Genomic DNA, 56,410 nt, shown 5'->3' with positions numbered 1-56,410 from the left:
ATCAGCCCGCCTGTGTTTATTGCGGTAGTTCAGGCCATTCTATATCCGGAGCATCTTCCGGCTGAACGCGATTCAGTAGCACACGGTATTTTTTCCAGTGTGTCAGGCTTAACTTTTCTTCCTCGGTAGCCATATCTAAATCGACAGCATCCTGCAGAGTGGCAATAATTTCACCTGCATATGCAATCAGCTCTTTCTTCTGAGAGTCAGCCGCTCTGACAAGCGCATCACGCTCTGCATTCTCATCATTCACCCACGCATTTCCGTTCCATTTCTGATAATCCCCATCCGGGGAAATGGCTGTCACGTCTGGAGGTAATACGCCAAGTTCAGAAATATAAATGGCTGCTCCCGTTTTCGTTTCATAGACGGTCTTTCCGCGATGGTCTTCCATCAGTTCCCATTTCATTTCATCTGCATTGAAAACGGCTGCATAACCAGCAGGAATATCAGGCGGTGCAATATCTGTACTGTTTGCAGGCAGACCTGTATGCGGCGGAATATATGCATCACTTTCGCCAATAAACTCATTGGTTCCATCAAGTAAATTGAAAACGCGGATAGTTTGTGCTTCTGCACTCATTCTGAAAGCCATTATGCAAGCCTCACAATATAGTTATATGCAATATTTTTTACGGTGTTCTCTGAATTCCCCGTAGCATTGACCGTGATGGTGTGTCCGTGCGCCCCCAATGCCACAGTATGTGCATGGGCACCAATACCTACGGTGTGGTTATGCTGACCAATATCGACAGTATGGGCATGGTTACCGGCTGAGGAGGTCGTTACTGTTCCTACTGATTTCCCCGTCGCCCCCGCGGCGTTTGGCCCGTCTTTCTGCTCTTCATTTAATACTGTAAATGAGTGAGCATGATTCCCCGTGCTATTAGTAGATTTCGTCCCATGGTTAAATGTGCTGACCGTTTTTGTTCCGTAATCAAACGAACTGGTTGTTTTCGTTCCCAAATCCGTATTTGACGCACTAGCGCTGTGAGTATGCGATTTAATGCCGTCCTGTTCCTGTGATAATACGGCGCGACCACTGGCGGGTTTGCCCTTGATTGTCCAGCCGCGCATATCTGGAATCACCCCTGACGGATAAGCTGCTGCAAGCAGGGGATAGGCTGCTTTATCAAAAGTCTGCCCCAGCATCAGGGCATAGCCTGTAGGTACTGAATCAGAAGGCCACGGGATTGGAGCACCTACCGGAAATGAATCCTGCGGTGTCCATGATGTCCAGCCCCCCGTTGAATACTGGCTGCGGGTATAGCTTCTTGATGTGTTATAGACATAGTAAATTTGTGTTATTCCGGCATTTTTAAGCACAACCAGAGTACCTGCAAGATTCTCCGGGTATTTCAGCGATGCGCTTGTATTCGCATTCAGTGGCTGATGGTACAGTCCCGGCGTTTTGTAATTATCCAGATTCTGGTTTGCACCAATCTCAATACTCTGACTGTTAAAAATATCCTGCGATGTAACATTGACATCATTGGTCAGTGGTTTGCCATTGACCTTACGCCCGTCAGGAACGCGTCTGTTTGCATTATCATTGGCAGCTTTCACCGCTTTCGGAGTCGCGGCAAATGTTTCAGAATCGCTGTTGGTGTCATTACTGAGCTGAACAAGCCCTTTTCGCGCTGTAGTAGCGTCCTGCGCAGTGTATTTCCCGTTAGCAAGGTCATACGCTGTCTTAACCGCCTTTGGCGTTGCCGCAAGCGTTTCAGAATCGCTGTTGATGGCGCTACTGAGCTGAACAAGGCCTTTTCGCGCTGTAGTGGCATCCTGTGCAGTATATTTCCCGTTAGCAAGGTCATAGGCGGCCTTTACCGCTTTCGGCGTTGCGGCCAGCGTTTCAGATTCACTATTGGTCGCGCTGCTTAACTGAGTAAAACCTTTTGCAGTCAGTGAGGCGTCCGGGTGGCGTCGTGACTGTTCGTGCTCTGCAATTTTGTCATCAACGTAATCCTGCGTCGCCATCACCGTTGTGGTGTCGATGGTCAGATCCACTGAGGCCACACTGCTGACGATGATGACCATGCGGCAGGTCTGCGAACGCCCTGAGCCTTCGGCAAGAGCGGGCTTATAACTTTCGGCCATGTTCGCCACAGCAATTAACGTTCCCGCATCATCGTACAGGCCAAGCTCACGCATCCAGAAACCGCCCACCTCCGGCGGGATGACCAGCTCTGCGATAATATAATTACTGTGTCGATTGTCCTGACTGATTTTATTCAGGGCATGTCGCCAGACCTCATTAACAAGTTTTGTCTGTCCGGCATCCGGCACCGGCAATTGACCGCCACCGTCCCCGACGGCCATCGTGGTAATGTTGACCTTCCTGCCTCCCGGTGCAGTCGCCGCTGCCAGCTTTGCTGCACCGGCAGTAGTGATAACGGTTTGGAACTTTGCGCTCATTATTCCTCACTTATCCTGGGTAAACCGTAATAACATCGCCGTCATAAGCCACACCACCGGCAAACAGATAACCGGGGATGTCCTGGGTAATATTCAGACCAATAAGGTGACGACTTGCAGGTTTGGCATCGGCAATCAGCCGTTCCATTTCCAGATACATCTCCTCCGTGATGCCGCTTTCCAGTACGCCGATATCAAGCCGGAAGGTGCCGGGCGGGTCGCTGTTTTCCCACCACTCCGTCACGTTGATGAGATAGCCGAGCGGCTCCACCACACGGCGAATCGCACCAATAGTGCCCTTATGGCAGTGAATGAAATACGCATCGCGGATAACGGCGCGTTTTGTCGCTTCCGGCCACTTTTCATCCCACCTGTCGACCGAAAACGCCCACGCCAGCCACGGCAGCAAATTTGCCGGGCAGGTGTCCGGGTTCCACAACTCACGAATCCTGACCGGCGTTTTTTCAATTTCCGCACAGGCTTTTGCGGCAGCGACTTCAAGCGGTGATGAGCCGGTCGGCAGCAGTCGCGAATCACTCATCCGAGCCTCCGGTCACGACGCTGTATTCGGTACAGAAAGACGCCTGCGTATTGTTGAGCACGATGTCGGCCAGCGGTGCAGCCAGTTCGACACGCTGCACGCCTTCCACATGCAAAGCGGCATAAATGGCAGACAGACGGATGTCGCGCCCAAGCCGGTGCTGTGCCGTGATGTACGCTTCCAGTTTTTTCACGGCGGCAGCGCGAATGGGTTCGCTTTCGGGGCCAGGGTAAAGGTAAAGCGTGGCATTTATCTGGTATTCAACGATGACGGCAGACTGCACGGTCACACGGTCGGCCACCGGTCTGACGTCCTCACCATTAAGGGCGTTGCGCACCACCGCCAGCAGGTCTTCGGATGCCACACCGTTATTTTCACGTGACAGCACAGAGATGGTGACGCAGGCCGGAGAAGGACTGGTGACAGAGATATCTGCGACACGCCCGTCGGCACTTCGACCATGATACTGATAGGCCCCCACCGACCCGGCGACGCTTAAACCTTCAAACGCCTGCTGAATACGCAGACGATAATCGGTGTCAGATTCCATCACGGCCGGTGTCGGCGGGAGGGTCGAATCATCTGCCGGGGTGATAATCAGGCGTGTGGTGTTGTAATTGGCACCAATCACATCAAGGTCATTACCGGCGGCACAGGCCAGCATCACCGCCCGTGCAGCCTCATTCACACGCTGACGCCAGATAAGCTCACGATAAGCATTTTCCTCCAGCAGTTTGACGAGAGGCTCAGATTCCAGCGTCAGGGTACGGGCGACCGCCTCCTGCTGGTCTTCCGGGTAAAGGGAAATCAGTGTCGCCTTGCGTTCGGCAAGAATGGTTTCAAAGTCCAGCTCCTCGACCACATCCGGTGCGGGTAGCTGGTTCAGGTCGATAATCGGCATGGTTTCAACTCACAGGGATGGTTAACGAAAGTGGCTGGCCGGTGTCGTTGTGCTGGCCGGTTAACGTGACCGTCATTCGCCCGTCAAAACTGCGCGCCGTGGTGACGGATGACAGGGTGACGCGGGGTTCCCATTTCAGCACGGCCATGTAACAGGCGACCTTAATCTGCAACTCAAGCGCCGGGGTCTGCGGCTGGTCAATCATTGACGCCAGCAACGAGCCGTAATCACGACGCATCACCCGTGAGCCGACCGGTGTGCGCAGGATATCGCCGATACTCTGGCTGATATGCTCAAGGTCAGTGACAGTCAGGCCATCACTGCGATTCATTCCGAGATAACGCGCTGTCATTTTGTCCCCTGCGTCCAGTTGTCACCTGACTTAACACCACCGTGACCGTGGTTATCCACCTGAACGCCGTTAGACGTGAATTTCCCGTCGGTATGCTCGATGTTGCCGTGCATCTTCCCGCCCTTCTGCACTTCCAGCGTGCCGGTAGTCAGTTTGTTAGTGCAGACCACCTCTGGTGTGTCCAGGGTGACGCGGGTTGATGCTTTCACCATGACCACCGGCACCGTGGCGGTAACAGAATCAGAAGCCGTCACGCTGGCCGTTTTAATTCCGCTTACCGTGAGTGCACTGGTTTCAGGTTCATACTCAATCACCGCCCCGTCAGGGAAACGGATATGCAGGGCATCCGCCGACGCAGACGGCGCGGGGTTATCGCCGGAATAAATCCCCGGCAGAACGAACGCCGTGTCGAGTTCACCACCCACGGCCAGAATCAGCACCTGCTCCCCCACGGAAGGTGCCCACCATGTGCGCGAACGACCGGCACGATGGGTCAGCCACTGAAGCCAGTCGGTGCACATGCCACCTGTCTGCACACGGCAGCGACCGGCTTTAAGGTCGGTTTCGACGACAAGGCCAGTACGAATCATGTTGCGCAGTGCGCGCGCGAGTTCCTGAATATTTGCGAGAGTGTTCATAACGGGAAGGATGCCGCCGGGTCATACCGGCGGCAATGTGACGATGAGGTGTCGGGAATGGCACAACTAACGCTCAAGGTGAGCCAGGATAATCTCTTCAATCATCTGCACATCCTCACCGGTAAAGCCGAGCAGAGGACGCGCCGGATAATCAATTTTCTTACCGTCTTTCCGGGTTTCTTCCGACAGACCGAACTGATGCACGCTGGCGATTTTCGGTGACTTCCCTCCGTAAAATTCCATTGATGCCTGTTCCGGGCTGGCACGGATATGCAAAAAACGACTGGTGATAAGTTTCGCAAACATTTTTCGCTTAACACGACCGGTCTTTTTTCTGGCGCTCTGCTGCTGGCGTGGCGCGTAGGGTGTGCCGTCCGGGGCTTTCTGTGCCATCACCCGACGCTGCTGACTCTGCCGCAGACGTTTCGCCAGTTCGGCACTCAGTCGCCGACGCCCTGACGGTGACAGCGATTCAATAAGTCCGGTCAGCCGGTCTTCAAAACGCTTAAACTCATTCATCCCACTTACTCACCAGTTCGCCATTGATATACAGCTCCATCGGGCGGGTGACCGGCTCCGGCGGCGGAGGTTCCGGGATATTCTTCACATGCAGTGCGCCGTCAACCTCACTGACCAGCGTGCGCTCGGTCAGCATCAGGCTGATACTGATATCAAAGCTGCTGTCATTGTTGATGTCTGCATAAAACGTGAAGCCCTTTTTCTGGCCTGCGTCGGTGGTCATGATGTCGGGCTGATTTTCCCGCAGCCACGCCAGCACCGGCACGATGAGCAGGTCAAAATCACCGGTAAAGTCGGTCACAATGACATTGAGCGTGTAACGCTTTTCGAATGACAACGACGCCGCCAGCGTGGAGGCAATACTCCCGTTATCCACGAATATCCGCAGCATATCGGGGTTAGTTTTCAGCACCGTGACGGCATCAGTCAGCGCCCTGCGCAGGCTGTCGGGTTTGAGCATCGTTTTCGTCCTGACAGTGTTTAATCATTTTTACCTGGCTGGCACAGCGTGCCAGCGCGTTCTCAAGCTGTCGGATATCGGCACTTAAATCGCCGTTCGTCTCCGGGTCACTGCCCGGCATCGGGCAAAGGCTCACTTTCGGGCAGGCGTTGGCGACAATCACTGGCGTCGGTGCAGGCCGGGCGCTGGTGCAACCGGCGCACAGCATCAGGCAGGCCAGCGCCGTACCAGCGGCGAAAATCTTCGTTTTCATTCAGTAACCTCGTGATGGTTTTCTCGCGCTGTGCTTCACGCTTCGCCGCGTTCTCCAGTTCCTGACGCAGTGCCACCTGCGCCAGCTCGTTTTTGTCTGCCCTGGTGATGGCAACATGAAGCTGATTTTTCAGCATGGTGATGGTCGTCTGCTGTTCACTGGCGACGTTATTCGCCCTGTCCAGCGAGGCGCGCAGGCTGGCATTTTTGTGTTTCACCAGAAACAGACCGGTCACCGCCAGCGATAACAACACGACCAGCACAATCATCAGCTTTGACATAGTTCCCGCCCCTCAAGACGCTGACGACAGGCTTTACGTATCAGCCGGAAAAACAGCGACGCCACAAGATAAATCAGCGCGGTAAAAATCCACCCGGCAGCGACCAGCGAGATAAACGTCGCCACCATCACTACCAGAGCCGCCGCCCGTCTGCGCCACGGCACCGGCTGCAAAAACAGCGACGTGACAATCTTCACGGCCAGCGATTCCGGTGGCAGCTCCCGCCCGTAGCGTTCCAGCACATACTCAGTGGCATACACGCCGACACCACCGGCAACCACACAGATAACCGTCGCCAGAATCGCCCAGGCGGCGACAAAATTGACGGCCACGCTCTGCTGGTAAATCAGGGACAGTGCCAGCATCAGCGCCAGCGACACATTCAGCATCAGTGAAAGGGATAATTTCTTCATGGTGTTTACTCCGTTTAAGCTGGTACACCGCCGGCGGTACGCCAGACGGTGACCAGTTTTTCCAGTGAATGCTCACGCTGACCGTAACCGGCACCCGGCAGGGACGCCCAGATATTGCGACAGCGTGAAATGGCGCGCTCAATGCGTCCCGCCCGGATGTCATCCAGTGCACCGCGTTCGCGGATCAACTGAATGGCGAGCCTGTCCTGTGACAACGGACTGAAATCCGGCAGGGCAAGCTGTTTGCGATAGTGCGGCCAGAACAGGTAAAGCTGCTGATAGCGACCGGAGGCCGTGGATTTTTCACCGCGACGGTTAAACACCTTCGCCGGTCGGCCATGCGCGAACGGGTGGTCACTGTAGTCAGTGAAAATTTCCGGCTTCCCGTCCAGTCCGGTGACTATCACGTCATAGCCCCGGTTTTTCGTCAGCGGATGATTCGCCGTCCCTTCGGACACGGCCAGCATGTCGAGAAAGGCGGCGATATTCTGATGCGTGTTAATTACCGGCATTACGGTTTCCCCCTGCCCTTAAAGCGGCGCTGAATGGCAATCTCAATCACCTGATAACCGGCGATACCCAGCATGGAGCCGATGCCGCACACCGCAGGCAGTGACAGGTCAGGAAACTGCACCAGAACAACACCGGCAACCATCGAGACAAAACCACCGAGCAACATGCGCCCGATAAACAGACGCGGGGTGATGGGTTCACCACCGGCAAGCACCTTGCCGACAACAATCAGCACCCCAATCATGAAAAGCGACAGGACGCTTTTTTCTTCTGCTGTCATGCGTTACTCCCAAAGATTGACAGTTTCAGCCACGGGCGCGGTCTGAACGTCGGGCAGTTCGACGGCGGTGCCGTGTGGCAGCACCGCACCCAGTTCAGCCAGTCCCGGATTTGCGGCGAGCACGGTCTCAACCACGCCCTCAGTGCGCCCGTAATACCGGACACAAATGGCGTCGAGCGTGTCGCCCTGTAGCGCAAAGGTCTTCATCAGATTTGACTCACGATGCAGCGCGGCTTGTCCTGGATACGCGCCACCGCCCAGCGCATATCCCGCCACAGTTCATCAATGGTGCTGTCAATGCTGTCAGCCTTCTTGTCGCCTTTCGCACTGGCATCCACGCCGCGATAACGCTCATAAAGCGACGCGGTCGCCATCGCGCACACGGCGCGCTCGTAGTAAAAAACCTTGATGCTTTCACCGTCGATGTCGTCCGCCGGAACGTCCGCCAGACGCGTAAAACCGGCAGCAATTTTCTGTTCGCGGTACTCGTACAGCTCCGCATTCGTTTCAGCCATGCCTGACTTGATGGCCTCACGCAGACGGGCGGGGGCGACGGTCTGCTCAAGGCGCATACGTTCCCGGACGCGCTTCGGGTCGATATCGGGAAAAAAGAACGTGTTTTTAATCACCGGCTCGTCGCCTGCCGGTTGCGGGATAACCACCGTACCCTCACCGGACACGGGAGCCTCCTTTCGCGGAATAATCAGCGTCATCATGACTACCTCTGAAAAGTCGGGCGGTGGACGCCGGTGCAGTGTCAGGTGATTCACCGTCACTGACCGGCGTGCCGCCCTGGCGCGGGGCGCATTCGGTTGTTAACTGGCTTTCTTTTTCGGGCGTCCACGTTTTGCCGGTGTCACGCTCCGGGTCTTACGCGGGGCGCGGGTGGCCGCTTTTGGCTGCGGCTCCGGCTTCGGTTTCAGCTCCCGCTCCAGTCGTTCAATCTCTTTTTTGACGCCTGCCTGGCAGTCGAGCTGTGTCGCACGTTGCAGGTGCGCCAGCGCACCGGCGGCATCACCAGCGTCACGCAGAAACAGACCGGTAATTTTGTGCAGCTTTGCGCGCACTTCATCAGGCATGTCAGCCGTGGCGGTCAGTTCAAGGGTCTCCGTCAGCAGGCGGGTATCCACAGACTCACCGGCAGCGTGAGCGCGCATGGCCGCAAGCGCTACCTCCTCGGTGAACATGTACGGCGGGGTACGGCGGTGTTTACCCGGCATGGTCAGACCGTACTTCAGGGCATAACGGGCAATCTCCAGCGCACCGGCAATATCGCCGGTATCCAGACGCCACAGCATGACCGTCATCAGAATGTCATCCTGTGCACCTTTGCCCTGCTCCAGCACGCCGTTCACCCACGGCAACCAGAACGGCAGCAGTTCGCGTTTTTTCGCGGCCTTCAGCTCTTTTGAATAAATCGCTTTCAGTGTGCGCTGGTCTGCGGCGAGCTTAACCAGCATCTGCTCATAGACAGTTGCATGTCGCAGCGGGGCGGCTTCCCGCTGCGCGGTCATCGCTGCCGAGACCCGCATCATGTGGCGCTGTGCGGGACTCGTCATCGGTTACGCTCCCGGCTCTGCGGTCGCTTTAGCCGGTGTGGAGAAATCACCGACCTTAATTTTTTCCACCAGACAACCGGCGGCGTAGTCTTCCACCACGTAATCAATGTTCATTGACTCGTAGTTCTCCACGCGGTCGAGTTTCGGGTTTTCCTCAATCACGCGACGATGGCTGTCATCCATGTAGTAGATGGACAGGTTTTCCAGCTTCGTGATGAGCATCGCATCCGCCGGGAAGTACGGGACGCGTACCGCCGGCAGGTTACCGATGCGTTTCTGGCTGATGATGACGTCAGCGGCCAGCATTTCGCTGTTGTCCTGCTCTTTGTTAACGATGGGAAAATACTTGTCCGCCAGTAGCTGACGCCCCACAATCACCACAAGGTCAGGGTCTTCCTGATACCACGGCTCAATCAGGTTGTTGGTCGCATCCATCACCAGTGCATCGAGGCTGGCATAATCACCGCCCTTACCCACGCGGATGACTTCAGAGGTGGTGCGGCCTTCCTCGTCAGTGACCTTGCTCATCACGCGCGCCGGGGCTTCATTGCGGTATTTCTGCAGCCAGCCGACCGCCACATCCTGCAACATCGGATTACTGTTGCGGTCAGAGGTTTCGGCACGCTTCACGCCGTTAAAACCGGCCATGATGAAATCAAGGGACTGGCGTTTGATAATGGCGTTACGGATACGGAGCTGGAAATCCTGATAACGCGCCCACAGGTCCAGCGTTTTGTAGCGGATATAAAAATCGAAGTTAATCTGGTCGCATTCGTACTTGTTTGACGCCAGCTTCGAGAAGTCCTTCGGCTGACGCTCGGTGCCACCGGCGGTGTCGGTGGTGCTGGCGATGGAGCCGGTGACACCAATACCAATTTTTTCCCCTTTCATTTCGCTGACCGGCACAATGTTGATGCGGGTCAGAAAGTCAGAGGACTCCTGCATGGTGTTCATCAGGGTCTGGGTGACCGACGGTTCAACGGTGAATTTTTTCGACACATCACCGGCGTCGATGCCGTTCAGTTCGGCAACACGGGACAGGTAGGCATTAAATTTAAAGCGGGTTTCCTGGCGCATAGTTTTTCCTGAAATTAAGGGTTAATCGTGAAGGTTTTCCCGGACTGACTGACGCCGGTCAGCAGTTCGTCATCAGGGCGTCACCGCCACCGCCGGTGGCTTTGCTGCGGCGCTGCTGGGTCAGACTTTCGGTGTGGTCGAGACTGCTTTTCAGGCGGGTGAATGCCTGACTGGTTTCATCCGCCCTGTCAGTCACATCCTGCTTAAGTGCGGAAAAGGCGGTTTCCATCTCAGCAAGGCGCTGCTCAGTGGCGCTCAGTTTTTCCTGCACATGCTCAGCGACAGCGGTCACCGCTTCATGCACGTCATTCAGACGGGCGTCATCGCTGGCCTGTTTGCGGCCAAAAATGGATTTCACCTTTTCGGTCAGGGCGGTGAACACGGTTTCAGGCAGGTCTTCAAATTCCAGCTCAACAGGCGTTGCCACTGAAATCAGGTTTTCAGGGCTTAATTTGAAGCGGTTCAGGGGGTTGTGTTTTGCCGTGCGGCAGAATTCCAGGTATTCCGTGCCGAGGCTTGCCGGGTCATCGGTGACGGCCAGCCCCACCAGATAACATTTGCCTGTATTGGCAAAGTTCGGCTGAATTTCCATTGAGGTATAGACCTTCTGCGCGGCCTTGTTCATCGCGATAAGGTCATCGGTCGGGGTGATTTTCGCAAACAGCGCCCATTTGCCTTTCAGCGCCGAATCATCGTCAATCTTTTCGGCCTTCAGTTCGGCCACATCGCCATAACGTTTAAAAATGCCGTCAGGCAGGATGCCGCGCAGATGTTCCAGGTTAATACGGCAACCATAGACTCGCGGGTCAAAGGTTTCGGCCATTTCCTGAATATCCTGCGCACTGATGACACGCCCGTCACAGGTGTCACCCTCAACGCCGATACGAAAGAATTTTGAGACTTTTTTTGCCATTGTCAGGAGTCCTGAATAGTGATTAGAGGAGTCACATGTCGGCATCAGTTTCCCGACGATGCGCATCCTCCGCCATCAGTCCCGGATGGCTTATCACTGACACAACAGCACCTTAGCGAATCGCGGGGCGCGACTCAGTAGCCTTGCCGTGTATTCATCACGGCGAGGTATTCATGACCATCACCACAGACACCACTCTTTTACACGACCCGCGTCGTCAGGCGGCGCTGTTGTACTGGCAGGGGTTTTCCGTGCCGCAGATTGCCGCCATGTTGCAGATGAAACGCCCGACGGTGCAGAGCTGGAAACAGCGCGACGGCTGGGACAGCGTTGCCCCCATCAGCCGTGTCGAAATGAGCCTGGAAGCGCGGCTGACCCAGCTCATCATCAAACCGCAGAAAACCGGCGGTGACTTCAAGGAAATTGACCTGCTGGGACGCCAGATTGAACGACTGGCACGGGTAAACCGCTACAGCCAGACCGGCAACGAGGCAGACCTTAATCCGAACGTCGCTAACCGCAACAAAGGCGGGCGTCGCAAACCGAAAAAGAATTTTTTCAGTGACGAGGCCATCGAAAAGCTGGAGCAGATTTTCTTTGAGCAGTCTTTCGACTATCAGTTGCACTGGTATCGCGCCGGGCTTGAGCACCGCATCCGCGATATCCTGAAATCCCGCCAGATTGGCGCGACGTTTTATTTTTCCCGCGAGGCACTGCTGCGCGCCCTGAAAACCGGTCATAACCAGATTTTTCTGTCGGCCAGTAAAACGCAGGCGTATGTGTTCCGCGAATACATCATCGCCTTTGCCCGTCTGGTGGACGTTGACCTTACCGGTGACCCGATTGTCCTGGGCAATAACGGCGCAAAACTGATTTTTCTCGGCACCAACTCCAACACCGCGCAGAGCCATAACGGCGACCTGTACGTCGATGAGATTTTCTGGATCCCGAATTTTCAGGTACTGCGTAAGGTGGCATCAGGTATGGCCTCACAGAGTCACCTGCGCTCGACCTATTTCTCCACCCCGTCCACGCTGGCGCACGACGCCTACCCGTTCTGGTCAGGTGAACTGTTCAACCGGGGACGCGCCAGCGCCGCCGAACGCGTGGAAATCGACGTCAGTCATAACGCCCTTGCCGGTGGGCTTCTCTGTGCGGACGGCCAGTGGCGGCAGATTGTCACCATTGAGGACGCCCTGAAAGGTGGCTGCACGCTGTTCGACATTGAGCAGCTTAAACGCGAAAACAGCGCCGACGATTTTAAAAACCTGTTCATGTGTGAATTTGTTGACGACAAGGCGTCGGTGTTCCCGTTCGAGGAGCTGCAACGCTGCATGGTCGACACGCTGGAAGAATGGGAAGACTATGCGCCGTTTGCCGCCAATCCGTTCGGCTCCCGCCCGGTCTGGATTGGTTACGACCCGTCACACCGTGGCGACAGCGCCGGATGCGTGGTGCTGGCACCGCCGGTGGTGGCCGGTGGCAAATTCAGAATACTTGAGCGTCACCAGTGGAAAGGCATGGACTTTGCCACTCAGGCTGAATCCATCCGCAAACTCACCGAAAAATACAACGTCGAATACATCGGAATTGATGCCACCGGCCTCGGTGTCGGCGTGTTCCAGCTCGTGCGCTCGTTCTATCCTGCCGCGCGCGATATCCGCTACACGCCGGAAATGAAAACCGCAATGGTGCTCAAGGCCAAAGACGTTATCCGCCGTGGCTGTCTGGAATATGACGTCAGCGCCACCGACATCACCAGCTCGTTTATGGCTATCCGCAAGACCATGACCAGCAGCGGACGCAGCGCCACCTATGAGGCCAGTCGCAGCGAGGAAGCCAGCCACGCCGACCTCGCCTGGGCGACCATGCACGCCCTGTTAAATGAGCCACTCACCGCCGGTATCAGCACCCCGCTGACATCCACCATTCTGGAGTTTTACTGATGAGCAAGAAAAAAGGGAAAACACCGCAACCTGCGGAAAAAACAATCACCGCCAGCGCTCCGAAAATGGAGGCATTCACCTTTGGTGAGCCGGTGCCGGTACTCGACCGCCGTGACATTCTGGATTACGTCGAATGCATCAGTAACGGCAGATGGTATGAGCCACCAATCAGCTTTACCGGTCTGGCAAAAAGCCTGCGTGCTGCCGTGCATCACAGCTCACCGATTTACGTCAAACGCAATATTCTGGCTTCAACGTTTATCCCGCACCCGTGGCTTTCCCAGCAGGATTTCAGCCGCTTTGTGCTGGATTTTCTGGTGTTCGGTAATGCGTTTCTGGAAAAGCGTTACAGCACCACCGGTAAGGTCATCAGACTGGAAACCTCACCGGCAAAATATACCCGCCGTGGCGTGGAGGAGGATGTTTACTGGTGGGTGCCGTCCTTCAACGAGCCGACACCTTTCGCGCCCGGCTCCGTATTTCACCTGCTGGAGCCGGATATTAATCAGGAGCTGTACGGCCTGCCGGAATATCTCAGCGCCCTTAACTCTGCCTGGCTGAATGAGTCGGCCACGCTGTTCCGCCGCAAGTATTACGAAAACGGCGCACATGCCGGATACATCATGTACGTCACCGATGCCGTGCAGGATCGCAACGATATCGAAATGCTTCGCGAAAACATGGTTAAGTCGAAAGGCCGCAATAACTTTAAAAATCTGTTTCTCTATGCCCCGCAGGGGAAAGCCGACGGAATTAAAATTATCCCGCTCAGTGAAGTGGCGACGAAGGACGATTTTTTTAATATCAAAAAAGCCAGCGCCGCTGACCTGCTGGATGCGCACCGCATCCCCTTTCAGTTGATGGGCGGCAAGCCGGAAAACGTCGGGTCTCTGGGTGATATTGAGAAAGTGGCAAAGGTCTTTGTCCGCAATGAACTTATCCCGCTACAGGACAGGATTCGGGAAATAAACGGCTGGCTCGGTCAGGAGGTCATCCGCTTTAAAAACTACTCACTGGACACTGACAACGGCTGAACATCGCCGCCTGCGGGCGGCTTTTTTACACCCCGTCAGCACGCCCTCACACGCTCACCTCCGCGCAAAACAGCCCGCAGACACACCAGCGCCCCGGCGCACAATCTAAACGCCATTACGACGCGCTGAGACGCTGAAAAAATAAAATCAGCACCACCGCCAGCGCGCAGTGCTTTCCCCGCCTCGCCCGCCCGCTTCATGAGTCGGTTCTAATGCAGTTGCATTGTAATCACAACACCTTGCCACTGGCTGATTGACTGATATAGATTATGCTTTTGTTTAACATGCAATTTAATGCAATCACACGCATAGTAGGATAATAAGCTCATGGCGAGAAAAAAAGCAGAACATACCCCAAAAACTAAAGAAGAAAAGGAGCTTTTAGATCAAAGCATAGTTGAAATGCAAAAAATCACTGACCATGAAATACGTGAGTTCCCGATAAGTGTTATTGTGGACAAATTTCAGAATGGTCTTGAAGAAGATGAGGCAGAGCTTTTTATACCTGACTACCAAAGGGAGTTTATCTGGAACAACAAGCAAAAATCCCGTTTCATTGAATCTCTGCTTTTAAATCTTCCTATACCTTACATATTCGTTGCCGATATTGGTTCAGGTGAAAATGAAGGTAGACTTGAAATTGTTGACGGTAGCCAACGAATAAGAACCCTACACCAATTTACCAATAACAAACTAACTCTTGAAGGCCTGCAGAAATTAGTCACAGCCAATGGTTTTAAATATTCTGATTTCAGTACTCCCCGTCGCCTACGTTTTGATAGAAAAACTATTCGAATGATTGAACTTACAGAACATTGTGACGAAGAGACAAGAAGGGAAATTTTTGACCGTCTGAATACTGGCGGAAAAAAACTAACAACAATGGAACAACGGCAAGGTAGCCATGATGGGCCATTCCTTGCATTTATCAATGAAATTTCCGAAGATCCTCTATTTCATAGCATCTGTCCTTTGGGAGATGCAAGAAAACGTCGCTCTGAATATCCAGAATTGGCACTACGCTACTTTGCCTACACTGAAGAATATCTTGATTTCAGAAAAAGCGTTGATGAATTTCTTACAACCTATTTAAAACGTAAAAATGCCGAATATACAGATGAAAACGCAGCTATGCTGGCGGAAAAATTTCATAAAATGTGCCAATTCATTAATACACATTTCCCAAATGGTTTCAGAAAGGTGAAAAACGCCACCACTGTTCCTAGGATTCGTTTCGAAGCTCTTGCCGTCGGTGCAACATTAGCACTAGAGGAAGAACCCAATTTAGTTCCTAAAAATATTGATGACTGGATCAACTCGAAAGAGTTTATCACGCACACACGTTCAGATGCCAGCAACTCTAAACCCAAAGTTAAAGCACGCATTGAATATGTAAAAAACAAGTTGCTTGGGAAAGACATTCCAGAAAATATTGTCGACGAAGATGAAAATGAAGATGAAGATGAAAATATGGAGTGAGGCCAAGTAAATGGAGGAGATGACAAGTAAAATTCTTTTCCAAGAAAGAATGCAAGATATTAATGAATACTTCTCATTCATTCAGTTACTAATAAACAAAAAACCATCTCTAGTCTATAAAGAGAATACAAGCGATGCGCCTATACAACAACCCATTGATATTGATATGACTCATATTTTAAAGGCTAATGCATTTATTATATTGTACAATCTCATTGAAGCAACCATTTCCAATGCAATAGAAGACATTCATAATGTTTTAATGTCTAATGAATCATTATGTGCAGATACTGTAAATGAAAACCTTACAAGAGTAGCATTTCATAGTTTACAATCACCAAATGGGAAAATAGATTTCTCACAAGGGAACATTGCAAAAGTTATATTTAAAGAGTGGCTAAACGCTCACAAAAAACTTATCCAATCAAATAAAAATCCGTTATTTTCTGGAAATGTTGATGCTAGAAAAATTAGAGAAGTCGCTGAAAAATATGGCTTCTCAGCAGATACAGATTCAGAAATAACGCGAAATGGTTGCAATTTACTTCCAATAAAAAAGGCCAGAAACGACCTTGCTCATGGTTCTGAATCATTTAGAAACAAAGGCAGAGATACATCTATTGATACACTAACAGAAATGAAGGATGAAGTTTTTCATTATCTCAACTGCATCCTTGAAAATATACAAACTTATCTTGATACTCAGGCTTATTTAAGAGCGGCGGGGTGAAACTCTTTCAAATGATGTACTATTGAAAGACCAATCGCTTTACCTAAGTTTACAGGAACAGCATTACCTATCATACGCCCGACATTTTTCATTTTGATCGGCTCGCCCGGTTGGGTAAATGAATATGTAACAGGAAACGTTTGAAGTAATGCTGCTTCCCTAAGTGAGATTGCACGATGCTGCTCGGGATGACCAAAACGTCCATTACCAAAACCATAACAAAGTGTAGTTATCGTTGGACTCGGTTTATCCCAAGACATACGACCATAAACACTGGCATATCCCTGCCCACTTTTCTTGGCATGACATGAAGCGATTAATTCAGCAGGCCAATCCCTCCATGTCCCCCCCGGTTTTGAATGTAGAATACGTTTGAGATTAATTTCACTCAATCTACTCGCCTTATGGAGAGGGTCTTTTGGATCTGCTTGTCCCGCTTCAATCGAAGGTAAATTACCAATGCAATCCCTAACTGTCAGCTTTACCGATGTTTGTGGTTTCATCAGAGAAATCGGCGCAAATTTAGATGCGAGTAATACATGCCTCACTCTGTTTTGCGGAACCTCAAAATCTACACATTCAATCTTATTTGCCCAAACATAATAACCCAATGCTATTAAGGTATTATAAAAATCATCATAGACAGAATGTTTTGTCACATCAGGAACGTTTTCCATTGTAACTATTTCTGGTTTCGTGTCTTTTATTAAACGTTCAAACTCATATAATAACGGCCACTTTTTATCATTTTTTTTATCTTTTCCCTGAGTATATTTAGAAAATGGCTGACAAGGTGCACATCCGGCCAATACTTTAACACTTGCCCCTTCAAAAAGATTTTCGATTTCATCTTTTGTCACCAGAGATATATCTTTTTCAATAAAAAGTGCATCATTATTGCTTTCGTATGCAACACGACACTCACCTTCTAAATCAATGCCTGCGACAACGTCCAATCCGGCCAAATGTAAGCCGTGCGTTAAACCGCCAGCACCGCAAAAAAGATCAACAACTTTTACCGCCATCTTAGTCTCCGAATGATTTCTAAGCGGAGTATAACTGGATATCCAAAAAATCTCGAGCGTTTTAACACAGCCACAATTCCAGATGGCTACGTACAGTAAAATAATCTCTTGCTTTGAGCGTCTTAGCTTAGAGATAACTTATTAATCCCAAAAACAATTTCTGTTTGTAAAAATCCCGGCCACTCATCAGCAACCGGATACGTGAATTGTTTCCCGTCATAATTTACGGTCGCCCCACGCGCCAGCGCCTCAAGCTCCCATCGCTGAGGCCTGATACCGTTCTGAGCAAGATCAACGCGGATACGGGTAATTTGCAATCGTTCCGACCGGGTCAGTCTGGCCGATGGCGCTATTTCATGCGGTTTTAACGGGCTTCCGTTTCTCTGCTGACGATTTGGTGTTCTCAGCCCGTGTTTTAATGCGCCCCTGAGCGCCCTCACGACCTCCGGTTCATTCCATTCAATAACACCGTCATCAACCAGATTAAGCACTGCTGCGGCGTGCTCAGAAGGTGTGGGAGCCGGTAACGAAGTATCACCACCGGTGAGCTTTCCACAGTTATTGACAGGACTCCGAGGCGCGGCGATGCCGCTTTTTAAAGTCAAAGGCTCAACGACCGGAACTTTCGGCACAATGCGCCAGTCCGTCGTTCTGGTGATATGAATATGACGCGCGCCGAGATGCGGCGCGTAAATGCCGACCACTCTCTCGACTTCCTCCTCGTATTCGTTGACGTCATCCGACGGACTACGGGCAACCCTGACAGTCTGACTATCGCGCGGGACATTTGCCCCGCCCTGCGCGCTGATATACAACGCAAAATCACCACTGTCTGCGGCGGCGCGTGCAGCCTCGACGCGCTCGTCAAACTCATCAGCAATGCTGACGCCGCGCGGCAATTTGCGTAGTTCACGGTAAGCCCCCATTGTCGGCAGACCAACCGTTTTAAATTGCGGGATGCGCCACGTTGACGCCCATGCGGTAACAGCCGCGGCAGTGTCTTTCAGCGGTCTGCCGGTATCATTATCGAGCTGACCATCCAGTGCATATCCGTCGATATTTTTTGAGATGTATTTCGCGATATACCCCGCAGCACCACCCCGGTTAAGGTGTTTCGCCTGAAAACGGTTTCGCGCGGCTCCTCTTTCGTCGCCATCCTCTTTGAGCGCATAGCGACGCATGATTTCGATAATCTGGTTACGCTGGCGTGGATTACAAAAAAGCATCATATGCCAGTGCGGCGTTCCGTCGTGGTGTGGCTCGACGACTCGCAAACCGTAGACCTGTAAATCATTATCCTTGAATGCCGTGCGCATCAGGCTCCAGATACGGCAGAGATAACGCTGCGCATCCTTTGGATTAAATGCCTCATCATTCCAGCCGTGATTTAGCTGGACGGTTTTACTTTCGCCTTTTCTGACCTGACGTGTCGGATGATACTTTGACGGCGCGGTCAGCGTGATAAACATCCCCACATCACCCTCTGCGGCGGCGTAACGCTCAATACCGGCGATGGTGTTCATCAGCTCCATCCGGCGAATTTCAGGATTAGAAATACTGCCCATCACCTTACTGATAAGGTCGATGCGCTCGCCGGTTTCCCTGTTTTCAAGGTCACACGATTTAAGAAATTCCAGATTTGCCTGGCGGCGTGCACGTACATCACGAATGGCATGTTTACTGGCATAAGGAGAACGGTCTTTATTCACCTCCCCGACAGCAATCAGTAACGCCTCATGCCAGCGCATACGCTGGCCTTTAAGCTGATGAGTCCACCACTCATCGTTAAACAGACGGGCAATGGCAGAATATGCCTGCCTCGTGGTTATCTGTCCTTTACGGTATTTTTTCCAGTAGAGCGGGGAAATATTGAAAGCACGTGCAGCGCCAGCAACATGACCATACAGATGATCCTGCGCCTCATCCGTAAACAGCGATTCTTTTTCGCCATGCGCATCCACCCAGGCATCGCAGAGTTCCTCATACATCATGAAAAGCTGCGATGAGATACGGGCGGCAAACTTTTTCAGCTCCTTGTCATTCATCCCCGGCAGACGCGCATAATGGTCACGCTCTGCCAGAAACAGCAACGACGCGTCGGTGTTCATTTCATGGCGCTGATTCACACGCTCAATGCGCGGCCATAAACGACGCTGAAAAGTGGATGTGAGAAAATAAAACCCGTGCACCGGGCTTTTATTGCGCCGGATGTAGTCATAGCGTGAAGTAAACAGCGAGCGCAAAAAGTAAGGCAGGCGGTTAATCGTGGATAAAACACCTTGCACCTGACGCATCTCGTCACGTGTAAGAGGTCTTTCTCGCCCGACGGCCTCGCGTGGCGCGTTCCATGCATAAGCACCGGTAAACGCCTTACCGGTGCCTGCGGCAAATGCTGACGGAGGGACAAAACGCCCGGAGGCTTTAACGGCCATGTGAGCCAAAAGCCTCTGAACAACGCTTGCTGAGTTGCTCAACCTGCGCGTTTAAATCAGCAAAAGATTTTGCGCTTCCGGTCAGAATATCGTGATGCATCATGCCGGAAACGAGCTGGCTTAATTTCGGGTAATAACCAACCACCGCCAGCCATTCCTGACCGGCGTTTTTACCGCTTTCCGCTCTCTTTTTCTCGTGGAGAATAAACTGAAAGCTGTCACTGGTAACGACATAACGTTCGCCAATTTCAATACGAATACTCATGCCGTTCTCCGGTAATGTTTGTTTTTTGCTTCAAAGACTGACTGACAGGAAACACAACGCGTGGCTGACGGATAAGCCGCACGACGGGCAGCAGGTATTGGCGCGTCACACTCTTCGCAAACCAGCGCAGAAGCACCGAAATGTTTTACCCTTGACGCGTTAATCTGGCGCTCCAGTAATTCAGCCTGTTGTTCCTGAATAAAATCTACGTTGTCCTGCATTATCAGCTCCTTTTATCGTTAAGTTTCCTGGATACATCAGCGCAATAACTGGCAAGTTCTGTCGTTAATTTTGTCAGTTCATCCACTGAGGAAATTTGCTTGTGGAATACAGCGCGTTTAACAAGTAAATTGACCACATCAGACAGGAGGTTTAATTCATTCTGATAAATCGCGATAACAGATTCAGTTATGTCGCGTTTTTCTTTATCAAGACAAAGTTGAATAAGAGACAAATCACCATTTTCCATAACGGCGATTTTTAAGGCGTTATTCAGTAATACAACTGAATGGGAACAGGACATCAAAGTACCTCCCCGCGAGACAATCCGATATTGTGAAATTTTTCCGACTCCTGACTGAGCAGCTCGACTATCTCCACGCGGGATAACTCGGCCTTTGTGATGTGGCGAATCATGGCGTCAAGATGAGAAGAAAAGCGCGTCGCAGCGTCGGCCTGTGCTTCGGTTCTGGCCTGTTGCAGCAGTAATGCGTATTTACCGCACTGATTTTCAGAAACTGTATGCATGACTTTCTCCAGGCAAAAAGAAGCCCCGCACGATTAAGTGCGTTAAAAACTCTGGTTAATTATTTAATGCAGATATTGCTCTGGTTTTACCGATGTCAGAATTGTCGGTGCATACTCAAACAGGCTAAACAATTCACGTAATGCACGGAATAAAGCATCACGCCAGTAACATGACTCTTCATTAATTCGCCAGTATGGCTGGTTGAATTCTTTTTCAGTCAATCCGGCATGCATAAATAAAGTACGGCGCTGACTGACAGTTAAAAAGCTAATATATGCATACTCACTTGCACCGACCTGACGGCGTTTTGAGAATGCCCCACGCAATTCATCAATTGCACAAACCAGCCGTTCACGTTCGACGTCGTTCATTTCTTCAAAACGCATCGTTGCATGACGCTGTTTTAACTGCGCATGGAAGCAAACCGTTAGCCGTTCGCGCTCCATCATCTGATTATAATAATCACATGTCTCCTGCCAGCGAGGGACTGCAAGATGCTTACCAATTATCCGGCGCATAGTTGCTGGTTGTTTTTCAACGAGATTGAGCGTCATCACTGTCATTTCCATACCCTCCGGCTTTTCAGAAAGGTCAGAGCCTTCTTTAACGGACTCTGTTTTTTGGTGCGAATAATGATGCCTTTGCGCCCCTTCCCATGGGTGATGGTGAAGTCAATCGCCCTGGGGCTTTCGTTACGCAATAACTGAGCAATACAACGAGGTTCCTGCATAACTCCTCCTGAAACAGAGCCGGTTTTTAGCCATGTCCGGCACATGGTCTTGTGATATGCTCCAAACGCTACACTCCACATGTATGCAATTAGTTAATAACACAAGGGAAAAAATCATGAATAATGAAGAAAAGGTAAAATTTCTCTTTGAGCAAACTTGCGTGGTAATCAGCTCCTCCATACCTCACATGAACCCCAACGTTACGCTGGATAAGCACACTCAACGTCTCTTTGACTCGATTTATCCAGTATTGGAAAAAAAGCTCGAGGAGAAATTAGCCTCCAGTTAATGCATCATTCGTCATAAGACAGAAAATCAATGACGCCAGCGATAACGCTGATATCTTTGCCGGACACCTGTTTATCTAAGCGTCCGGCCTCTTCTTTAATGAAATCCCCGATTTTTACCGCCAGTTCTAAAATTTCTCTCTGCGTCAGTGCCTTATCTGTGCCGCACTGGTTCGCACTATTTTTATTCGCCATGACTTTCCCCTTATGCCGTCCGCCCCGTTGCCGACAGCCTGATTTAGCAATGATTTAAAGCCCCATCCACAGCAGCCACGCGTCGCGCTGTTCAACCGGTCGGTTGTAGAATGCCTCACGCACAGCACGATTAAACTCTGGAATAAAAACCCACTTCTCACCGACACGAGCGTTCGGCTTACTTGGATCCCGAAGCTCAATAACTGGCAATTTATTCTCTTTTACCATCTTGACTACAGCCGTTTCTGGCTTACCAAGTAACTCTGCAAACTTAACCGTATGTACCGCATCAAGCGGGTACTGAATCACATAGTCACTGACTCCCATTGGTTAGCCCCTTTTTGCTTTCGTGTTACCCTTGTTAGTTCCAGTCCCTTACAAGTCGCTCCTGTCCTTACTAGGGACTGGTTTGTGCACCCCAAAAGGTTCTTACCTTTAGACCTTTTGCGGCAATATAGTCTTTAACTAGGAACCATGTCAAATGAAAGTAGCCGATAAAATTAAGGCAATACGTAAAGCAGAGGGTTTAACTCAAGTAAAGTTTTGTGAAATCAGCGGCCTAGCACTTAGCACGTTAAAAAATTACGAGGGAGGACATGCAGAGCCCGGCTTGGGAGTGGTGATGAAAATCACAAACACCCCTCAGTTTCAGAAATACACCCTTTGGCTAATGACAGATAAAACAGCTCCGCAAGCTGGTCAGATTGCACCGGCTCTCGCACACATTGGGCGAGAACCAACAGAATCAGACCGCTCCGAGAAACAGACTGGTTAACTCTCTATAAACATTACATTTTCACCATTTGTTACCAAGATGGTGAGTACAGCGCCGGAGGGCTTTCTTATGTCAATTAAGAAGCTCGATGATGGTCGCTATGAAGTGGACATTAGACCTCGCGGTCGCGACGGAAAACGCATCCGCAGGAAGTTTGAAAGAAAAGCTGAGGCGGTGGCATTTGAGCGGTACACAATCGCCAACGCCAGCCAGAAAGAATGGGCAGGCCAGCGAACAGACCGCCGCCCCCTGTCAGAGCTGTTAGAGGCATGGTGGAAGTATCACGGCCAGAATCACGAACACGGAGAAAAAGAGCGAGGGCATTTGCGCAAAACCATCAGCGGATTGGGTGACATACAGGTCAGCAGGTTAAATAAAAAATGCCTGATGGATTACCGCTCTGCTCGTCTACGCGATGGCATCAGCGCGGCGACGATAAATCGTGACATGTACCGCTTATCGGGCATGTTCACCAAGCTAATCCAGCTAGATGAGTTTTCCGGGCAACATCCGATTCACGGACTGCCGCCACTGGCGGAAGCCAACCCGGAAATGACGTTCCTGGAAAAAGCAGAAATCAAAAAACTGTTAAATGTTTTGACTGGTGATGACTTACTTGTCGCGCTTTTATGTCTGAGCACTGGAGGAAGATGGACGGAAGTTGCCACGCTAAAACCAGCACAGATTACAAGTTGTAGGGTTACCTTCCTGAAAACCAAAAACGGTAAAAAGCGAACCGTGCCGATTTCTGAGGAACTGGAGAAGAAAGTTAAAGAGGAGGCCAGCGCTAAATTGTTCAAGGTCGATTATGAGAAGTTTTGTGGAATTTTACGCAGAGTAAAACCTGATATCCCACCCAATCAGGCAACCCATATCCTGCGCCATACCTTCGCAAGCCATTTCATGATGAACGGGGGCAATATTATTGCGTTGCAACAGATTCTCGGACACGCAAGCATTCAGCAGACGATGGCCTACGCGCACCTTGCACCTGATTACCTGCAAAACGCAGTAGCATTAAACCCGCTAAAGGGAGGTTTAACGGTTTGATAACTAATCATGCAGCATAGTCCGTTTGCTATCGACCAAGACGATAAGCGCACCTTGCGATGTAACGTCGTCCTGATAGACGTCAAAGCTTAACCCGTCGGCCTGCGCTTTCCCAGCAGGTCTGAATTTAAGCGACCAGTTGTAACCACAGAGGATGGTCATAACACCTTTAAAAAGTGGGATGACCAGTTTAATGCGTTTACGCAAAGGGAGTTTTGAAGAAATGACAAACAGTTCCATAAACAAGATCCATTGCAGAGCCAGCGGCAGAAATATTGCCTATTTAGCCAAAGAGCTTGACACCGTGGCCGTTCCTTATCAACGAGGGCCAATGTGTTTCGGTGCTGGAACAACGGAATATATCAACATCCTGCTACCGTTCGGCACTGCTGCCATTGGCGCAGTTGCCGGTGTGTTAGCCGCTTATCTTAAAAAAGATAAAAAATTGCGGCTTGTTCTCGATGATGGAAAGTTGAAAGAAATTGATGCTTCCAATTACAAGCCAGATGAGCTTATTGCAGCCGTACAAAAAATCAGAGAACTCGACATACTCGATTAGGGAATTAGACCGACCGAGTGTCCACATAGTGTCCACACTTGGAGAACTTTGTAGCCCTTCCAGTCCCTTATAGGTTTTCTTAAGTTGCTGTTTTCTTAAGGGAACCGATGTAAGTGATTGATAAAAAAAACCCCCACATCATGTGGGGGAAGACAGGGATGGTGTCTATGGCAAGGAAAACAGGGTTTACTACTGGGAACGTGAGTTGCTACTACTCAATAGCTTCAACGATGAACTTTTTTGCCATTGCGTCACGTCGCGCAACTGCTCCATTCGCTGTTGATGTTTCTCGTTTAAAACCGCTTGCTGCTCCGGCGTTAACAGGTGATACATTTGGTTGCGGACTTTAGCCATCTCAACCTGGCGAGCGATCTGCTCTTTCGCCATTTTTTCTGCCTGAGCGCGCACAGCGTTTTCATCAAAATTTTCTGCGGTGACAAGGCGATGCATTGTCTCCACTTCGCTAACATTAACAGGAGGCTGTTCGTGCCGGGCCTGTTGCATAAGATCTCGCATCTGCTGACGCTGATGTTCGGTTAAACTTATGCCGTCGAACATATGGCTCTGCGTACTGCGCTGCGCAAGTTCTTCGCCCGGATGCCAGTTATCGCCTGAACCGACTTCAGCAGCGTGGCTTAGTGAACTGACTGCCAGCGTTGAGGCCATGACGGCAACGGTAACTATGCGCATCATTTGCTCCCAAAATCTTTCTGTCGCGATTCAACGATAGAGAGTTTACGATTCAGGCTGCAAACATGCGTCAGGGGGTGTAAAACAACGTAAAGTCATGGATTAGCGACGTCTGATGACGTAATTTCTGCCTCGGAGGTAATTAAAGAATGAATAAAATCTTGTTAGTTGATGATGACCGAGAGCTAACGTCCCTGTTAAAGGAACTGCTCGAGATGGAAGGTTTCGACGTGATTGTTGCCCATGATGGAGAACAGGCGCTTGATCTTCTGGACGACAGCATTGATTTACTTTTGCTTGATGTGATGATGCCGAAGAAAAATGGTATCGATACATTGAAGGCACTTCGCCAGACACACCAGACGCCTGTCATTATGTTAACAGCGCGCGGCAGTGAACTTGATCGCGTTCTTGGCCTTGAGCTGGGCGCGGATGACTATCTCCCGAAACCGTTTAATGATCGTGAGTTGGTTGCACGTATTCGCGCGATCCTGCGCCGTTCGCACTGGAGCGAGCAACAGCAAAATAGCGACAACGGTTCACCGACGCTGGAAGTAGATGCGTTAGTGCTGAATCCAGGTCGTCAGGAAGCCAGCTTCGACGGACAAACGCTGGAGTTAACCGGTACTGAATTTACCCTGCTCTATTTGCTGGCGCAGCATCTGGGCCAGGTAGTTTCTCGTGAGCATTTAAGCCAGGAAGTGCTGGGCAAACGCCTGACGCCTTTCGACCGTGCTATCGATATGCACATCTCCAACCTGCGCCGTAAGCTGCCGGATCGCAAAGACGGGCATCCGTGGTTTAAAACGTTGCGTGGTCGCGGCTATCTGATGGTTTCTGCTTCATGATAGGCAGTTTAACCGCGCGCATCTTCGCCATCTTCTGGCTGACGCTGGCGCTGGTGTTGATGCTGGTTTTGATGTTACCCAAGCTCGATTCACGCCAGATGACCGAGCTTCTGGATAGCGAACAGCGTCAGGGGCTGATGATTGAGCAGCATGTCGAAGCGGAACTGGCGAATGATCCCCCCAACGATTTAATGTGGTGGCGTCGCCTGTTCCGTGCCATTGATAAATGGGCACCACCTGGTCAGCGTTTATTACTGGTAACCACCGAAGGCCGCGTGATCGGTGCTGAACGCAGCGAAATGCAGATCATTCGCAACTTTATTGGTCAGGCGGATAACGCCGATCACCCGCAGAAGAAAAAGTATGGTCGCGTGGAACTGGTCGGGCCGTTCTCTGTGCGCGACGGTGAAGATAATTACCAGCTCTATCTGATTCGCCCGGCCAGCAGTTCTCAATCCGATTTCATCAACTTACTGTTTGACCGCCCGCTATTACTGTTAATTGTCACCATGTTGGTCAGTACGCCGTTGCTGTTGTGGTTGGCCTGGAGTCTGGCAAAACCGGCGCGCAAGCTGAAAAACGCTGCCGATGAAGTCGCTCAGGGGAACTTACGTCAGCACCCGGAACTGGAAGCGGGGCCACAAGAATTTCTTGCCGCAGGTGCCAGTTTTAACCAGATGGTGACTGCGCTGGAACGCATGATGACCTCCCAGCAGCGCCTGCTTTCTGATATCTCTCACGAGCTGCGCACGCCGCTGACGCGTCTGCAACTGGGTACGGCGTTACTACGCCGTCGTAGTGGCGAAAGTAAGGAACTGGAGCGCATTGAAACCGAAGCACAACGTCTGGACAGCATGATCAACGACCTGTTGGTGATGTCACGTAATCAGCAGAAAAACGCGCTGGTAAGCGAGACCATCAAAGCCAACCAGTTGTGGAGCGAAGTGCTGGATAACGCAGCGTTCGAAGCGGAGCAGATGGGCAAGTCGTTTACCGTTAACTTCCCGCCAGGGCCGTGGCCGCTGTACGGCAACCCAAATGCCCTGGAAAGTGCGCTGGAAAACATTGTCCGTAATGCCCTGCGTTATTCCCATACGAAGATTGAAGTGGGCTTCGCGGTAGATAAAGACGGTATCACCATTACGGTGGATGACGATGGTCCTGGCGTTAGCCCGGAAGATCGCGAACAGATTTTCCGTCCGTTTTATCGCACCGATGAAGCGCGCGATCGTGAATCTGGCGGTACGGGTCTGGGGCTGGCGATTGTCGAAACCGCCATCCAGCAGCACCGTGGTTGGGTGAAAGCTGAAGACAGTCCGCTGGGCGGTTTACGGCTGGTAATTTGGCTGCCGCTGTATAAGCGGAGCTAAACACCGCGCAGGGCAGCTTTTATAAGCCGGATAAGGCGTTTACGCCGCATCCGGCATTTGAGCGGATGCCTGATGCGACGCTGGTTGCGTCTTATCAGGCCTACTCTCCGCTTTTTATTTTCCCCACAAACGCCGCGAAAAATCTTCAATCTTGCCGCTAAGTCGGCGCTTCTGCATCGTCCGCGTCCAGCTTTTCGACAGCCCGGCAGCGGAGAGTAAACGGTGATACTGCTCATCATCAAACGGCATATGCCACGCAATGGCTATTGCCTCCTGCACGGTGACATCACTGACGCGGGAAACCAACTCCAGCGGCGCATCTGCAGATATCAACCCCGGCGCAATCACGCTATATAACCAGCCAGTTTTTCCGGCATTTTGCATCAACTGCGCCATATCGCTGATGTCAAAATGATAATTGAGTTTAAAGCACGGTGACCGCGGTTGGGTAACCTGAATCAAAGCCTCGCCCCAGCGGAAAATATCGCCAATATAAACATTGCTTTCCGTCAGACCGTCGGTTGAGAGGTTTTCACCAAACGCAGGCGCAACAAACAAATCCGCCTGTTCCGGAAATTCCCGCGCCCAATAAAGATAATGTTCACGAGGATAGTGACACAGCGCCCTGTCTGGTCCGCCATGAATTTTCTTCTCTGCCTGCTCGTCACCTTCCAGCCCCAGCTCTGTCAACATCAACTCGCCATCGACCTGGATTTTCGCAATCGCACTTGGACGGCTTTCCGGATATTCCCGAACCTTGCCTGCGTATACATCAACTGGATATCGCATCTGTTCCCTCTCCACCGAGAAATTTCCCCATTAGACCATATTTATTTTACGTCAGGCGCGCAAAATGAGAGCACGGTTCACATGATGACGCCTTAGAAATGTTATCAATGAGATGAATTTGAAACGCCATTTCATTATAAGGAGTGTTCAACGTGACCGAGCAAACACAGTTTTCTGGCGTCTGGTGTCCTTCCATTACGCCAATGGATAAAGACGGTAATGTGGATCTTAACGGGCTGAAGCGACATCTGCAGCGATTAACGGAAGCCAACATTGATGTGATATTGCTGATGGGCAGCATTGGTGAATTTGCCTCTTTCACCCTCGAAGAGAGACTCATGCTTATCCGCGAGGCGCGTACCATGAGCACATTAAAAATGGTCGCTAACGTTTCTTCCACCTGCACTCACGATGTACTGGTGATGGCACAAGAAGCGTATCGCACAGGCTATGATGCAGTGATGATCCTGCCGCCTTACTACTACGGCCAGACGGCGAAGCAATTATTAAGCTATTTCCGCCATCTGGGTCGCGAGTTACGGGGAAAATGGTTCGCATATAACTTCCCGGCGCGGACCGGTTGTGATTTAACCCCAGACCTGGTCGCCACGCTGGCGAGTGAATTTCCTCACTTTGCCGGGATTAAAGACACTGTCGATTGCCAGTCACACACCCGCAGCATGATTCAGGCAACACAGTCTGTTCGTTCTGATTTTGCTGTACTTTCGGGCTATGACGAGTATTACATTCCTAATCTGCTAGCCGGTGGCGCGGGGATAATATCCGGCCTGAACAACGTTATGCCGGAACTGTTTGTCGAAGCCCGTGAAGCCTTCAAACGCGGCGACCTGGCGGCTTTACAAGAGATTCAGCAACAGATTGGCACTTATATGTCCATCTACGCCATTGGTGAGGATTTTGTCACTACTATCAAGACGGTGGTATCGCGTAAGTTTGGTTATTGCACTGGAGTATCACGCAATGTGGGTGGCGAGTTAAGCGAAAGTGAATGTCGAACAATTGACGAGGTCTTTGTCAGATAACGCAAGAAGCCGGATGACGACAAACCATCCGGCCCCTTGATTTAAATGGATGGGGGATTATTTCACCGCACCTAATATTTCGATCTTCGCCACTCTGGCTTTAACTTTACGCGACCAGACAGAAGTCAAAATCGGCACCAGAATCGAAGTCACAATCACCGACGTTGCCACCAGTGAGGTTGCTGCTGGAGCCATAGGTTTAAAGGCCGGGATCATTTCTGCAATCAGTACCGGCGTAGCCACCGCAGCACCGGCAGAACTGGAAGCCGCAATTCCGGCAGTACCATCGCCACCACCAATCAACTTATCAGCAATAATCAATGGAATACCGGTCACGACAATCACCGCCACACCCAGCAAGATCCCCAGCAAACCAGTCTGAGCAATCACGGTTAAATCAATGGTATTGCCCAATGCAAAGGCAAAGAACGGGATCAGCGTCTGGACTGCTTTGCTGAAAAATTCTCGCAACTCAGGGTCAAGGTTCCCTAACGCAAAGCCTACGAGGAACGGTAATACCGCACCGACAAAAACATGCGGTTCGAACGAGGCAATTCCGGCGGTTCCCAGAATAATCATCGTCATGAGCGGCCCGGACTCCAGCGACATCAACACAAACGCTCCGGCCTCTTCTTTGGTGCCATACTGTTGCATGATCGAAGCGTAAAGCCCGCCGTTGGTCATATCCATTGCCGCCACCAGCGCCAGCGTTGAAAGTCCGGCAAAGAATCCGACTTCAACGCCATGTTCGGGAATAATGCGCGAGGCAATTGCCGCAACCACCCATGCAACAGCAATTTTGGTTACCACCAACGTGCCGGATTTACGCAACACCGTTCCCGTCGCGCTTAATTTGATCGACGCCCCCATGCAGAAAAACCACACCGCCAGAATCGGCACCGTGCCGGTAATCATCCCGTTAGTGAATGAGCCAAAGTATTTTCCCGCCCCTGGCGAGAAGGTGTGACACAGTGCGCCAAGGAACAACGGGATGAGCATCATCCCCCCTGGGATTTTCTCTATCGTGCGTTTTATCTGCATTTTCATCACCTATCGGCATATTTTTATAGGCTGATGCATACGTCCTTCACGGTGCATCAGTGTTGATGGAAACGAAGATAGACATTCAACAGAGCAATAAAAGTGATCAAAACCACACCAATTGAAACGTTGTTTTATTTTTATAGGATCATTGTTTTTATTTTGAAATTGATCACAAAAAAACCACCGCTATCTGCGATGGTTTGTTTTTTATGCTGGCAAATGGCGTTAACGCCTCATTGCAGCAGGCAATATGCGATTATTTTTTCGCGGCGAAACGTGCCGCTGCTTCGTCCCAGTTCACCACGTTCCAGAACTCTTTAATGTAGTCCGGACGGCGGTTCTGGAATTTCAGGTAGTAAGCGTGTTCCCACACATCCAGACCCAGAACAGGGAAGCCGGAAGCGCCAGAGATAGCTTCGCCCATCAGCGGGGAGTCCTGGTTAGCAGTAGAAACCACCGCCAGTTTATCGCCTTTCAGCACCAGCCATGCCCAGCCGGAACCAAAGCGGGAAGCTGCCGCTTTCTCAAATTCTGCTTTGAAGTTATCAACGGAACCGAAATCACGTTCGATAGCCGCTTTCAGATCGCCCTGCAGGGTGGTGCCTTTTTTCAGGCCTTTCCAGAACAGGCTGTGGTTAGCATGGCCGCCTGCGTTGTTGCGCAAAACGGTTTTCTTGTCTGCTGGCAGTTGATCCAGCTTAGTGATCAGCTCTTCAACCGGCAGGTTGGCAAATTCTGGCAGGCTTTCCAGCGCCGCGTTAGCGTTGTTGACGTAGGCCTGATGGTGTTTGGTGTGGTGGATTTCCATGGTCTGCTTATCGAAGTGCGGTTCCAGGGCATCGTAAGCATACGGCAGGGATGGCAGGGTGTAGCTCATATTCATCTCCAGTATTGTCGGGCGGCCGATTGTTAATGCCGCGTAAGCAGTTGGTTCATTATAGTTAATTAAATGATATTGAAAATGATTATCAATGCCGTACTTTTCGTAATGATATGGTTTTGCAGGAAAATGCCAGAGATGTGAGCCAAATCACCCACTTAATGCCGTGATTGCCAGTAAATCGGCAACGGCGGCAACAGGCGAAAGGTTAATCGACAGCACGATTTTTACACTCATCTCGTCGGAGATGTGACGCGACGAAAAATGATGAGGATAAGAAAATGAGTAACGCGATTACGATGGGGATTTTTTGGCATTTGATCGGCGCGGCCAGTGCAGCCTGTTTTTACGCTCCGTTCAAAAAAGTAAAAAAATGGTCATGGGAAACCATGTGGTCAGTCGGTGGAATTGTCTCGTGGATTATTCTGCCGTGGGCTATCAGCGCCATGCTACTACCTGATTTCTGGGCATATTATAGCTCGTTCAGCCTCTCTACCTTGCTGCCGGTATTTTTGTTTGGCGCAATGTGGGGGATTGGTAATATCAACTACGGCCTGACCATGCGTTATCTCGGCATGTCGATGGGGATAGGTATCGCCATTGGCATTACGTTGATCGTCGGTACACTGATGACGCCAATTATCAACGGCAATTTCGATGTGTTAATTAATACCGACGGTGGGCGAATGACGTTGCTCGGCGTGCTGGTAGCGCTGATTGGCGTGGGAATTGTGACCCGCGCCGGGCAATTGAAAGAGCGCAAAATGGGCATTAAAGCCGAAGAGTTCAACCTGAAAAAAGGGCTGGTACTGGCGGTGATGTGCGGCATTTTCTCTGCAGGGATGTCCTTTGCGATGAACGCCGCAAAACCAATGCATGAAGCGGCTGCCGCGTTGGGTGTTGATCCATTGTATGTCGCTCTGCCAAGCTATGTTGTCATCATGGGCGGCGGCGCGATTATTAACCTCGGTTTCTGTTTTATTCGTCTGGCAAAAGTGAAAGATTTGTCGCTAAAAGCCGACTTCTCGCTGGCAAAACCGCTGATCATTCACAACATATTGCTCTCGGCGCTGGGCGGTTTGATGTGGTATCTGCAATTCTTTTTCTATGCCTGGGGTCACGCCCGCATTCCGGCGCAATATGACTACATCAGTTGGATGCTGCATATGAGTTTCTACGTTCTGTGCGGCGGTATCGTCGGTCTGGTTCTGAAAGAGTGGAACAATGCGGGTCGCCGTCCGGTAACGGTGTTGAGCCTCGGCTGTGTGGTGATTATTGTCGCCGCCAACATCGTTGGTATGGGCATGGCGAATTAATCTTTCTGGGAACAGAGATGACGCCACTGGCTGGGCGTCATCCCGGTTTCCCGGGTAAACACCACCGAAAAGTAGTTGCTGTCTTCAAAGCCACATTCTGTCGAGATATCACTGATTAACAGGCGGCTATGCTGGAGAAGATATTGCGCATGGCACACTCTGACCTGCCGCTGATATTGATTGATGGTCATGCCGGTCTGCTGGCGAAATTGCTGACGCAGGACGCGTTCACTGCACGATGCCTCATCACAAAATTTATCCAGCGCAAAGGGACTTTTCAGGCTGGCCGCCAGCCGGGTAATCAGCTTATCCAGCAACGTTTCGCTGGATGTCGGCGGCAACGAATCACTGGTGTAACGATGACGCTTCAAAAGCATCACCAACTGCCCAAACAGTAACTCCGCCATCTCGTTGGCGAACGGTGCATGTTGACTGCTTTCGTGCTCAAGCTGACCGGTAACCTGCCGCGCCTGTGCCATGCCTACGCTACCTAAACGCCAGTGTGATTGTCCTGCGCTGGCGTTAAATCCCGGAATCGCCCCCTGCCAGTCAAGACTAAGCGTCAGTCGCTCCGGACAATAAATAATGTTCTGCAACACCAGATCGTTAACGGAAGCGTAGGAGTGTTTATCATCAGCGTGAATATAAAAGAGATCGCCACGGGTAATGCGATAAGGGCGATCGTTGAGCACATGCAGACCATTACCGCGCCAGACGATCACCAGTTCACAAAAATCATGTGTATGTTCGGCAAAGACATCCTGCGGATAACGGTCAGCAACAGCGACCGCCTGCTGTTCGCTGGCAAAAAAATCTTTTTTGCGAAGGATTAACTGATGAACCACCGTGCCACCTCAGCCAGAAAACGCATTTGATTATTCATAATCTGGCGTGGAAATACGTTGAGAAGATTCGCGTTATTGCAGAAAACCATCCCGCCCCTGGCGAATATCACGCGGTGACCAGTTAAACTCACGGCGAAACAGCGTCGAAAAGTGGTTACTGTCGCTGAACCCGCAACAATATGCGATTTCGGTCACGCTGGCCTCGCTATGACGTAACAGATGACGCGCCTTCACCAACCGTAAACGGTTAAGGTAACGCTGGGGAGTCAACCCGGTTTGCTGTTTTAGCTGACGATGCAAAGTGCGTAGTGACAGAGAAAACTTATCCGCCACCGTTTCCCAATTCACCTCGTCGGCAAAATGCTCCTCCAGCCAGGCCAGGAGCAAGTTCAGACGTGATTCACGACTTTCCATACTCTCCTGCAAACTGTTTTTACGCAGCAAGAGCAGTAATTGCATAAACAAAATCTCGCGACTGGCTTTCGAGGGTAAATCACTCGCCCTTTCATGCTGTTCCAGTTGCGAAACCAGTTGCCGCACCTGCTGCAATACGCTTTGGCTCACGCGCCAGTGAGACGGATATTGCCCGTCCAGCTCTTGCGGAAGAAGCTGATGCAGCCCGGCGAGAAACTGAAATCGATCCGGTGAGCGATACAGCACATTGGTCAAACACAGATTGTCCGTATGTTCGTATAAATGCCGATCATGATCGCGCACGAAGCAGATTGTGCCACCGGAGATGGTATAAGGCTGCCCATTGAAAATGTGGATACCCGTGCCATATTCAACAATCACAATCTCATGAAAATCATGGTGATGCTCAGGGAAATCAGCTTGCGGAAGCCGGGGTTCTATCGCCACGGACGCGTGACCAGACGGAAAAAAATCCACACTTTGTAATACAGTCATACTGGCCTCCTGATGTCATCAACATGGCGGAATAGTAATCAAGCGGTTTGGTTCTTACCTTAAATTTTTGACGGCAAAACTCGTAAAAAATGTCGATTTTTCAAGATACAGCGTGAATTTTCAGGAAATGCGGCAAACATCACACCACCACAATTCAGAAAATTGTGAACGCTATCACGTTCATCTTTCCCTGGTTGCCAGTGGTGTATTTTCCTGTCAGTAACAAGAAGGTAGCGAACTCGGGCGCTTTTTAGACTGGTCGTAATGAAATTCAGCAGGATCACATTATGACCTTTCGCAATTGTGTCGCCGTCGATCTCGGCGCATCCAGTGGGCGCGTGATGCTGGCGCGTTACTCCCGTGAATGTCGCAGCCTGATGCTGCGTGAAATCCACCGATTTAACAATGGACTGCATAACCGGAACGGCTATGTCACCTGGGATGTGGATAGCCTGGAGAGCGCCATTCGCCTTGGGCTAAACAAGGTTTGTGAGGAAGGGATTCGTATCGATAGCATCGGTATTGATACCTGGGGCGTGGACTATGTACTACTCGACCAACACGGTCAGCGCGTGGGTCTGCCTGTTGCTTATCGAGATAGCCGCACCAGTGGTCTGATGGCGCTGGCACAACAGCAATATGGAAAGCGCGATATTTATCAGCGTAGCGGCATTCAGTTTTTGCCCTTCAATACGATCTATCAGCTACGTGCGCTGACAGAGCAACAACCCGAACTTATTCCACACATTGCTCACGCTCTGCTAATGCCGGATTACTTTAGTTATCGCCTGACCGGCAAGATGAACTGGGAGTACACAAACGCCACCACCACGCAACTGGTCAATATCAATAGCGATGACTGGGATGACTCCCTGCTAGCGTGGAGCGGTGCCAACAAAGCCTGGTTTGGCCGCCCGACGCATCCGGGCAATGTCATTGGTCACTGGATTTGTCCGCAGGGTAATGAAATTCCTGTGGTCGCCGTTGCCAGCCATGATACCGCCAGCGCGGTTATCGCTTCGCCGTTAAACGGATCACGCGCCGCTTACCTCTCCTCCGGAACCTGGTCATTGATGGGCTTCGAAAGCCAGACGCCATTCACCAATGATGCGGCGCTGGCAGCCAACATCACCAATGAAGGTGGTGCGGAAGGTCGCTATCGGGTGCTGAAAAATATTATGGGCTTATGGCTGCTTCAGCGGGTGCTTCAGGAGCGGCAAATCAACGATCTCCCGGCACTTATCGCTACGACACAGGCGCTTCCGGCCTGCCGCTTCATCATCAATCCCAATGACGATCGCTTTATTAATCCTGACGCGATGTGCAGCGAAATTCAGGCTGCGTGTCGGGAAACGGCGCAACCGATCCCAGAAAGTGATGCTGAACTGGCGCGCTGTATTTTCGACAGTCTGGCAGTGCTGTATGCCGATGTGCTGCATGAACTGGCACAGCTACGCGGTGAAGATTTCTCGCAACTGCATATTGTCGGCGGCGGCAGCCAGAACGCACTACTCAACCAGTTGTGCGCCGATGCCTGCGGTACTCGGGTGATCGCCGGGCCTGTAGAAGCTTCAACGCTCGGCAATATCGGCATCCAGTTAATGGCGCTGGATGAACTCAACAATGTGGATGATTTCCGTCAGGTGGTAAGCGCCACTGCGAATCTGACCACCTTTACCCCTAATCCTGACAGTGAAATTGCCCACTATGTGGCGCAGTTTCGCTCTACACGACAGACTAAGGAGCTTTGCGCATGACCACTCAACTGGAACAGGCCTGGGAACTGGCGAAACAGCGTTTCGCGGCGGTAGGGATTGATGTCGAGGAGGCACTGCGCCAACTTGATCGCTTACCCGTTTCAATGCACTGCTGGCAGGGCGATGATGTTTCTGGTTTTGAAAACCCGGAAGGTTCGCTGACTGGAGGGATTCAGGCCACCGGCAACTACCCGGGAAAAGCGCGCAATGCCGAAGAGCTGCGTGCCGATTTGGAACAGGCTATGCGGCTGATTCCGGGGCCGAAACGGCTTAATTTACATGCGATCTATCTGGAGTCAGACACGCCAGTCTCGCGTGACCAAATCAAACCTGAACACTTCAAAAACTGGGTTGAATGGGCGAAAGCTAATCAACTCGGTCTGGATTTTAACCCTTCCTGTTTCTCGCATCCGCTAAGCGCCGATGGCTTTACGCTCTCACATGCCGACGACCGCATTCGCCAGTTCTGGATTGATCATTGTAAGGCCAGCCGCCGCGTTTCGGCCTATTTTGGCGAACAACTCGGCACGCCATCAGTGATGAACATCTGGATCCCGGATGGCATGAAAGATATCACCATTGACCGCCTTGCCCCGCGCCAGCGTTTGCTGGCAGCACTGGATGAAGTGATCAGCGAAAAGCTGGATCCGGCGCACCATATCGACGCCGTAGAGAGCAAATTGTTTGGTATTGGCGCGGAGAGCTATACGGTTGGCTCTAATGAGTTTTATATGGGTTATGCCACCAGCCGCCAGACTGCGCTGTGCCTGGATGCCGGACACTTCCACCCGACTGAAGTCATTTCCGACAAGATTTCCGCCGCCATGTTGTATGTGCCGCAGTTGCTGCTGCACGTCAGCCGCCCGGTACGCTGGGACAGCGATCACGTCGTGCTGCTGGATGATGAAACCCAGGCGATCGCCAGCGAGATCGTCCGTCATGACCTGTTTGACCGGGTACATATCGGCCTCGACTTCTTTGATGCCTCCATCAACCGCATTGCCGCATGGGTCATTGGTACACGCAATATGAAAAAAGCTCTGCTGCGTGCGTTGTTAGAACCGACAGCCGAACTGCGCAAGCTGGAAGCGGCAGGCGATTACACCGCGCGACTGGCGTTGCTGGAAGAGCAGAAATCGTTGCCGTGGCAGGCGGTATGGGAAATGTATTGCCAGCGTCATGATACGCCAGTGGGTAGCGAGTGGCTGGAAAGCGTGCGGGCTTATGAAAACACGATTTTGCGTCAACGCGGGTAAATACCGCTGAATGCGGCACAAGTGACTTATCCGATCTACAGGTCAGCAACAGTTATATGCCTGATAAGACGTATCAGGCATTGAGTGCCGGATGCGGCACAGGTGCCTTATCCGGCCTACAGGTCGTGCATCCGACAACACCGAATTTACAGGAACACAGAACATGCAAAACATTACCCAGTCCTGGTTTGTCCAGGGAATGATCAAAGCCACCACCGATGCCTGGCTGAAAGGTTGGGACGAGCGCAACGGCGGCAACCTGACGCTGCGCCTGGATGACGCCGATATCGCGCCTTATCACGACAATTTCCATCCACAACCGCGCTATATCCCGCTCAGTCAGCCAATGCCTTTACTGGCAAATACACCGTTTATCGTCACCGGTTCCGGCAAATTCTTCCGTAACGTCCAGCTCGATCCTGCTGCCAATTTAGGCATCGTAAAAGTCGACAGCGACGGTGCGGGCTACCACATTCTATGGGGGCTAACCAACGAAGCCGTTCCGACCTCCGAACTTCCGGCTCATTTCCTCTCCCACTGCGAACGCATTAAAACCACCAACGGTAAAGATCGGGTGATCATGCACTGCCATGCCACCAACCTCATCGCCCTCACCTATGTGCTGGAAAACGACACGGCGGTTTTCACCCGCCAACTGTGGGAAGGCAGCACCGAGTGCCTGGTGGTATTCCCGGATGGTGTCGGCATTCTGCCGTGGATGGTGCCAGGCACGGACGAAATCGGCCAGGCCACCGCGCAAGAAATGCAAAAACATTCACTGGTACTCTGGCCATTCCACGGCGTCTTCGGCAGCGGTCCGACGCTGGACGAAGCGTTTGGCCTGATCGATACCGCAGAAAAATCGGCGGAAGTGTTGGTAAAAGTGTATTCGATGGGCGGCATGAAACAGACCATCGGCCGTGAGGAGTTGATAGCCCTCGGCAAGCGTTTCGGCGTTACGCCACTGGCTAGCGCGCTGGCGCTGTAAGGAGTAAACATGATCCGCAAAGCCTTTGTTATGCAGGTAAACCCCGACGCCCACGACGAGTATCAACGTCGGCATAACCCGATCTGGCCGGAACTGGAAGCGGTATTGAAATCTCACGGCGCGCACAACTACGCTATCTATCTCGATAAAGCGCGAAATTTGCTGTTTGCCAGCGTGGAAATTGAATCTGAAGAACGCTGGAATGCGGTTGCCAGCACTGACGTTTGCCAACGTTGGTGGAAATATATGACTGACGTTATGCCCGCTAATCCGAATAACAGCCCGATCAGTAGCGAGCTACAAGAAGTGTTTTATCTGCCGTAATCCATTGCGGTGCCGGATACCCCTCCGACACCGTAATTACAACTGATTAATATAGATTTTGCTAACGCAATTTATCCAACATCTCCCTGGTCAATTAAAAACGCCAGCTCACACCAGTGACAAACATAAAACTCTCATAACGATCGATCATTGGGCTGTCGGTAATCTCGTCCGGCAGCTTCTGCCAGAAACGCACTTCTGCTGGCGTAATCAGGATGATTGCGCACGTAGGTATCAATCTTGTTCAGTAACCCTTTCGGCATTGTAATATTGATTCGTTCAGCCCGACCTTCGAACTGATTCATATTGATATCTACCAGCAGCCATTGCCCGCCAATAAAGTCCTGCACCCGCTGAGCCAGATGTTTTGGTAGCAATCACGATAGCGCGATTTATATAGGCCGTCAGGTGGATAAAGTTGACTCAGGAATGTCGCTCGGAAGAAGAATAATGGTGTGCAGTAACTTGCTGAAAAGATGCGAGGATACTCGCAATTTAGTTCAATAAATATTCAGCTATTCAAGACGTAAACATTTGAACCGATAAGACGTGCAAGCGTCGCAGATAGTGATAACGTGTGCGTTGCTTATGCCGGATGCGGCGTGAACGCCTTATCCGGTCTACAAAATCATGCAAATTCAATATATTGCATGAGCCATGTAGGCATGATAAGACGCGCAAGCGTCGCATCAGGCAATGAATACCCGATGCAACCCGTTTTTCACATCAGAACAGCCCCAACGGTTTATCCGAGTAGCTCACCAGCAGACACTTAGTTTGCTGATAATGCTCCAGCATCATCTTATGGGTTTCACGCCCAATACCCGACTGCTTGTAGCCGCCAAACGCCGCATGTGCCGGGTAAGCGTGATAACAGTTGGTCCACACGCGCCCTGCCTGAATGCCACGCCCCATCTTATAGGCCAGATTGCCGTTACGACTCCAGACGCCTGCCCCCAGGCCATATTGTGTGTCGTTCGCCAGCTCCAGCGCCTCGTCCATCGTTTTAAAGGTGGTTACCGCCAGCACCGGGCCAAATATTTCTTCCTGGAAAACACGCATATTGTTCTGACCAAACAGGATAGTCGGTTCAAGGTAGTAACCATCTTTCAGCTCGCCTTCCAGCAACTTGCGCCGCCCGCCGGTGAGCACATCTGCGCCCTCTTTTTTACCGATATCAATGTAATTGAGGATGGTTTCCAGTTGCCCGTGAGATACCTGCGCGCCCATTTGCGTCACGCTGTCGAGCGGGTTACCGCTACGAATACTTTCAACACGGCGGATAGCGCGTTCCATAAAGCGTTCGTAGATAGACTCCTGCACTAAAGCACGACTCGGACAGGTACAGACTTCGCCCTGGTTGAAGGCGAACAATGCAAAGCCCTCCAGCGCCTTGTCGAAGAAAGCATCTTCTTCATCCATGACATCAGCAAAGAATATATTTGGCGACTTACCGCCCAGCTCCAGCGTCACCGGAATAATGTTCTGGGTAGCGTACTGCATAATCTGCTGACCGACTTCCGTTGAACCGGTAAATGCCACTTTAGCAATGCATTTTGAGGTCGCCAGATATTCGCCAATCTCGCCACCTGCGCCGTTGACCACGTTGACTACGCCTGGCGGCAGTAAATCACCCACGATTTCCATCAGCAACAGCACCGAAAGTGGAGTGAGTCGCGCCGGTTTCAGCACCACACAGTTGCCCGCCGCCAGCGCCGGAGCCATTTTCCAACTCGCCATCAACAGCGGGAAGTTCCACGGGATAATTTGCCCCACCACACCTAACGGTTCGTGGAAGTGATAAGCCACAGTTTCGCTATCCACTTCACTGATCCCGCCTTCCTGCGCCCGAATACATGAAGCGAAATAGCGGAAATGGTCAATTGCCAGCGGCACATCGGCAGCACTGGTTTCACGAATGGGCTTGCCGTTATCCCAGGTTTCTGCCGTCGCCAACAGTTCCAGATTTTGCTCCATCCGATCGGCAATCTTAAACAGAATCGCCGCGCGATCCTGCACCGAGGTATGCGCCCATTTATCTTTCGCTTTATGGGCTGCATCCAGCGCCAGATCGATATCGCGTTTACCCGAAGACGCCACTTCGCACAGAAGCTGCCCGGTCACTGGCGTCAGGTTCTGGTAGTACTCGCCGTCGGCGGGCGCGACCCATTCGCCGCCGATAAAGTTGTCATAGCGGGTTTTTAACTTGAGGGGGAAACCATATTCGCCGGGCTTAATCTGTGCTGAAGGGGGATTGTTGGTCATGGTAGTCTCCTTGCTGTGTGAGGTATAACAAGGGTAGACATGGTTGGTGAAATCTTCGCCAGCCGGTGATAGCTTTACGACGGCAATCACAAATTTACGGGCAAGGATTACAGAGATAGTTGATAAAAAACGGCTGACAATTTGCCAGCCGTTACGGGAAGGTGATTACATCGCAGCGCGATAAATCGCCATAATTTCTTCGTGAGTTGCCTGAATCGGGTTAGTAAAACCGCAGGCGTCTTTCAGGGCATTGGTCGCCAGCACCGCAAAATCTTCCTCTTTTACGTTCAGGTCACGCAGACCCGCAGGGATATTCACTTTCTTCGCCAGTTCACGAATAGCGTTAATGCAGGCTTCTGCACCTTCCGCGTCGTTTTTACCCGTCACGTTCACGCCCATTGCCGCCGCGCAGTCACGCAGACGCGCACCGGCAACTTTGCTGTTGAACACCTGAACATGCGGCAGCAGAACGGCATTGCATACGCCGTGCGGCAGGTTGTAGAAACCGCCTAACTGGTGCGCCATCGCATGAACATACCCCAGAGAGGCATTGTTGAACGCCATACCCGCGAGGAACTGAGCGTAGGCCATTGCTTCACGCGCTTTAACGTTGCTGCCATCTTCTACTGCTACTGGCAGGTTTTCGGCAATCATGGTCACTGCTTTCAATGCGCAAGCGTCGGTGATCGGCGTTGCCGCAATAGAAACATACGCTTCGATGGCGTGCGTTAAGGCGTCCATCCCGGTCGCGGCAGTCAGTGATTTCGGCATACCGATCATCAGTGAGGAGTCATTGACAGAAAGCAGCGGAGTCACGTGTTTATCCACAATCGCCATTTTGATGTGACGCGCTTCGTCGGTGATGATGCAGAAACGGGTCATTTCAGACGCAGTGCCCGCAGTGGTATTGATGGCAATCATCGGCAACTGCGGTTTTGCAGAGCGATCAACGCCTTCGTAATCGCGAATATCACCACCGTTGGCTGCCACCAGCGCAATACCTTTTGCGCAGTCGTGCGGAGAACCACCACCTAAGGAAATCACGCTATCACAATTATTTTCTTTTAGTAATTTCAAACCTGTCGCGACGTTTTCCGTGGTTGGGTTCGGCTGGGTGCCATCATAAATAACGCTAAAAATATTGCGTTCTTCCAGTGCTTTTTGCACGTCACCCGCCATGCCTAATTTCGTTAACATATTGTCAGTAACAATTAATGTACGGCGAAATCCATATTCTGCCATCATATTCATTGCATCATTCAATGAATCAGCACCGATGACATTCACTGAAGGAATAAAAAAGGTTGAAGCTGCCATAAAACACTCCGGGAAGAGTAAAAAGGGCTGGCAGATTACAAAGTATTTTCATTCGAAAATATGATCGACATTCCCGTTTATTAAAATATTTTTAATAAAAAGCACGTTATATTCATCATACAACGTGCTTCCTTAATATTAATAAGAATTTTGTATTAATTCATATTTATTATGAATTAATCATTTCCTTATTTTTCGGGAAATAATAATGCGTCACGTAATAAATGATCATTTCCACGGCGACGCGTAAAGCCAATCCGGTCAAAATATTCCAGAATTTGAATCGCCAGTTTTCGGCCAACGCCTAAGCGATCGCGGAAATCCGCCGCGCAGGTCGAGCCACACTCCTGATCGAGATCACGGATCATATTGGCAAACTCGACAATTCGATCATTGCGATAATAACGATCTTTGACGATCGCCGTAATTATCCCCTGCTGTGCCGCCTGGCGCAGCGTCAGGCGCATTGCCTGCTCGTCGGTCCCCGTCTCTTTTGCCAGGTCACGTACCCACCACGGCTCGTCGCCAAACAGCGGTTCCACTTTTTGCCAGATAGCCTGCTGCTCTTCGCTAAATCCGGCTTTGTGATCCGGCAGATGCAGCCAGCCGTGATGGCTGTGGATCTCGCCGCTTTCGCGCATCTTTTCAATCAGCAACAGTACCAGGGCTTCATCTTCCATCGGCAACGCCATGCGCCGCAGACGTTCGCGTCCCGGCCCTGGTTCGTCGCGATGCTGTTCATGATAAGCCGCTAATGTGTCGAGAATTTTACGCTGCCAGCGAGCAGCAACCGGTGCATTCAGCAAGCTATAACCGGCCTGAATATAGCCCGGCTGTTGCAGCAATTCGCGCATCCCTTCGCCGTTGAGCTGACGCGCCCATGCAAAATCCGCGAGATTCACCGCACCGCGCTCCAGGTGAACAGCCAGCGCTTCGGTATCATTCTGCACCCGTGCCAGTGACGCCAGCCATTGCAGATATTCCGGCTTACGTTTACCGCGGCGCGGCGGGTTGAGCATCACCACGCGGGCACCCGCCAGCGTATTGCGGGCTGATATATCGCGTAGCACTAAGCGATCGTTATCCGCCAACCACAGCGGCGTGTCGAACACCAGTTCGGCAAGGTTATCTTCCAACAGCGAAACACGCCCCGTAACGTGGCTGGCGGCGTGGTGAATATGCAGCGGCTGCCACTGGGTCAGCGGCGTATGGGTTTGAAGCTCGACAATCACTCGCGTGAACGGATCTGGCGGCACATCTGCCAGCAACCAGTCGCCTCGATTAATCTGTTCTTTCTCCGCATCACCGGCGATATTAAGCGCAATACGCTGCCCGGCATGGGCGGTTTCTGTTGGTTGATTTTGCGCATGGAGAGCACGCACGCGCATCGGTTTATTTACCCCCGTCAACCATAATGAATCGCCAACATTCACTTCCCCACTTAACGCCGTACCCGTCACCACCAGCCCGGCACCTTTTACGGTAAAAGCACGGTCGATAGCGAGGCGGAAACTGTGCTGACTGGCGTGTTCACGTTCCGGCAACTGAAGCAGATGTTCGCGCAGAGCATCAATTCCCCTTCCTTCAGTCGCTGCGGTGACAAACAGTTTTGCCTCAGCAAAACCGTATTCCCGCAGCACCTCCTTTACCTGGCGTTCAACCTCATCAACGCGCGCTTCGTCCACGCGATCGGCTTTGGTCAGCGCGACGGTCAGCATCGGGTTACCGGTAAGCTGCAAAATCGCCAGATGCTCACGGGTCTGTGCCATCACGCCGTCATCGCACGCCACCACTAACAGCGCATGATCGATACCACCAACGCCCGCCAGCATGTTGGAAAGAAACTTTTCATGGCCGGGAACATCAATAAATCCAGGAACGCGTCCATCCGGCTGCGGCCAGTAGGCATAGCCGAGATCGATAGTCATACCGCGCTTTTTTTCTTCCGGCAGACGGTCGGCATTTACGCCAGTAATCGCCTGTAATAATGTCGTTTTGCCGTGGTCAACGTGTCCGGCAGTCGCAATAATCATTTCAACAACATCTCCAAAAACCGTTGCTCATCTTCAAGGCAGCGTAAATCCAGCCACAGACGCCCGTCGTAAATGCGGCCAATCACTGGCACCGGCAATTCACGCCAGCGGGCGGCTAATGCCTCAAGGTGGCTACCGCGTCCATCATGAGGTGTAAACGTTAATGCCGCGCTCGGCAGGCGATCAACAGGCAGCGAACCACTGCCGATCTGCGACAAGCATGGCATAACTTGTACCGCAAACTCCGCGCCGTAATGTGCGGCAAGGGGAGCCTGTAAACGTTGCGCCTGGATTTGAATGACCTCTGCGCTGCGGGTAAGCAGACGCAGGGTCGGTAATTTTTCTGTCAGAGCCTCAGGGTGTAAATAAAGACGCAGCGTGGCTTCCAGCGCCGCGAGGGTCATTTTATCTGCGCGTAATGCACGCTTCAGCGGGTGACTTTGCAGCCGGACGATCATCTCTTTTTTACCGACGATAATCCCTGCCTGTGGCCCGCCTAACAGCTTGTCGCCGGAGAAGCTCACGAGGCTGACGCCCGCGGCAATCAACTCCTGTGGCATCGGCTCTTTCGGCAAACCGTACTGGCTAAGATCGACCAGCGAACCGCTGCCTAAATCAGCCACTACCGGAACATCCAGCTCTCTACCGAGCACCACCAACTCCGCTTCGTCTACCGCTTTGGTGAACCCCTGAATGCTGTAGTTACTGGTATGCACCTTCATCAACAGCGCGGTATTTTCATTCACCGCCTGACGATAATCATTAGCGTGGGTACGGTTGGTGGTTCCTACTTCATGCAGGGTACAGCCTGCCTGACGCATTACGTCAGGGATACGAAACGAGCCACCAATCTCCACCAGTTCACCGCGAGAAACCACCACCTCTTTGCCGCTGGCAGTTGCTGCCAGCATTAACAGCACCGCCGCCGCATTGTTATTGACGATGCAGGCATCTTCCGCGCCAGTAAGGCGGCACAACAACTGTGCCAGCGCGCGATCGCGATGCCCACGTCCGGCGTCATCCAGATCATATTCCAGCGTCACCGGTGAACGCATAACTTGCGCAACAGCTTCCACCGCCGCTTCCGCCTGCAATGCCCGACCAAGATTAGTATGCAGCACCGTTCCCGTCAGGTTGATCACCGGACGCAGCGCGCTCTGCGCCTCTTTCGCCAGTCGGGCATTGACTTCTTGCGCCCAGTTCTCACACCACGCGGGTAGCGTCTGACTGTCGCGAATTACTTCTCGCGCTTCGTCAAGCATCTGACGCAGCAACTCCACCACCCGAGTGTGGCCATAAGTATCACGTAAAGAAAGGAAGGAACTATCACGCAATAAGCGATCAATAGCGGGAAGCTGACTATAGAGGGAACGCGTTTCGGTTGTCATAGGAAACCAGGCTCATCAAGGCCCTCTCACACGGAGAAGGGCGTTTAACATAACCGCAGATTGTAACGTGAGAAGTGTCTGGAGGACATATCGCGCATCAAGCCTTTGGCGGTTCGGTGCGAGCGAAGCTTTCGCGGCTAAAGAGATTCTCGACCAGTTTGACTAAGTGTGGGCGGTCCACACACCAGCCCGGCGCAACGCGGCGGAAATTGAGATACCCGACGGCACAGGCAATAGCGATAGTCGCCAGATTTACCGTATCGGTTTTGAGCGTACCATCGACCAGATATCCTTCCAGCACATCCAGACTGCGGTTGATTTTCTCCCGCTGGCGTAACAGCTCATCTTCAGACTGCTGCGCCGCCGGGCGCGCCTGCTCACGCACCGAAGCCAGCCCGGCATCCATAATGCCATCTGCCAACGCCTCAATCTTACGCACTCGCAACGACTCTAGCGGATCGCGCGGCAGCATCGCCGGAGCAACGTTCATTAATTCGATATATTCGGCAATGATTGGCGAATCAAACCAGCATTCGCCCTCTTCGGTCACCAGCACCGGCACTTTCCCTAACGGGTTAAATTTCGCCACGCCGTTGTCTACGTTATAGGGCAGTTCATTGATAAATTCGAAAGTAATGCCCTTTTCTAACAACAGAATAGAAAGTTTGCGTACAAACGGGCTGGTGTAGCTACCGATGAGTTTCATTATGTTTCCTTTTTGTTAACAAAATATGAGTATGACCCAGGGTTAAAAAAAAGGCAGATGTTATTGATATGAGCGTGATGACAAACACAAGATGGCCCGATACGTACACATACCGGGCCTTGTAAATGAAACGATCTTTTTAAATATCAGAATGAATAGCGGATATTCGCATTGATAGCATTATCGACGTTGTACTTACCAAATGCTGATTTCTCAACGGTCAGGCCGATACGGGTATTGTCTTTAATACGCGTATCAATCCCAATGTTGGCTAACATACGACCATCTTTACCGTTGTACACGGTGGACTCACCAGCAAAATCACGATACGTAGTGGTGCCAGAATTCCGCAGGTCAAACTGATAACTTAAACCTGCCTTCGCTGTAACCTGCCAGTCGTGACCATCCAGCGTTTTTCCGAATTCCACACCAGTACGGCCAATCAAGGGGTTTGCCGTTTTACGCTTCATGCTGATATCCATACCGTTGTATTGCCAGTTAAAGGTATTGCCTGACAACGTGCCGTAGACCAGTTCAACCTGCGGTTCAATAAAGACATCAGGCTTCCACTGATAGCGCCAGCCGGTTTCTGCGCCTAAATACCATGAGTGAGCAGTATCGTCTGCCTTTAATCCCATCGTTTGCAGCAAATAGTCGTTGCTGTGATGGACATATTTACCGATTACGTCAACATACACGCCTGAATCAAACAATGTCGATGCGTACAGTCCACCACCTACGGAACGGGTTTTCCCCTGATAACTTTCCGCGCTGGCTTTACTATCGGTAAAGGTCATCATGACGCCTGTAAAGAGGTCTCCCCCCTCAAAATGATGCTTTCTGTCGGCACCAACCTGCAGATGAACATGGCTATCGGATAAGCCACCATGACCTGAGCCAGAAGAGTTCATTAATCGTGCCCATGCGCCTGTTTCACCTTTTGTATCGCGCAGGTCACCCATACGACGGTTAAGGTTATTAACCTCAGTCAGAAAGTTTTTAACGCCAGTGTTCGTTAAACGCTGCCCCTCGTTAAGAGCAGAACTATCACTCTGAACATCGAATCCTTTCAGACGCCACTGTGTGGTGCCATCGACATTAACCACCTCAATCTTTGGCGTCATTGAGTGAAAGCCAACCTGTTGAGTCACCGTTTTAAACGCCGAGGTATTATTGACCCCACGTTTTGCTGTAATCAGTGGAATATTATTGAATGACATTTCACTAAGCGGCCGGGTCGGTGTAACGTACAGAGTGTTGTTATCTGCAGTTAATTTATCTACAACAGTAATATTGCTACTTGTTTTACCATCCGTAGACACCGTAAGCTGGCTGTTTGAAATGGTTGTTTTGCCAAGCCATGATTCTCCTCTCAATGCCCACGACGTATTATTCATACTGACATTCGCTTCCGGTGCGTAGATATTACCAGTATAAGAAATACCAGTAGCCGAACTTTGTTTTGTGCCCGATCCAAAGTTGATGTTGAGATCAGACCATGCATTAATATCGCCAATGATGTTGGTGCCATAACCAATATTCAGCGTGGATCTACCTCTGAGATAAACGTTCCCCGTAAAGCTGCTTTGATCTTCTGATGTGGTCGCAATTGATTGACCTTCCACAGGTGTCGTTTTTACGCCATTGCCATCATTGGTATCTATATAAAGGTCTTCACTGCCCAAAGTAACAGTGGAGTTATTGGCATTGATTGTCGTGGTCAATTCAGCATTGCGAGCAAGGTAAAATGCAGCATTGTTGAGATCCAGCGACTTCAGATTAAATTGCCGTGTTTGCCAGTCGCTTTGTGTGAAAGAAACTGGTTGTGTGAGCACGGAATCATCGCCCAGCGCCTTTAATTTGTTGGCGACTGTCTGAGTGCTCACAGCATGGATAACCGGATGCCCCTGAAAAAAGAGACGTCCGCCCTGCTGCGTCATGCTGCCTGTCGGTGTCTTAATACCGCCATCAACCACGAAGGTATTATTCACATTAGATGTTGCGTTATTTTTAACATTTACATTGCCAGTGAAATATCCGTGGAACATCGTCGTTACCGGCGTCGTGGTATTCGTCGAATTAAAATCCAGATTAACAGTGGAAAGCGAGCCGCTATTGGTTAATACCGCCCCTTCATCTGCTGCATTTAGAGCATGAAAGGTTAAATCATTACCGTTAATATCGAGTTTACCGCCACGATACCCCCATTTGATATTATCCGGGTTCATCTGATGGCTGTCGCTCAATACCAGAGTAGGCCGGCCACTGACTATGCTGGCGGACTCGAACGCCTGAACCTGTCCATTACTATCTGGTTTTTGGGCTAGCACAACTGTTCCATCCCCCACACTGAGCGTTCCGGGATTGATGCCAGTGCCGGAAATGTTCAACGTCCCAGTACCTAGCTTATGCAGACTATCGCCCGCAACACCGTTAACTTGCCAGTTCACGGTATGATCACCATTGACAATAATACCGCCCCCTACCCAGGTCTGATCAGCGTCCGGTTTTACTGTGTAATCACCGTTAAATGTGAGCGTGCCAGCCCCCTGATTAACCGTATCCTTCAACATCACTGTGCCGGTGTTTTCGAAGGACAAATCCTTTCCATGATTAAATGAAACTGCACTACTTCCAGTGTCACGACCATGCATCTCCCAGGTATCCGCTCCTTGGGTCAGCTTACCGGTCCCCGTGGAAATATCGTAAGTCCAGTTAATATTTTCGGTTGTACTCATTGGCGTTACTGGCGCGTCAGTATCAGCCTCAATATTGGCATTCACTTCATTCACCGGAATAACGGTAAACCAGTTAGTTTTTCCTGCATTACCCGCATAGGAATTGAGTACTGCAACCAACACCCATTTATTACGTTGCGTATCCCAGGCAAAAAGGGGAGAGCCACTATCGCCGGGTGTGCCATAAGAGGCCATAGGACCATTAGCTACGGCATAGGTATTGCCCGGATTGCTCACAATGCTCCAGTCCGATATTGCAGGTACTCCAACAGTTCCACCCGTTTTATATGTATATCCGCCAGCGATTGACGTTAACTTCCCAGTTATACCCTTAACATATTGCGTGCCTGTACCGACCCGGTAAAACACCGGAAAACGCTCTTGATTCTTATAGGTTCCTGTAGCAGTACCCGCATCAGTCACTTCTGAAGGTGCAACCTCGGTAACAATTTTATTCAGACGTGGTGTATGGAAGTCTCGTGCACCGTTATTGCGATCGACAAGAATATAATTATTATCGTCGTTATAGCCAAACTTAACACTTTTGTACCCACCGTTATGTTTTACGCTGACAATATATTGTGGCGCAACTAAGGTTGCTACTGAAAGTCCCCTATCAACAGAACTAAAATCTATCATTGGTGCCTGACTGAGGGTTGAATATAAGTTTCCTTGTTTATCATATAAAGGAATATTCAGTGCGCCAGTAGAAAAGGCTCCTTTATTCTCTGCAAAATCACGGTACGTTTGATATGGTATGTCCATCCCGACAACCGAAGCGTGAACTAACGGAGAGTAGAGTTGAGCGGCTAAAATGTTAATCAGAATAATTACAGATTTTGATACTTTACTGTGGGTTGATTTTTTTATTCCTCCTGAGATTTCAGATGCAACAACCAACTCTCTTTTTTTATTAAATTTAAGTGAATAGATAAAATTCATTTATAATATCACTCTGGTTACATAATGATTGCGACGGTATATTTACACTAAACTTTTAGGTATATACCAATTACTGAAAGTGACTTAATTAGGCCTACGCCATGGTTAACAATAAACTGATTATGACGTGTTTATAAAACATTAACACCGGGTCACAGATCCGGATATTAATATCTATTACTACTATACTTATCAGATATTTTAATAGTACGTTAACGTTACCGGCAAACTCGCTGTATAGAGCCCTGCAGGAATACTTCCAGAATGAGGCGTAACTTTAGCTATTAGCGAGGCATCAAATTCTTTGTTACTTACAAGATATGGTGCTTTAGTCAATGATACAGGTGTTCCAAATTGAACTTCCGCCCCACCTTTTTTCCAATTAAGTGTAATATCAATCATACTATTGCTGGTCGTAATTTTCGATGAACTCCCTCCTGTTAATGTAATTTCAAATTTTGAAACACTTCCTGCACAACTAACGACAATGGGAACTTCAACAGTATTGTTATCAGAAAATACTCCCGCAGTTGTGACAACAGGAAGTTGAACTGTGGTGGGTAATCCTTGCCCATTATTAATAGTGCATTGTGGATTTGTTACCGTCATTGCAATCGGCAAGCTTGCACTTGCCGTTTGTGCGGCAATGACATTATTACCCCAAAGGTGAACCAGGGTACTCAATGCAATAAGGATGTATTTGCAGAAAGAATTAATCATAGCTAACCTCGACAGTCAAACTGGTTGCTATATTGCCACTTTGTATTATTTGCTCAGGTACTTTCTTCGGTAAAAGTCTAAACTGTCCCAATGTCACATTACTTGATTGTTCCTGAGCATTAAGTTGCAACGATGTATTGTAATTAAGATTGGTAAAGTCAGAAGCTGCATTCTTTTTCCACGATAAAGCCAGCCCAACACCAGATAGTCCGGTTTTCATGATGTTTGAGTCGCTGGTAGAAACACCATCCTTTGGTACAAATTTTACCGATACACCGCTGGCAGGCCAACTACATTGCATTGCCAGTGACACTATCTGTGGAGAAATACTCCCCGCTTCAATCTCATCAATACGTACTCCGCCAAAATTCACATTTGCAGGTGTTAACGTTAATGCACAGGTGTTTAATGCCATCGTCGCTGTGATGTTTACTCTATTTGAAATGGTGTATGACCCATAACTACTACAGCAAATTAATGACATAGAATAAATTAACACTTTCCATTTCCTCATAAATATCATCCTTTACATATATGTCGCAGTAATTGTTAAATACGTTGAAATTTTCCCTGTGGGATAAGTTGATGCTGGTAATACTTTTATTCTTAAGCTAATTGTATTGTAAACATCATTAGTTACGGGAGCATACACTTGGATACTTTTATTAAGCTGAGGAGGAGTTTCCTTCCCTTGATTATATTGCACTAACTGAAAATTTAGTTTCTTACCATCAGTAGCTGTGGCACTAAATGTGGCTTGGTTGGCATTAATAACATTTTCAGGATCAAAACGTAAATTAAAACCATTCACTGCGAGCGCTTTGTTAACGCAGTTCCAGGACACAGTAACCGATTGATAGAGATTTCCTTTATTAATCTCAATAGGTGATATAGTACCAAAATCTAAATTAACTGGTGTTGTTGCCATCGAACAACTACCTAAGTGCATAATTTTATGTGTTAAAGTTGCAGGATTTGCTGTTACCACCACATTAACATTCGTTCCTTTGACATTCCCTTGGGAAGGGGCCGGCAAAGTAAATGTTCGTGTGGAATTATTCCGCCGCCAATACTCATCAGTCAGTGTTAAAACAAGTTTCCCCACTGTGCCAGACCAGGTATCACCGCCGTTTAATTCTTTAGTAGTCTTTAACCCATTCCCCAAACAGGTAAATCCTTCAAGACGCCAGACAACGCCAGGGATAGTCGTAGTTAAAATACCATTACTACAGGTTCCTCCACTGGTAACAGGTAAGACCAAATAGCTTTTTCTATTCATAGTGGTTGTTTCGATGTAATCGCCACCGCATGAGAAATTTTGTGATACATTTGCAACTAATGCGGCAACGGGCCCATTCTGCGTAGAATTATAAGTTTTGTAATTTGTAGTTGCACTATCATATTCAAGAGTAATTCTACCACTAGAGCAATCCACCGAAGCGAGTACATGTGGCGAGATAAAAAATAACGCAAAAACAAGAAATAACAATCGCTGCATGATATTATTCTCCTGGGTGCCATTTTAGGCTAAAGTTTATATTCTCGGTCTACACCATAATCATCAAAAGCGATAATAGAAATATCTTTCCCAGAAAGCTTGCTACCTAAGGATACTTTCTCAAAAGGTGCAAAAGCAGCAATTTTATTTTTGACGTCTTCGCTAAGTTTCACATCCCGACCATTTTGCTTTACGTTTATCACTGCAAAATAATATGGAGAGTTATTAAATAAAACCGTGTTATTTCCTTCATTGATGAGCTTGATATTTTTCTCTGCACCTTCCCTACCATCTTTTAATGACTCAGGTCGATAAATCATCTTAACCTGAGTATGTAATGCTATGGCAAGAGAGTTTGTTCCCTCTTTCGGTGCTTTAGGGATTTCCTGGACGTTGACCCAAAACAGTGATTCTTTATCTTTGGGTAAACTGTCATTAATTTTTAGGACACGTAAAATTTGTTTATGTCCACCGGAAACCTTGAAAAAGGTCGGGCTGGGTGCAAAGTAAACGTTCTGATCTCCTGTATTTGCGTTATCGATCCAGATTTGTCCACCATACTCTTGAGAAGATTCATTATTTACCTGGACTGAAATGTTGTCTTTATCGCCCGCAAAAATATAACGCGTACTGTTGAGAACAAAGGCAGCATGGCTATTAAAGCTGGTCAGCAGCAAAGCCAATACTGGCATGAGTTTTATTTTTTTGATTACATTGTTACTCACAGTGGATCTCCTGAGTTTGGTCATAGTTTTTCTTCAGTAATTGCGTATTAAATTGACACTGATCAAGCGAAATAACACCTTCATCGCGTTCTTCAAGGTTCATCAACAAAATTCCACCGTTATTTACATAACCCACTTCTTTACCCTGCGTATTCTTTGCAATGCTCCCCATAGGGACGACATAACCGTTTTTCCCATAGAGTTTAACTACATAAGTATTGATTTTCTTAAATTTTACTTTTTTATAAATGATAGCATTTTCCGTTGGAGTCACATTAATCGCATTATCTGTAAGCTCAACATTTTTCGGTAATTTTTCAGCATTAACAGAAATTGTATTATTGTTATAAGCTGTAAGAGGAATTACCGCCCGTCCGTATTTATCTCCAGGCAAGGAGCCATTAAACATAACGCCTGGTACATCTTTCATCTGCACGATGGCCAGTTGATCATTTTTTACTGGGGTAAAAATTATCCCACCTTCTGGCACACCAATAACACTACCACCCAACTGGAGTGAGGTAGAGGTATTTTTCCCTGTTTGTGAATAAGTTGCTGATGTCTGCATCCAGTCAAATAAATAGGAGGCGGAAAGTGTGCCACCGGTAGTTTCACGAGTCTGGTTAACTGACGCATTATAACTCAGCCTTTGGCTAATCATTCCTGATACCCCAGTATTCATACTGATACCAGTACGTCGATCATAGTTAACATTCGAAAAACTATAATGTGTTTTATCAAACAGACTCAATGGCACGCTTAATGACAAACCAACATTATAGTCAGCATCCATATTTTGCAGTCTGGAATAACCGCCGTTCAGTGTCATTGTTATTTGGTCAAAGCTTTTTGTCAGACTTAAGTTAGCACCAACCTCATTATAATTATCCCAGTAATCTTCCTTCCACGCCGAGAGGTTTAAAAACATACCTTTTTCTGGTAGCTGGTAGGTAATGATTGACTCATAGCGTTGCTTAGGCCTGTTTTTTATAAAACTATATGAGTTATAGGTAAAATCAGCATAGTCAATATAATTTTCTGAATTAAAACGGTAACCAATAAGCTGTAAATTTGCATTATCACCAAGCGCTTTAGCATATTTTAACGACGTGCTATACCCTTTCAGATTCTTACCATTATGGTATTTCGCTTGTGATAAGTTGCCACTAAAAGACATGGCACCAAACCAGCCAAAAGAGCGAATTAATCCTAAACCAATATTGTTATAATTTTTGTCCAGCAATAAAGAACTATTGAGCGTAAAAGGTTCGAAACCATAGTCATAACTCATTTGTGCAAACAGGCTGTCTTTATCCCATTCACCATTATCCTGGTTAACTTTGCTACCCATGGCGAGGGCGTAGTTATACGTTCCTGGCCTTAATAAATTAGGCAACACTGCGACAGGGAAACGCTGTTCACGAACGGAGCCATCCTCTTCATAGATTTTCATGATCAAATCGCCAGAGTAAACGCCGTTAAGATCGTTGATCACAAATGGCCCCGGAGGAACGACAATAGATTTTAAGGTATAACCACTCTGCTCAATGGTTACCCTGGCGTGGGTTCGCGCAATACCATTAATTACCGGCGAATAAGCACGCGAATTCCACGGATACATATCCTGATTCGATTTAAGCTGAGCGCCGTAAAAGGTAAAACCATCGTTCAAAGAGTTATAAAGCTGTGTCTTGCCCAGTTGTAGATCGGATTTCAGTGATTTGATTGCCCGCGTCAGTAACAGATTATTCGTATCAAAATTTTCACCCTGGTAAGCGTACCCTCTACCCAGCAGCACCCATTCACCCAAGTTCACCTGGCCATCAATACTGCTATAGGTGGTTCTTTCCTGGTTGCTATTTTTTGCGGTATTAACGTCATAAGCGATTTTAAAACCGTTACTACCATAGTCCCATACACCGCCATCTTTTGCCGCGTCCTGGAAGCCTGCCTGTGGCAAATCAATAGATACTTCTTGCAAAGATTGATCAAACGCGACTTTACTGTTCTTCTCATTACCCAGCAAATAGCACTGACGTGCAGCATTATAAACATTTTCATAAAAGTCTTTATTAATAATAATACCGTTTTCAGTTAGCCATTCATCAGAGAGACATATCCCTTCGACATCCTCTTTTGTGATGCTCATCTCGGTAGATGACGCGATTTTAGAACCATTGAAGATAACATCAACAACGTATTTACCCGGTACGTTTCCTTTATTGCTATTTAAAACACCAGGAATGTCTTTACTCCCCCCACGAATAAAGCTGAAGTTGAACTCTTCGGCAAGAGCACCTTTCGATAGTAAATGAAAAATAATAGCGACAAATAATATCTCTTTTTCATCAATGTCTCTTACCATAATTATTTGAAAAATAAGAAGGGAAGAATTAACCCACTTCCCTCCTTAGGTCTAAATATAATTATTTATATGCAACAGTATAACTAGCTGATGCAGCAAAGGCGCCAGGAGTCATTGTGCCTGTTACTGGCCTTTTAAGCTGAGCGGCAAAATCAAAGGATTGAATACCTCCGGTTGCAGTAGTATAGTCAAAAGCAGTTTGACCTTGCTTTATAATACGACCTGCTGAAGATGTCGCAGTTGAGTTTGAGGTACTCATAATCATATATGCGTTAGTACCATTCGGCGCTGAGTTACCAAAACCAGTTGCTGTAAGAGTTGGCGATGTCCAATTCATAGTAGCATTATTTTTTGCTAAGCAGGCAGCATCTTGCGGGACAAGTTTGAAACTTACTGCTGTACCATCTGCCGTAGAGTTATTCATGAGAGTACCAAGATCAACACTTGATATATTTGCTCCAGCACCATCTTGAACGGATAAGTCACACGTCGCAGTAGTAACTGCCCCTGTAAAATTAACAGTACCACTGTTTGCAGCCATTGCAGTAGAAGCCATCCCAAGTACAGCAAGAATAGCTGAACCTAAAACCAATTTTTTCATTTAATGCTCCTTAAAGCCTTTAAAGAATTGTTAGTCCCAAATTCGGTTAGTCCTAAATTTGCTCATGCCCAGAAGTTCATGAACGACGCAAAATTACCTTGCACAAGAAAAGTTGGTCAACAATAAAACTCTACCATCGTGTTTTTATATCGATTTGTTCTACTTAGTTATTACATTCAAAATCAATTTCAACTTTCATTATGGATATTTTTATTTTTAAAGTTATTGATAAAACCCCTTCATTTAAACACGAACATTTTTATTTATTATTGATTTATTCTTATTATTTACCTAAAAATGGAATATTTTGATAATGGAAATTTAAAATATATGGATAGCTTAGCAACGTAAATAAAACAGTCGCGACACACCTATAGCAAAAGAGTCTCTGTCATTTGATGACAGAAGGTCTTCTTCTATTGGAAAAGAGAGTATTTGATGAAAAACATTCCATTCGCTGTGAACACATTTCCATTATAATAATGAATATCCTCAACCAGATTAACAAAATGAAACAACCATGTACTGCAAAATGGTTATAGATCAATCATATAAATACTTACGATAATGAGCGCTCCTGGGGTTCTCAATTCCAGTAAAACTGATTGTTATTATTTTACTGATTGATTAGTTCTGGTTTTTTATCAAATTTTGATATTTTTATTGTGGATATTAAAAAT

Annotated in this window: 63 protein-coding genes and 2 pseudogenes; 16 read left to right on the top strand and 49 right to left on the bottom strand. The window is 49.6% G+C overall.

Features of this window, described 5'->3' with window-relative positions; translation table 11 throughout:
* Positions 1-16: 16 nt before the first annotated feature.
* From A9587_RS16965 to A9587_RS16880, 18 genes are all read right to left on the bottom strand, one after another.
* A complete protein-coding gene (locus tag A9587_RS16965; RefSeq protein WP_105264062.1) occupies positions 17-595 on the bottom strand; it encodes a tail fiber assembly protein in 579 nt (192 codons plus the stop codon).
* Positions 595-2,418: a phage tail protein gene (locus tag A9587_RS16960; RefSeq protein WP_105264063.1), complete on the bottom strand. Its 1,824-nt coding sequence runs from the start codon at positions 2,416-2,418 to the stop codon at positions 595-597. The genes A9587_RS16965 and A9587_RS16960 overlap by 1 nt, the downstream gene beginning before the upstream one ends.
* 10 nt (positions 2,419-2,428) lie before the next feature.
* Entirely contained in the window at positions 2,429-2,959 is a 531-nt protein-coding gene (locus A9587_RS16955; RefSeq protein WP_105281931.1) for a phage tail protein I, read from the bottom strand.
* Positions 2,952-3,860, bottom strand: a complete 909-nt coding sequence (locus A9587_RS16950) for a baseplate assembly protein (RefSeq protein ID WP_001121487.1) — start codon at positions 3,858-3,860, stop codon at positions 2,952-2,954. Before A9587_RS16950 ends, A9587_RS16955 begins: the two co-directional genes overlap by 8 nt.
* A gap of 4 nt (positions 3,861-3,864) precedes the next feature.
* Positions 3,865-4,212, bottom strand: coding sequence for a GPW/gp25 family protein (locus A9587_RS16945; protein WP_000127163.1), 348 nt, complete (start codon positions 4,210-4,212; stop codon positions 3,865-3,867).
* Entirely contained in the window at positions 4,209-4,850 is a 642-nt protein-coding gene (locus tag A9587_RS16940; RefSeq protein WP_042028226.1) for a phage baseplate assembly protein V, read from the bottom strand. Before A9587_RS16940 ends, A9587_RS16945 begins: the two co-directional genes overlap by 4 nt.
* 66 nt (positions 4,851-4,916) lie before the next feature.
* Complete coding sequence (locus A9587_RS16935; protein ID WP_001001787.1) at positions 4,917-5,369, bottom strand: phage virion morphogenesis protein; 453 nt, start codon at positions 5,367-5,369, stop codon at positions 4,917-4,919.
* Positions 5,362-5,829: a phage tail protein gene (locus A9587_RS16930; protein ID WP_000917141.1), complete on the bottom strand. Its 468-nt coding sequence runs from the start codon at positions 5,827-5,829 to the stop codon at positions 5,362-5,364. Before A9587_RS16930 ends, A9587_RS16935 begins: the two co-directional genes overlap by 8 nt.
* Positions 5,792-6,037 carry an Rz1-like lysis system protein LysC gene (gene lysC, locus A9587_RS25090; protein ID WP_230041674.1) on the bottom strand — a complete coding sequence of 82 codons (246 nt, stop codon included), beginning with the start codon at positions 6,035-6,037 and terminating at the stop codon, positions 5,792-5,794. Before lysC ends, A9587_RS16930 begins: the two co-directional genes overlap by 38 nt.
* Positions 5,937-6,362 (bottom strand): Rz-like lysis system protein LysB, encoded by a 426-nt coding sequence (gene lysB, locus A9587_RS16920; RefSeq protein WP_001490254.1) that lies wholly within the window; start codon positions 6,360-6,362, stop codon positions 5,937-5,939. The genes lysC and lysB overlap by 101 nt, the downstream gene beginning before the upstream one ends.
* The gene (locus A9587_RS16915; RefSeq protein WP_063077934.1) at positions 6,350-6,775 is read right to left on the bottom strand and encodes a DNZ54_00345 family protein; all 426 of its coding nucleotides are present in this window, start codon (positions 6,773-6,775) and stop codon (positions 6,350-6,352) included. The genes lysB and A9587_RS16915 overlap by 13 nt, the downstream gene beginning before the upstream one ends.
* A 14-nt stretch (positions 6,776-6,789) precedes the next feature.
* Complete coding sequence (locus A9587_RS16910; RefSeq protein WP_001144101.1) at positions 6,790-7,287, bottom strand: glycoside hydrolase family 24 protein; 498 nt, start codon at positions 7,285-7,287, stop codon at positions 6,790-6,792.
* Entirely contained in the window at positions 7,287-7,568 is a 282-nt protein-coding gene (locus A9587_RS16905; RefSeq protein ID WP_000123123.1) for a phage holin family protein, read from the bottom strand. The genes A9587_RS16910 and A9587_RS16905 overlap by 1 nt, the downstream gene beginning before the upstream one ends.
* Positions 7,569-7,571: 3 nt before the next feature.
* A complete protein-coding gene (locus tag A9587_RS16900; RefSeq protein WP_000846409.1) occupies positions 7,572-7,775 on the bottom strand; it encodes a tail protein X in 204 nt (67 codons plus the stop codon).
* Positions 7,775-8,284 carry a head completion/stabilization protein gene (locus A9587_RS16895; RefSeq protein WP_000988633.1) on the bottom strand — a complete coding sequence of 170 codons (510 nt, stop codon included), beginning with the start codon at positions 8,282-8,284 and terminating at the stop codon, positions 7,775-7,777. Before A9587_RS16895 ends, A9587_RS16900 begins: the two co-directional genes overlap by 1 nt.
* 99 nt (positions 8,285-8,383) lie before the next feature.
* Entirely contained in the window at positions 8,384-9,127 is a 744-nt protein-coding gene (locus tag A9587_RS16890; protein WP_000203461.1) for a phage terminase small subunit, read from the bottom strand.
* A 3-nt stretch (positions 9,128-9,130) separates the two neighbouring features.
* Positions 9,131-10,204 carry a phage major capsid protein, P2 family gene (locus tag A9587_RS16885; protein ID WP_001248551.1) on the bottom strand — a complete coding sequence of 358 codons (1,074 nt, stop codon included), beginning with the start codon at positions 10,202-10,204 and terminating at the stop codon, positions 9,131-9,133.
* 58 nt (positions 10,205-10,262) lie between these two features.
* Positions 10,263-11,117 (bottom strand): GPO family capsid scaffolding protein, encoded by an 855-nt coding sequence (locus A9587_RS16880; RefSeq protein ID WP_105281930.1) that lies wholly within the window; start codon positions 11,115-11,117, stop codon positions 10,263-10,265.
* A gap of 173 nt (positions 11,118-11,290) precedes the next feature.
* Between A9587_RS16880 and A9587_RS16875 the strand changes: the two genes are divergently transcribed.
* The 4 genes from A9587_RS16875 (at position 11,291) to A9587_RS16860 (ending at position 16,306) form a co-directional block, all read left to right on the top strand.
* Positions 11,291-13,063 carry a terminase ATPase subunit family protein gene (locus A9587_RS16875; protein WP_000156861.1) on the top strand — a complete coding sequence of 591 codons (1,773 nt, stop codon included), beginning with the start codon at positions 11,291-11,293 and terminating at the stop codon, positions 13,061-13,063.
* Positions 13,063-14,097, top strand: a complete 1,035-nt coding sequence (locus A9587_RS16870; protein WP_105281929.1) for a phage portal protein — start codon at positions 13,063-13,065, stop codon at positions 14,095-14,097. Before A9587_RS16875 ends, A9587_RS16870 begins: the two co-directional genes overlap by 1 nt.
* A 327-nt stretch (positions 14,098-14,424) precedes the next feature.
* Positions 14,425-15,576 carry a DUF262 domain-containing protein gene (locus A9587_RS16865; protein WP_105264058.1) on the top strand — a complete coding sequence of 384 codons (1,152 nt, stop codon included), beginning with the start codon at positions 14,425-14,427 and terminating at the stop codon, positions 15,574-15,576.
* 19 nt (positions 15,577-15,595) lie between these two features.
* Positions 15,596-16,306, top strand: coding sequence for an MAE_28990/MAE_18760 family HEPN-like nuclease (locus tag A9587_RS16860; RefSeq protein WP_227170932.1), 711 nt, complete (start codon positions 15,596-15,598; stop codon positions 16,304-16,306).
* Here A9587_RS16860 and A9587_RS16855 read toward each other — a convergent pair.
* The 8 genes from A9587_RS16855 to A9587_RS24755 all read right to left on the bottom strand — a co-directional run bounded on the left by A9587_RS16855 (position 16,285) and on the right by A9587_RS24755 (position 21,506).
* Complete coding sequence (locus A9587_RS16855; protein WP_001533788.1) at positions 16,285-17,331, bottom strand: DNA cytosine methyltransferase; 1,047 nt, start codon at positions 17,329-17,331, stop codon at positions 16,285-16,287. The genes A9587_RS16860 and A9587_RS16855 overlap by 22 nt on opposite strands.
* 122 nt (positions 17,332-17,453) lie before the next feature.
* Complete coding sequence (locus tag A9587_RS16850; protein ID WP_105281928.1) at positions 17,454-19,763, bottom strand: replication endonuclease; 2,310 nt, start codon at positions 19,761-19,763, stop codon at positions 17,454-17,456.
* Positions 19,753-20,028, bottom strand: coding sequence for a DUF5405 family protein (locus A9587_RS16845; RefSeq protein WP_000027670.1), 276 nt, complete (start codon positions 20,026-20,028; stop codon positions 19,753-19,755). Before A9587_RS16845 ends, A9587_RS16850 begins: the two co-directional genes overlap by 11 nt.
* Positions 20,025-20,249, bottom strand: coding sequence for a TraR/DksA C4-type zinc finger protein (locus A9587_RS16840; RefSeq protein ID WP_105281927.1), 225 nt, complete (start codon positions 20,247-20,249; stop codon positions 20,025-20,027). The genes A9587_RS16845 and A9587_RS16840 overlap by 4 nt, the downstream gene beginning before the upstream one ends.
* 2 nt (positions 20,250-20,251) lie before the next feature.
* Positions 20,252-20,551, bottom strand: coding sequence for a DUF5405 family protein (locus tag A9587_RS16835; RefSeq protein ID WP_001277891.1), 300 nt, complete (start codon positions 20,549-20,551; stop codon positions 20,252-20,254).
* Complete coding sequence (locus tag A9587_RS16830) at positions 20,551-20,775, bottom strand: DUF2732 family protein (RefSeq protein WP_000557703.1); 225 nt, start codon at positions 20,773-20,775, stop codon at positions 20,551-20,553. The genes A9587_RS16835 and A9587_RS16830 overlap by 1 nt, the downstream gene beginning before the upstream one ends.
* 63 nt (positions 20,776-20,838) lie before the next feature.
* Positions 20,839-21,339, bottom strand: a complete 501-nt coding sequence (locus A9587_RS16825) for a hypothetical protein (RefSeq protein ID WP_000217682.1) — start codon at positions 21,337-21,339, stop codon at positions 20,839-20,841.
* The gene (locus A9587_RS24755; RefSeq protein ID WP_001157771.1) at positions 21,336-21,506 is read right to left on the bottom strand and encodes a hypothetical protein; all 171 of its coding nucleotides are present in this window, start codon (positions 21,504-21,506) and stop codon (positions 21,336-21,338) included. Before A9587_RS24755 ends, A9587_RS16825 begins: the two co-directional genes overlap by 4 nt.
* A 116-nt stretch (positions 21,507-21,622) precedes the next feature.
* On the opposite strand from A9587_RS24755, the gene A9587_RS24750 reads away from it, so the two are divergent.
* Positions 21,623-21,796 (top strand): hypothetical protein, encoded by a 174-nt coding sequence (locus A9587_RS24750; protein WP_171002070.1) that lies wholly within the window; start codon positions 21,623-21,625, stop codon positions 21,794-21,796.
* A gap of 4 nt (positions 21,797-21,800) precedes the next feature.
* Here A9587_RS24750 and A9587_RS16820 read toward each other — a convergent pair whose 3' ends face one another.
* Positions 21,801-21,989, bottom strand: a complete 189-nt coding sequence (locus tag A9587_RS16820; protein ID WP_059225166.1) for a hypothetical protein — start codon at positions 21,987-21,989, stop codon at positions 21,801-21,803.
* A gap of 54 nt (positions 21,990-22,043) precedes the next feature.
* On the bottom strand, positions 22,044-22,316 hold the full coding sequence (locus A9587_RS16815; protein ID WP_105263821.1) for a Cox family DNA-binding protein: 273 nt from the start codon (positions 22,314-22,316) through the stop codon (positions 22,044-22,046).
* Positions 22,317-22,470: 154 nt separating this feature from the next.
* Between A9587_RS16815 and A9587_RS16810 the strand changes: the two genes are divergently transcribed.
* A complete protein-coding gene (locus tag A9587_RS16810; RefSeq protein ID WP_059275696.1) occupies positions 22,471-22,764 on the top strand; it encodes a helix-turn-helix domain-containing protein in 294 nt (97 codons plus the stop codon).
* A 69-nt stretch (positions 22,765-22,833) separates the two neighbouring features.
* Positions 22,834-23,814 carry a phage integrase gene (locus A9587_RS16805; protein WP_105263820.1) on the top strand — a complete coding sequence of 327 codons (981 nt, stop codon included), beginning with the start codon at positions 22,834-22,836 and terminating at the stop codon, positions 23,812-23,814.
* Between the two features lie 3 nt (positions 23,815-23,817).
* Here A9587_RS16805 and A9587_RS16800 read toward each other — a convergent pair whose 3' ends face one another.
* On the bottom strand, positions 23,818-24,054 hold the full coding sequence (locus A9587_RS16800) for a hypothetical protein (RefSeq protein ID WP_059225170.1): 237 nt from the start codon (positions 24,052-24,054) through the stop codon (positions 23,818-23,820).
* Here A9587_RS16800 and A9587_RS16795 point away from each other — a divergent pair.
* Positions 24,038-24,373: a hypothetical protein gene (locus A9587_RS16795; RefSeq protein ID WP_059225171.1), complete on the top strand. Its 336-nt coding sequence runs from the start codon at positions 24,038-24,040 to the stop codon at positions 24,371-24,373. The genes A9587_RS16800 and A9587_RS16795 overlap by 17 nt on opposite strands.
* A gap of 189 nt (positions 24,374-24,562) precedes the next feature.
* On the opposite strand, the gene cpxP is transcribed toward A9587_RS16795, so the two are convergent.
* Positions 24,563-25,063 (bottom strand): cell-envelope stress modulator CpxP, encoded by a 501-nt coding sequence (gene cpxP, locus A9587_RS16790; protein WP_001517491.1) that lies wholly within the window; start codon positions 25,061-25,063, stop codon positions 24,563-24,565.
* Between the two features lie 149 nt (positions 25,064-25,212).
* Between cpxP and cpxR the strand changes: the two genes are divergently transcribed.
* Both cpxR and cpxA read left to right on the top strand, forming a co-directional pair.
* Entirely contained in the window at positions 25,213-25,911 is a 699-nt protein-coding gene (cpxR, locus tag A9587_RS16785; RefSeq protein WP_001033718.1) for an envelope stress response regulator transcription factor CpxR, read from the top strand.
* Positions 25,908-27,281, top strand: a complete 1,374-nt coding sequence (gene cpxA, locus A9587_RS16780; protein ID WP_000580416.1) for an envelope stress sensor histidine kinase CpxA — start codon at positions 25,908-25,910, stop codon at positions 27,279-27,281. The genes cpxR and cpxA overlap by 4 nt, the downstream gene beginning before the upstream one ends.
* Positions 27,282-27,395: 114 nt before the next feature.
* On the opposite strand, the gene yiiM is transcribed toward cpxA, so the two are convergent.
* A complete protein-coding gene (gene yiiM, locus A9587_RS16775) occupies positions 27,396-28,070 on the bottom strand; it encodes a 6-hydroxyaminopurine reductase (RefSeq protein WP_001270231.1) in 675 nt (224 codons plus the stop codon).
* Between the two features lie 152 nt (positions 28,071-28,222).
* Here yiiM and A9587_RS16770 point away from each other — a divergent pair, with 152 nt between their 5' ends.
* The gene (locus A9587_RS16770) at positions 28,223-29,113 is read left to right on the top strand and encodes a dihydrodipicolinate synthase family protein (protein ID WP_105263819.1); all 891 of its coding nucleotides are present in this window, start codon (positions 28,223-28,225) and stop codon (positions 29,111-29,113) included.
* A 57-nt stretch (positions 29,114-29,170) separates the two neighbouring features.
* Here A9587_RS16770 and kdgT read toward each other — a convergent pair whose 3' ends face one another.
* Both kdgT and sodA read right to left on the bottom strand, forming a co-directional pair.
* Complete coding sequence (gene kdgT / locus A9587_RS16765) at positions 29,171-30,154, bottom strand: 2-keto-3-deoxygluconate transporter (protein WP_010376485.1); 984 nt, start codon at positions 30,152-30,154, stop codon at positions 29,171-29,173.
* Positions 30,155-30,413: 259 nt separating this feature from the next.
* Positions 30,414-31,034: a superoxide dismutase [Mn] gene (gene sodA / locus A9587_RS16755; protein WP_010350891.1), complete on the bottom strand. Its 621-nt coding sequence runs from the start codon at positions 31,032-31,034 to the stop codon at positions 30,414-30,416.
* A 284-nt stretch (positions 31,035-31,318) separates the two neighbouring features.
* Here sodA and rhaT point away from each other — a divergent pair, with 284 nt between their 5' ends.
* Positions 31,319-32,353: an L-rhamnose/proton symporter RhaT gene (rhaT, locus tag A9587_RS16750; RefSeq protein ID WP_001517487.1), complete on the top strand. Its 1,035-nt coding sequence runs from the start codon at positions 31,319-31,321 to the stop codon at positions 32,351-32,353.
* Here the strand turns inward: rhaT and rhaR are convergent.
* Positions 32,350-33,198, bottom strand: a complete 849-nt coding sequence (gene rhaR / locus A9587_RS16745; protein ID WP_105263818.1) for an HTH-type transcriptional activator RhaR — start codon at positions 33,196-33,198, stop codon at positions 32,350-32,352. The genes rhaT and rhaR overlap by 4 nt on opposite strands.
* A gap of 72 nt (positions 33,199-33,270) precedes the next feature.
* On the bottom strand, positions 33,271-34,107 hold the full coding sequence (gene rhaS / locus A9587_RS16740) for an HTH-type transcriptional activator RhaS (protein WP_105263817.1): 837 nt from the start codon (positions 34,105-34,107) through the stop codon (positions 33,271-33,273).
* Between the two features lie 287 nt (positions 34,108-34,394).
* On the opposite strand from rhaS, the gene rhaB reads away from it, so the two are divergent.
* The 4 genes from rhaB (at position 34,395) to rhaM (ending at position 38,432) form a co-directional block, all read left to right on the top strand.
* Positions 34,395-35,864 (top strand): rhamnulokinase, encoded by a 1,470-nt coding sequence (gene rhaB, locus A9587_RS16735; RefSeq protein WP_105263816.1) that lies wholly within the window; start codon positions 34,395-34,397, stop codon positions 35,862-35,864.
* Complete coding sequence (rhaA, locus tag A9587_RS16730; protein WP_001517483.1) at positions 35,861-37,120, top strand: L-rhamnose isomerase; 1,260 nt, start codon at positions 35,861-35,863, stop codon at positions 37,118-37,120. The genes rhaB and rhaA overlap by 4 nt, the downstream gene beginning before the upstream one ends.
* Before the next feature lie 163 nt (positions 37,121-37,283).
* Entirely contained in the window at positions 37,284-38,108 is an 825-nt protein-coding gene (rhaD, locus tag A9587_RS16725) for a rhamnulose-1-phosphate aldolase (RefSeq protein WP_016262733.1), read from the top strand.
* A 9-nt stretch (positions 38,109-38,117) separates the two neighbouring features.
* The gene (gene rhaM / locus A9587_RS16720; RefSeq protein WP_000619483.1) at positions 38,118-38,432 is read left to right on the top strand and encodes an L-rhamnose mutarotase; all 315 of its coding nucleotides are present in this window, start codon (positions 38,118-38,120) and stop codon (positions 38,430-38,432) included.
* A 94-nt stretch (positions 38,433-38,526) separates the two neighbouring features.
* Here rhaM and A9587_RS25085 read toward each other — a convergent pair.
* The 14 genes and pseudogenes from A9587_RS25085 to A9587_RS16655 form a co-directional block, all read right to left on the bottom strand.
* A pseudogene (locus tag A9587_RS25085) lies at positions 38,527-38,619 on the bottom strand (MipA/OmpV family protein); the annotation flags it as partial.
* Positions 38,600-38,797 (bottom strand): annotated as a pseudogene (locus A9587_RS16715) (type II toxin-antitoxin system HicB family antitoxin); the annotation flags it as partial. The pseudogenes A9587_RS16715 and A9587_RS25085, both read right to left, overlap by 20 nt.
* Positions 38,798-39,158: 361 nt before the next feature.
* Positions 39,159-40,697, bottom strand: coding sequence for an aldehyde dehydrogenase AldB (gene aldB, locus A9587_RS16710; protein ID WP_105263815.1), 1,539 nt, complete (start codon positions 40,695-40,697; stop codon positions 39,159-39,161).
* A 165-nt stretch (positions 40,698-40,862) separates the two neighbouring features.
* Positions 40,863-42,014 carry an L-threonine dehydrogenase gene (yiaY, locus tag A9587_RS16705; RefSeq protein ID WP_105224823.1) on the bottom strand — a complete coding sequence of 384 codons (1,152 nt, stop codon included), beginning with the start codon at positions 42,012-42,014 and terminating at the stop codon, positions 40,863-40,865.
* Positions 42,015-42,202: 188 nt separating this feature from the next.
* Positions 42,203-44,047 carry a selenocysteine-specific translation elongation factor gene (gene selB / locus A9587_RS16700; protein WP_016262731.1) on the bottom strand — a complete coding sequence of 615 codons (1,845 nt, stop codon included), beginning with the start codon at positions 44,045-44,047 and terminating at the stop codon, positions 42,203-42,205.
* Positions 44,044-45,435 (bottom strand): L-seryl-tRNA(Sec) selenium transferase, encoded by a 1,392-nt coding sequence (gene selA, locus A9587_RS16695; protein WP_038355013.1) that lies wholly within the window; start codon positions 45,433-45,435, stop codon positions 44,044-44,046. Before selA ends, selB begins: the two co-directional genes overlap by 4 nt.
* Positions 45,436-45,532: 97 nt before the next feature.
* Positions 45,533-46,141, bottom strand: a complete 609-nt coding sequence (locus tag A9587_RS16690; protein ID WP_001517478.1) for a glutathione S-transferase — start codon at positions 46,139-46,141, stop codon at positions 45,533-45,535.
* A gap of 146 nt (positions 46,142-46,287) precedes the next feature.
* Positions 46,288-49,821 carry a S6 family peptidase gene (locus A9587_RS16685; RefSeq protein WP_105263814.1) on the bottom strand — a complete coding sequence of 1,178 codons (3,534 nt, stop codon included), beginning with the start codon at positions 49,819-49,821 and terminating at the stop codon, positions 46,288-46,290.
* A gap of 201 nt (positions 49,822-50,022) precedes the next feature.
* Positions 50,023-50,541 (bottom strand): fimbrial protein, encoded by a 519-nt coding sequence (locus A9587_RS16680; RefSeq protein WP_105263813.1) that lies wholly within the window; start codon positions 50,539-50,541, stop codon positions 50,023-50,025.
* A complete protein-coding gene (locus A9587_RS16675) occupies positions 50,534-51,055 on the bottom strand; it encodes a fimbrial protein (protein ID WP_001233593.1) in 522 nt (173 codons plus the stop codon). Before A9587_RS16675 ends, A9587_RS16680 begins: the two co-directional genes overlap by 8 nt.
* A 12-nt stretch (positions 51,056-51,067) precedes the next feature.
* The gene (locus tag A9587_RS16670; RefSeq protein ID WP_001189352.1) at positions 51,068-52,039 is read right to left on the bottom strand and encodes a fimbrial protein; all 972 of its coding nucleotides are present in this window, start codon (positions 52,037-52,039) and stop codon (positions 51,068-51,070) included.
* A gap of 29 nt (positions 52,040-52,068) precedes the next feature.
* The gene (locus A9587_RS16665; RefSeq protein ID WP_085947957.1) at positions 52,069-52,731 is read right to left on the bottom strand and encodes a fimbrial chaperone; all 663 of its coding nucleotides are present in this window, start codon (positions 52,729-52,731) and stop codon (positions 52,069-52,071) included.
* A 25-nt stretch (positions 52,732-52,756) separates the two neighbouring features.
* Complete coding sequence (gene pefC / locus A9587_RS16660) at positions 52,757-55,129, bottom strand: PefC/AfrB family outer membrane usher protein (RefSeq protein ID WP_105263812.1); 2,373 nt, start codon at positions 55,127-55,129, stop codon at positions 52,757-52,759.
* Positions 55,130-55,190: 61 nt separating this feature from the next.
* The gene (locus A9587_RS16655; protein WP_105263811.1) at positions 55,191-55,730 is read right to left on the bottom strand and encodes a fimbrial protein; all 540 of its coding nucleotides are present in this window, start codon (positions 55,728-55,730) and stop codon (positions 55,191-55,193) included.
* Between the last annotated feature and the right edge of the window lie 680 nt (positions 55,731-56,410).

It is taken from the genome of Escherichia sp. MOD1-EC6162 (assembly GCF_002965125.1).
Lineage (GTDB): Bacteria > Pseudomonadota > Gammaproteobacteria > Enterobacterales > Enterobacteriaceae > Escherichia > Escherichia marmotae.
This window is presented reverse-complemented; position numbering and strand designations above follow the sequence as displayed.

Coding starts and splice junctions, on each gene's coding strand:
- A9587_RS16850 (WP_105281928.1), bottom strand. CDS start 19,763: ATGGCCGTTAAAGCCTCCGGGCGTTTTGTCCCTCCGTCAGCATTTGCC.
- A9587_RS16905 (WP_000123123.1), bottom strand. CDS start 7,568: ATGACAGCAGAAGAAAAAAGCGTCCTGTCGCTTTTCATGATTGGGGTG.
- selB (WP_016262731.1), bottom strand. CDS start 44,047: ATGATTATTGCGACTGCCGGACACGTTGACCACGGCAAAACGACATTA.
- A9587_RS16935 (WP_001001787.1), bottom strand. CDS start 5,369: ATGAATGAGTTTAAGCGTTTTGAAGACCGGCTGACCGGACTTATTGAA.
- A9587_RS16900 (WP_000846409.1), bottom strand. CDS start 7,775: ATGAAGACCTTTGCGCTACAGGGCGACACGCTCGACGCCATTTGTGTC.
- aldB (WP_105263815.1), bottom strand. CDS start 40,697: ATGACCAACAATCCCCCTTCAGCACAGATTAAGCCCGGCGAATATGGT.
- sodA (WP_010350891.1), bottom strand. CDS start 31,034: ATGAGCTACACCCTGCCATCCCTGCCGTATGCTTACGATGCCCTGGAA.
- A9587_RS16795 (WP_059225171.1), top strand. CDS start 24,038: ATGACAAACAGTTCCATAAACAAGATCCATTGCAGAGCCAGCGGCAGA.
- yiiM (WP_001270231.1), bottom strand. CDS start 28,070: ATGCGATATCCAGTTGATGTATACGCAGGCAAGGTTCGGGAATATCCG.
- A9587_RS16840 (WP_105281927.1), bottom strand. CDS start 20,249: ATGCAGGACAACGTAGATTTTATTCAGGAACAACAGGCTGAATTACTG.
- A9587_RS16885 (WP_001248551.1), bottom strand. CDS start 10,204: ATGCGCCAGGAAACCCGCTTTAAATTTAATGCCTACCTGTCCCGTGTT.
- A9587_RS24750 (WP_171002070.1), top strand. CDS start 21,623: ATGAATAATGAAGAAAAGGTAAAATTTCTCTTTGAGCAAACTTGCGTG.
- selA (WP_038355013.1), bottom strand. CDS start 45,435: ATGACAACCGAAACGCGTTCCCTCTATAGTCAGCTTCCCGCTATTGAT.
- rhaS (WP_105263817.1), bottom strand. CDS start 34,107: ATGACTGTATTACAAAGTGTGGATTTTTTTCCGTCTGGTCACGCGTCC.
- rhaD (WP_016262733.1), top strand. CDS start 37,284: ATGCAAAACATTACCCAGTCCTGGTTTGTCCAGGGAATGATCAAAGCC.
- A9587_RS16895 (WP_000988633.1), bottom strand. CDS start 8,284: ATGATGACGCTGATTATTCCGCGAAAGGAGGCTCCCGTGTCCGGTGAG.
- A9587_RS16945 (WP_000127163.1), bottom strand. CDS start 4,212: ATGACAGCGCGTTATCTCGGAATGAATCGCAGTGATGGCCTGACTGTC.
- A9587_RS16685 (WP_105263814.1), bottom strand. CDS start 49,821: ATGAATTTTATCTATTCACTTAAATTTAATAAAAAAAGAGAGTTGGTT.
- cpxA (WP_000580416.1), top strand. CDS start 25,908: ATGATAGGCAGTTTAACCGCGCGCATCTTCGCCATCTTCTGGCTGACG.
- A9587_RS16950 (WP_001121487.1), bottom strand. CDS start 3,860: ATGCCGATTATCGACCTGAACCAGCTACCCGCACCGGATGTGGTCGAG.
- A9587_RS16830 (WP_000557703.1), bottom strand. CDS start 20,775: ATGCATACAGTTTCTGAAAATCAGTGCGGTAAATACGCATTACTGCTG.
- A9587_RS16675 (WP_001233593.1), bottom strand. CDS start 51,055: ATGAGGAAATGGAAAGTGTTAATTTATTCTATGTCATTAATTTGCTGT.
- rhaA (WP_001517483.1), top strand. CDS start 35,861: ATGACCACTCAACTGGAACAGGCCTGGGAACTGGCGAAACAGCGTTTC.
- lysC (WP_230041674.1), bottom strand. CDS start 6,037: ATGCTGTGCGCCGGTTGCACCAGCGCCCGGCCTGCACCGACGCCAGTG.
- A9587_RS16930 (WP_000917141.1), bottom strand. CDS start 5,829: ATGCTCAAACCCGACAGCCTGCGCAGGGCGCTGACTGATGCCGTCACG.
- A9587_RS16665 (WP_085947957.1), bottom strand. CDS start 52,731: ATGCCAGTATTGGCTTTGCTGCTGACCAGCTTTAATAGCCATGCTGCC.
- A9587_RS16955 (WP_105281931.1), bottom strand. CDS start 2,959: ATGAGTGATTCGCGACTGCTGCCGACCGGCTCATCACCGCTTGAAGTC.
- A9587_RS16915 (WP_063077934.1), bottom strand. CDS start 6,775: ATGAAGAAATTATCCCTTTCACTGATGCTGAATGTGTCGCTGGCGCTG.
- rhaB (WP_105263816.1), top strand. CDS start 34,395: ATGACCTTTCGCAATTGTGTCGCCGTCGATCTCGGCGCATCCAGTGGG.
- A9587_RS16810 (WP_059275696.1), top strand. CDS start 22,471: ATGAAAGTAGCCGATAAAATTAAGGCAATACGTAAAGCAGAGGGTTTA.
- A9587_RS16865 (WP_105264058.1), top strand. CDS start 14,425: ATGGCGAGAAAAAAAGCAGAACATACCCCAAAAACTAAAGAAGAAAAG.
- cpxP (WP_001517491.1), bottom strand. CDS start 25,063: ATGCGCATAGTTACCGTTGCCGTCATGGCCTCAACGCTGGCAGTCAGT.
- pefC (WP_105263812.1), bottom strand. CDS start 55,129: ATGGTAAGAGACATTGATGAAAAAGAGATATTATTTGTCGCTATTATT.
- A9587_RS16860 (WP_227170932.1), top strand. CDS start 15,596: ATGACAAGTAAAATTCTTTTCCAAGAAAGAATGCAAGATATTAATGAA.
- cpxR (WP_001033718.1), top strand. CDS start 25,213: ATGAATAAAATCTTGTTAGTTGATGATGACCGAGAGCTAACGTCCCTG.
- A9587_RS16655 (WP_105263811.1), bottom strand. CDS start 55,730: ATGAAAAAATTGGTTTTAGGTTCAGCTATTCTTGCTGTACTTGGGATG.
- A9587_RS16680 (WP_105263813.1), bottom strand. CDS start 50,541: ATGATTAATTCTTTCTGCAAATACATCCTTATTGCATTGAGTACCCTG.
- A9587_RS16960 (WP_105264063.1), bottom strand. CDS start 2,418: ATGAGCGCAAAGTTCCAAACCGTTATCACTACTGCCGGTGCAGCAAAG.
- A9587_RS16880 (WP_105281930.1), bottom strand. CDS start 11,117: ATGGCAAAAAAAGTCTCAAAATTCTTTCGTATCGGCGTTGAGGGTGAC.
- A9587_RS16820 (WP_059225166.1), bottom strand. CDS start 21,989: ATGGCGAATAAAAATAGTGCGAACCAGTGCGGCACAGATAAGGCACTG.
- lysB (WP_001490254.1), bottom strand. CDS start 6,362: ATGTCAAAGCTGATGATTGTGCTGGTCGTGTTGTTATCGCTGGCGGTG.
- A9587_RS16835 (WP_001277891.1), bottom strand. CDS start 20,551: ATGTCCTGTTCCCATTCAGTTGTATTACTGAATAACGCCTTAAAAATC.
- A9587_RS16890 (WP_000203461.1), bottom strand. CDS start 9,127: ATGACGAGTCCCGCACAGCGCCACATGATGCGGGTCTCGGCAGCGATG.
- yiaY (WP_105224823.1), bottom strand. CDS start 42,014: ATGGCAGCTTCAACCTTTTTTATTCCTTCAGTGAATGTCATCGGTGCT.
- A9587_RS16910 (WP_001144101.1), bottom strand. CDS start 7,287: ATGCCGGTAATTAACACGCATCAGAATATCGCCGCCTTTCTCGACATG.
- A9587_RS16805 (WP_105263820.1), top strand. CDS start 22,834: ATGTCAATTAAGAAGCTCGATGATGGTCGCTATGAAGTGGACATTAGA.
- A9587_RS16690 (WP_001517478.1), bottom strand. CDS start 46,141: ATGAAACTCATCGGTAGCTACACCAGCCCGTTTGTACGCAAACTTTCT.
- A9587_RS16800 (WP_059225170.1), bottom strand. CDS start 24,054: ATGGAACTGTTTGTCATTTCTTCAAAACTCCCTTTGCGTAAACGCATT.
- A9587_RS16815 (WP_105263821.1), bottom strand. CDS start 22,316: ATGGGAGTCAGTGACTATGTGATTCAGTACCCGCTTGATGCGGTACAT.
- A9587_RS24755 (WP_001157771.1), bottom strand. CDS start 21,506: ATGCAGGAACCTCGTTGTATTGCTCAGTTATTGCGTAACGAAAGCCCC.
- A9587_RS16875 (WP_000156861.1), top strand. CDS start 11,291: ATGACCATCACCACAGACACCACTCTTTTACACGACCCGCGTCGTCAG.
- A9587_RS16670 (WP_001189352.1), bottom strand. CDS start 52,039: ATGCAGCGATTGTTATTTCTTGTTTTTGCGTTATTTTTTATCTCGCCA.
- A9587_RS16855 (WP_001533788.1), bottom strand. CDS start 17,331: ATGGCGGTAAAAGTTGTTGATCTTTTTTGCGGTGCTGGCGGTTTAACG.
- A9587_RS16870 (WP_105281929.1), top strand. CDS start 13,063: ATGAGCAAGAAAAAAGGGAAAACACCGCAACCTGCGGAAAAAACAATC.
- A9587_RS16965 (WP_105264062.1), bottom strand. CDS start 595: ATGGCTTTCAGAATGAGTGCAGAAGCACAAACTATCCGCGTTTTCAAT.
- A9587_RS16845 (WP_000027670.1), bottom strand. CDS start 20,028: ATGAGTATTCGTATTGAAATTGGCGAACGTTATGTCGTTACCAGTGAC.
- kdgT (WP_010376485.1), bottom strand. CDS start 30,154: ATGCAGATAAAACGCACGATAGAGAAAATCCCAGGGGGGATGATGCTC.
- A9587_RS16940 (WP_042028226.1), bottom strand. CDS start 4,850: ATGAACACTCTCGCAAATATTCAGGAACTCGCGCGCGCACTGCGCAAC.
- A9587_RS16825 (WP_000217682.1), bottom strand. CDS start 21,339: ATGACAGTGATGACGCTCAATCTCGTTGAAAAACAACCAGCAACTATG.
- rhaM (WP_000619483.1), top strand. CDS start 38,118: ATGATCCGCAAAGCCTTTGTTATGCAGGTAAACCCCGACGCCCACGAC.
- rhaT (WP_001517487.1), top strand. CDS start 31,319: ATGAGTAACGCGATTACGATGGGGATTTTTTGGCATTTGATCGGCGCG.